This is a genomic window from Vreelandella salicampi, from assembly GCF_013415105.1.
GTDB lineage: Bacteria > Pseudomonadota > Gammaproteobacteria > Pseudomonadales > Halomonadaceae > Vreelandella > Vreelandella salicampi.
In genome coordinates this window covers 1-55,983 of sequence record NZ_JACCDF010000006.1, presented here as the reverse complement: position 1 = coordinate 55,983, position 55,983 = coordinate 1, and the positions used below count along the sequence as shown (strand labels likewise).

Sequence of the window (55,983 nt, the reverse complement as noted above, 5' to 3'; positions counted from 1 at the left end):
TGCAACCGTAGGCGAGTGTCGCCTCTAAATAACCCAGTGGCTGCCCGCAATCGTACGTCACCCCTTGCATACGATATGCCTCCACCCCTGATTGTTGGCGCAGTGTTTCAATGGCATCCGTCAACTGGATTTCATTGCCAGCGCCAGGCGGTGTTTCGGCGAGTAGAGAAAAGATCGACCCAGGCAGTGCATAGCGGCCAATCACGGCGAGGTTAGATGGAGCGGCTTCACGGGCAGGTTTTTCCACCACACCAGCGGTCGGCGCCGCGTGACCCGGCGCAGGTGTTTGTTCTTCCAAGGTGACAATGCCATAGCGCTCAACATGTGCCCAGTCGACCTCCTCTACCATCAGCTGGGCGGTATTGTGTTTATCAAACGCCTGCAGCATGCCGTGTAAATCATTGTACGCCGACGAATCCGCTTGATGTACCAGCACATCGGGTAACAACACGGCAAAAGGTTCGTTGTCGCCAATGACCGGGCGGGCGCATAGTACTGCATGCCCTAGCCCTAATGGCTCGCCTTGGCGCACGCTGATGATATTGACGTCGTCTGGGATAATATCGCGAATGCTCTCCAGTAGCGCATGCTTGCCTTTGGCTTCGAGGCTAGCTTCCAGCTCTGCGTGAGTATCAAAGTGGTTCTCAATGGCACTTTTGCTGCTGCTAGTGACCAAGACAATGTCGCGAATACCGGCCGCCACCGCCTCTTCTACCACGTATTGAATGACCGGGCGGTCGACAATAGTAATCATCTCTTTAGGAATGGCTTTTGACGCGGGCAAGCAGCGCGTGCCAAAGCCAGCAACAGGAAGTACAGCCTTGCGAATCATACAAAGGTCCTTTTTATGCGTTCCGACCTCGGAGTGGTTAGAATGGGCATCATACACTACACATTGGTAATCACTCACGGTGGTTACCGGTGGTTTTTTCTGCAGTTAACGTCTCGTTTTAAGACGCAGGGAGTCACGCACATGCAAGCGCCGTCTCAGGATAGCACTGCTCAAGGTTATCACGGCAATGTCGATGCGGCAGAAGTCGCCAAGTTTGAAGCCCTCGCCAGCCGCTGGTGGGATAAAGACAGCGAGTTCAAGCCGTTGCACGATATTAATCCGCTGCGACTTGACTTTATCGATGCCCGCGCGGGGCTTGCGGGCAAGCGCGTGCTGGATGTGGGCTGCGGCGGAGGCATTTTGAGCGAAGCCATGGCGCACCGCGGGGCGAATGTCACCGGCATTGACATGGGCGAAGCCCCTCTTGGCGTCGCGCGGTTGCATGCTGAAGAAAGCGGTGTCGACATCACCTATCGCCAAGTAGCCGTTGAAGCGTTCGCCGATGAGTATGCCAGCTCTTTTGACGTTGTCACCTGTATGGAAATGCTTGAGCACGTGCCCGATCCGGCTTCTGTGGTCGAAGCGTGCAGCCGCTTAGTTCGCCCTGGCGGTCATGTTTTCTTTTCAACGATCAACCGAACCCGTAAAGCCCACGCCTTTGCCATTGTTGGTGCTGAATATGTGCTTAAGCTTTTACCGCGGGGGACACACGACTATGCCAAGTTTATTCGCCCTTCGGAAATGGCGGCTTGGTGCCGCGCGTCTGGGCTAGCGGTGAGGGAGCAAACCGGGCTGACCTATAACCCGCTATTGCGTCAATACCGGCTAAATAGCTACGACGTCTCGGTCAATTACATGATGCACTGTCGCAAATCGGAGGCGTGATGTCTGATGTAATTAACGATGTCATGCTTGGCACTCTTCCCGCACGTGCCTTACTGTTTGATTTGGACGGCACATTAGTCGATACCGCGCCGGACTTAGCCAATGCAACCAACGCCCTGCGTGCCCAGCACGGATTGGCGCCTTTGCCCTTTGCCACTATTCGCAGGCAGGTCTCAAATGGCGGTAGCGCCTTGGTCACGTTGGCGCTGGGCTTTGACGTCGATCACCCGCATCACGGCGCTGCCAGAACGTTTTTACTTAACGCCTACGAGCAGGCTATAGCGACCCACAGCCGCGTTTTTTCGCCCCTCGATACATGGCTTAACCGCTGGCAGCGAAACAGCGGCTTATGGGGCATTGTGACCAACAAACCACGTCGCTACACCGAGCCGCTTTTGAAAGCGCTCGCTTTAGAGCCTGGGGCCCTTCTTTGTGCCGATGATTTAAGCGTCAAAAAACCGTCACCCGAACCGTTATGGGAAGCGGCGCGACGCCTAAACATCGCACCTCACGAGTGCTGGTATGTGGGAGATCACCTACGTGATATGCAGGCTGCCAAAGCGGCGGGAATGACCGCTGTGGCAGTAGGATATGGCTACATTAGCGAAGAGGACGATTACCGTCAGTGGCCGGCTGACGTCTGGTTTAGTGACTGCGCTGCGCTAGTGGCTGCTCTACCCTCGATGGAATCTTCACTGCGTCAGAGTGACTCCCCACGTTAGCGGGGTGGTTGGGCGTCCCATTTTTGACCGCTTACCCCGCAGCTATCAGGCCCCATTAGCCACAAATAGGTGGGCATAATCTCTTCTGGGGTGCGAAGCGTCGCGGGGTCTTCCCCGGGAAAAGCGCTGCGGCGCATTTGGGTGCGGGTAGCACCTGGATTGAGGGTGTTAATGCGCAGGTTTTGTTGGTTATCCACTTCATCGGCCAGCACTTCCATAAAACCTTCCGTCGCACATTTGGAAACCGCGTAGGCGCCCCAATAAGCGCGCCCTTTACGCCCTACGCTGGATGAAGTGAAAATAACCGAGGCATCCTCCGACTGCTGCAAAAGCGGTAGCAATGCTTGAGTCATCCAAATAGGGCCATTGATATTCACCTGCATCACTTGGTTCCAAAGCTCAGGGTTGTACTGCTCAAACGGGGTAATGCGGCCCAACATACCGGCGTTGTGAAGAATCCCATCTAAGTGGCCAAACTCGCTATCGAGCGTTTGCGCCATCTCGTGAAAATCTTTGAGCGTGGCACCTTCGAAATTGAGCGGAAAAATAGCCGGTTGCGGGCCTCCCGCCGCCTCAATCTCATCGTACACACGCTCAAGTTTCGCAATCGTACGGCCAAGCAAAATTACCGTTGCTCCATGTTGAGCATAGGTCAACGCTGCCGCTCGGCCGATGCCATCGCCTGCCCCGGTGACCAAAATAATGCGATCTTTAAGTAAATCAGGCGTGGGCTGATAGTCGATTTTGCAGCTCATAGCGTTGTTTGGATCCTTCGTTTTCATCAATTCGCGGATTGGCGTAAGAAGTCGCTAGCAAGTCCTGCTGCACTGCTTTGCGGATACTCTTCGGTTACGCGGGTAAGGAGTTCACGACTATCGTCTGTTTCGCCTTGGCGGGCTTTCAAGAGGCCAAGCTTATATAGCGCATCAGGAACCTTTCGGCTGTCGCTATGCTCATTAATCACACGGTCGAATGCTTCTTCCGCGTGGGCAAGCGCATCATTTGCCGCATAAAGCTCGCCCAGCCAGTAGTAACCGTTGGGCGTTAGCGATGAGTCAGGGTATTGGTCGACAAAGCTTTCAAAGGCAGTGACAGCCTCATCAAAGCGACGCGCTTGGACGTGAGAAAAGGCATTTTCATAGGCTTTTTGCACCTCTTCGCTGACCGAGTTGCTACCGCTTTGGGCAGCTGGGCCTACCTGGTCTACTTCTTCTGCGGCTTCGGGTTCCAAGCTTGATTCGGAGGCAGGTGGCGCGGTGTCTGCCTCTTCTTCAGCTGTTGCAGACGCGTCATCGCGTTCTAGACGTGCAAGGCGATCATCTAGGTCAATATAGCGTTGCTGGCTTTGGCGACTCACTTGTTCAAACTCGTGGCGTAACTCTTCAAGCTGACCGCGAAGCTGCTGAATTTCGCGTTGATGCTCTTGCACCTGGTTAAAAAGGACCAGGCTTCCACCACTTGTTGGCTGCGTTTGCGTTTGCTGATAGAAGCTATCAGAGGATGAGGAAAGGTCCTCCACTATTGGCTGTTGTGCCAAGGCAGTGAGAGGCACCGTCAACAATGAGGCCGTAAGCCCTAGAGTAAAACACTTCAGCAGCGAGAGGCGTGAGTAGTTGGCCGTCCTCGTATGCTTATCGCATGTCAGGCTGAAATTCATCATGTCTCCTGACGCCATCTGTTTAAACCCCGCTGCCACCAGCGGGGGTTGTGGCGTCCATAAAACGGTTATGTTGGCTCAGTAGCTAAATACCACACGACGGTTTCTTGCGTAAGCATCTTCACTCTGTCCACGTGCTTCTGGGCGCTCTTCTCCGTAGCTAACAACGCTCATTTGGCTATTGGAAACACCCTGGATATTGAGGAAACGCTGTACCGCATTGGCACGACGCTCGCCTAGCGCCAAGTTATATTCACGCGTTCCGCGCTCATCGGTGTGGCCCTGAAGCACGACCGTCGCCTCCGGATTGGCACGTAAGTAGCGAGCATGGGCCATAACGACCGACTCGTACTCACTTTTGATCGTATCGCGGTTAAAATCGAAGTAAATCGTACGCACATCAGGTATGCGCGAATCGGCTTGCTGACTGGTACGTGTGCCGCTTCCCGTTGTAGAGCCGTATTGGCCGCCACTTCCTGCACCGCGGCTTTCAGCCCCACTTCCTGTAGTGCTGCCCGTTTGAGAGCCCGTTGACTCTCCACCCCGGGTTCCACCTGTGCTCGAGCAACCAGCGATTACAACAATCGAGAAAGCAACGGCTAATGCACGCGCCATTGGTTTAATTTGCATCATTCTACTCCTAATTTAAAAACGGTGACCATGCGGGTTCGCGTATATCACCTTGTGCTGCAGGCAGCCTGAATGAAGAACGCCCATCGGCGGAAACAGCACTCAACACACCATTGCCGCCTTGTTGGGTTGCGAAGATTACCATGGTGCCGTTAGGGGCAACACTAGGTGATTCATCGCGGGTCGATTCGCTTAATACCACCAAGCGGTCATTGTCCAAATCTTGGCGAGCGACTTGATAACCTCGATCAGAGCGGTGAATCAAAAAGATGTCATCGCCATCAGGAGAGAAGCGCCCACGTGCGTTATAGTTGCCGGTGTAAGTTAGCCGTTGGGTCTCGCCGTTTCTCAACGTGTAACGGTAAATTTGTGGTCCACCGCTTCGGTCCGACGTAAATAGCAGACTACGTCCATCGGGTGCCCAGTCGGGCTCAGTGTCGATACTGCTGCTGTTGGTTAGGCGCTCAAGCGAGCGGTTAGCCACGTTCATGAGATAAATTTCCGGCTGGCCGTCTTTGGATAGCGACATGGCCAAGCGGCGACCATCAGGTGACCAAGCCGGAGCGCTATTGATGCCATCAAAGGAGGTTAGCTGAACCCTTTTCCCGGTAGACACTTCTTGTACATAGATAGCCGATTGCTCGGTTTCAAACGAAACGTACGCAAGCTTGCGGCCATCGGGCGACCACGAAGGGGAAAGAATGGGGTTATCGGAACTGAGCACTTCCTGGCTATTACGTCCATCCGCATCCGCCACGTAGAGGCCAAATTGCATATTGTCGCCGACACCCTGCGCGGTCACATAAGCGATCCGCGTCGAAAACGCCCCTCGAATGTCGGTAATCGCCTCAAAAATCTGGTCACTTAAGCGGTGGGCAGCACCGCGTAAGTTATTTTCCCCACTGCGGATACTTTCAGACAGCATCCGGCGCTGGCCGCTAATATCCATCAGCTCAGCGTTAATGCGGTAGCCTGATTCGCTGGTTTCTATGTTACCAACGACCAAATAGCGAACGTCCAGCGAGCGCCAAGTGCCAAATTGAACATCCTCGGCCTTGTTAGGGCGCTCAAACATGGCATCGCGCTCGAGTGGAGCAAAGTAGCCACTGCGCTCTAAGTTATTGTGAACGATTTGCGCTACATCTTCGGGCAATCCTTCACTTCCGGCAAAGGGAACAACGGCGATCGGTAGTGCACGATCACTACCACGAGTGATTTCAATAGTAAGGTTAGCGCTGGCGACATTACTAAAAAGTAAGAAACTACTTATGAGCAGTAGCAATGCCCCCATTCTCACATGACGTAAGGTTTGCATCAGCGAACATCCCCCGGAGTAAATCGCAAATTAAATTGGCGTAAGTTACGTTGCTGTTCTGATGATAGCTCACGCAACTCGGTAAAGGGTGCTGCATGCTCGACCGCCTGGATGGCCGAGCGGTCGAAGGCGCTATCGCCGCTTGATGTTGCGACCGAGGTGGCAAGCACTTCACCGGATGGCCCTAATCGAACTTGAACAGTCGCACTCATTGTATCACTTGCCCCTCCCGGGATAAGCCACGCCTGCTCTACCGCGCGACGTACGATGGAGATAAAACTATTGGCTGCTTGCTCTGCCTGTCGTGCATTAGCCGCAGCTTCTGCTTGCCCTTCTAGCCGTCGTTGCCGTTCGGTTTCAGCGGCTTCTTGCGCTTGGCGAGCTTGTTCCTCTTCGCGACGACGCTGTTCTTCGGCCTCTTGTGCTTGGCGAGCCTGTTCTTCCTCGCGGCGACGCTGTTCTTCGGTCTCTTGCGCTTGGCGAGCCTGTTCTTCTTTGCGCCGACGCTGCGCCTCGGCTTCTTGCTCTTGACGCGCCAACTCTTCACGACGGCGTTGTTCTTCAGCTTGTTGCTCGGCACGTTCGGCTTCTCGCGCGGCAGCCTCTAACGCTTGGCGCTCTGCTTCCTCGGCGCGCCTTTGTGCTTGCGCTTCAGCCTCGGCACGCGCTTGTTCAAGCGCTTGGGTGTCTCGATCCGCAGCGAGTTCTTCGGCCTGATCGATAACCGCCTCTTCTAGCGGCCGTGATGGCGGTGCCGGTGCTTCTTGCGGTGGCGGTTCCGGCGGCGATTGCGATGACGCGCTCATCGCGGCTTGATCATCATTTACTTGCTGCGCCTGGTTGGTATACGTTTCAGTACTCACCAAGGTAGCGTGCACGATAGAAGACGATTCGGGTTCCGCGTCTTTGCCTTCAAGGTTAATCACGCTAAACATGACGACGACAGCATGCACCAGTACAGCGAGAATGGCCGGCCAAACGTAACCGACCTCTTGTTTATCCCGTAAAAAAAAAGCCACAAGGCGTCCCCTGCGTTTACTCATCTTGCGGCGGCTCGGAAATGAGGCCTAAGTTGGCCACACCCGCGCGCTGCAGCGTGCTCATCAACGTGACGACTTGGCCGTAGGCAATCTGGCGGTCGCCTCGCACCATCACCGGCGTGTCAGGGCGGCGATCAAGAATCACCGTGACGCGCTCAGCGAGGTCATCCAGCGCCACGGCTGTCGTGTCGTCGCCCAGGCTGATGTGATAGTTACCCTCGCGGTCGACGGATACCAGTATAGGGTCACTATCTTCCGGGTTTTCGATCGGTTCAGACGTTACCTGCGGCAAATCCACCTGAACCCCTTGAGTGAGCATGGGCGCGGTAATCATAAAAATCACCAGCAACACCAACATCACGTCGATAAAAGGCACTACATTAATTTCCGCCATAGGCCGGCTTTGCCCACCGCGATGAAAAGGCCCTTGCATACAGTGACTCCCTTAGCTTGACGTGGTGTCACGCCCTTGCAGATTACGGTGCAAAATGGCGTAAAACTCTTCGGCAAAGTCTTCATATTTACCCAGTAATCGACCGGCACTGTTAGAAAGACGGTTATAGAAAATAACGGCAGGAATCGCAGCAAAAAGCCCCATTGCTGTGGCAATCAGCGCTTCAGCGATCCAGGGGGCAACCGTCGCCAAAGTGGCTTGTTGCGCCATGGAGATCGATTGAAATGACCCCATAATTCCCCATACCGTGCCAAATAGGCCAATGTAAGGGCTGGCGGATGCAACCGTGGCAAGAAACACTAAATGTTGGTTAAGGCGGTCTTCTTCGCGTGACCAAGCGACACGCATACTGCGTTGAACCCCTTCAAGGACCGTATCCGACTGACGCGTTTTGGCCGCTAAACGGTGGAACTCACGAAATCCGGACTGAAAAACACGCTCTGCTCCTTGGCGCGCGTCATCGGCAGGAATATCACGGTAGAGATCATTTAGGTCAACGCCTGACCAAAACGTCTCTTCAAATTGGTCATAGGCTTTTTTCGCGCGATGCAGGGCAAAGCTACGCTGAAAAATGACCACCCATGACAGCAGAGATCCCAGCACAAGTAGCAGCATCACTAGCTGGACAACCGTACTGGCACTCATAATCAGATGGGGAATCGACATGCTGTTTTCGTTCACGAGTGTCCTCTTTATCTGGGGTTAGTTAAATAATGTCATAATGGAAGGCGGCCAAGCTTTGGGTCTTAAGCGCTTGGCATCCAAACACGCTATCTCGACTGTGGCATTGCACAACAGTTCCCCATGGCGGGTCGCCTGTTGCTCAAAGAGCATCCGGCAACGCCCTATCTCGGTCACCTCGGCGGTAACGTTAAGCGTATCATCAAGCCTAGCCGGTTTGGCATAGTGGCACGCCAAGCGATATACCACTAGCTGCGTCCCTTCATTGAGTAGTACTTGTTGATTGAAGCCTTGCTGTCTTAACCACTCACTACGGGCGCGCTCCATAAACTTCAGGTAGTTAACGTAGTAGACAATTCCCCCCGCGTCTGTGTCTTCCATATAAACGCGGATGGGCATCGTAACAACATGACTCATGGCCTGATTTCCCCTGCGCTGCCGGGCGCATACTCGTGCGGCACACGGCTAAAGTGTGCCCACGCCTGCCGGGTTACCACGCGCCCACGCGGGGTACGCATCATTAAGCCCTGCTGAATCAAATACGGCTCAATCACATCTTCGATGGTATCGCGCTCTTCGCCAATCGCCGCCGAGAGAGAGTCAACGCCGACCGGGCCGCCGTCAAACTTATCCATCATGGCCAGTAACAGCCGACGGTCCATATGATCGAGACCATGATGGTCGACGTTGAGCATATTCAACGCCGCATCGGCTATATCGATATCGACATAGCCGCTGCCTTTGATGTCAGCGTAATCACGCACGCGCCGGAGCAAGCGGTTGGCAATTCGCGGCGTACCGCGCGAGCGTTTGGCGATTTCAGCGGCACCGTCAGTACTGGTATTGACGTTTAATAGACTCGCCGAGCGAGTAACAATCGCGCTAAGCTCCTCAATATTATAAAACTCCAAGCGCTGCACAATACCAAAACGGTCACGTAGCGGGGAGGTCAACAGCCCGGCACGGGTCGTGGCGCCGACCAGTGTAAAGCGCGGCAAGTCTAATTTAATTGAACGCGCCGCCGGGCCTTCGCCAATCATAATATCGAGCTGAAAGTCCTCCATCGCTGGGTAGAGCACTTCTTCTACCACAGGTGACAGCCGGTGGATTTCGTCAATGAATAGCACATCGCCGGGCTCTAAATTGGTCAGCATCGCGGCAAGGTCGCCAGCACGCTCAAGGACGGGCCCTGAGGTGGATTTTAAGCCGACGCCCATCTCGGTGGCGATAATATTGGCCAGCGTTGTTTTCCCGAGCCCCGGTGGGCCAAATACCAGCGTGTGATCGAGGCTCTCTTCGCGCAGCCGGGCAGCACCGATGAAAATATCCATCTGCTCGCGCATGCGTGGCTGGCCGATATAGTCGCAAAGACGCTTGGGACGAATCGCATGATCCATCCTGACTTCACCCTGCTCCGGCGCGGCGGCAATCAAGCGATCTTGTTCGATCATGGGGCTCCTTAGAGTATATAGCCGGGCTAGCTGCTTAAGCGTTGCGTCAGCGCGGCTTTTATAAGCGCTTCAGCAGGCTGCTTGGGATCAAGACCTGAAAGCATTTTGGCTGATTCAGCAGGCTTGTAGCCCAAGCTAATCAACGCCGCTTCAGCATCTGCCACGCTGTCACGCTGGCCTTGCGCTGTCGCCGCCTCTAGCGGTAGCGTTGCGTCTGAGGCGTTTTCCCACTCTGGGAAGCGGTCGCGCATCTCGATGATCAGCCGCTCAGCCGTCTTTTTGCCCACACCCGGAAGGCGAGTCAACGCTTTGCTATCATCATCGCGTACGCAGCGCATAAAGGCATCTTCATCCATGCCTGAGAGAATCGCGAGCGCTAATTTGGGGCCAACCCCGTTGACCTTGATCAACGCGCGAAACAACGCGCGCTCGTGCTCGCGGGTAAATCCATAAAGAAGATGCGCGTCATCACGTATCGTCAAATGGGTATACAGTGAAATGGTTTCACCCGCGGCAGGCAATGCCACCAGCGTATTCATTGACGTTTCTAGCTCATATCCCACACCATGCACGTCGATGACAATCAAGGGTGGATGTTTTTCCAACAACTGACCGGTAAGGCGTCCAATCATAGATGACCTTTCATGATAACGGGCTCTTTATGGTAAATAGGCAAACGCCTACGCAAAGTGTGTTTACTATAAAGGCACTCTGTACAAGTGACTAGGTATGAGCATCCCATTTTACCCCATACCGAGATGCACTAGAGACGCCAACGGCCGGTTTTACGTCGTGGACGTTGGGACGCCGCATCAACGGCAAGACCACTGCGGACATACCCGTCTGTCAGTGCAATCGCGAGGGCATCGGCAGCATCGGCCTGGGGCGTAGCTGAAAGACGCAAAATCGCGGTGACCATGTGCTGCACCTGCGTTTTATCCGCGCCTCCCTGCCCTGTCACTGCCTGTTTAATTTGGCGTGGCGAATATTCGTTAACCGCAAACCCTAGATTCGCCATACAGACAAGCGCAGCACCGCGTGCTTGACCGAGCTTCAGCGCCGAGTCCGGGTTTTTGGCCATAAACACACGTTCTATCGCCACGTACGTCGGGCGGTGTAGCCCCACCACTTCACCGAGACCGGCATAAATTTGCGCGAGTCGTTGCTCAAGCGCTACATCGGTAGTGCGAATACAGCCACTGGCAACATAGCTGGGTTTGCCTTGATGAATATCAATGACACCAAAACCGGTAATGCGTGAACCAGGATCAATGCCAAGGATACGCGTCGTTATATCGAGCGGCGGCTCAGGCATCGGCTATATCCTAAGAATAGACGCTTAAAAAAACACCGGCGCCCTAAGGCGCCGGTGCCGTGTTGACCTACAGTAGCAATGGCGACTACCTCAGAGGGGGTTACTCCCCTGCGGTTTCCGCTTTGGCTTTTTGGCGCAGACGGATATTGAGATCTTTTAGCTGCTCGGCGCTAACTTCACCAGGCGCATCGGTCATTAAACAAGCGGCGCTCTGCGTTTTCGGGAAGGCAATTACTTCACGAATGGTGTTCGCACCAACCATCAGCATCACCAAGCGATCCAGACCGAAGGCCAAACCACCATGGGGCGGCGCGCCGTATTGCAGTGCGTCGAGCAAGAAGCCAAATTTCTCGCGCGCTTCCTCTTCGCCAATACCCAGAATTTCAAATACGGTGCTCTGCATGGCCTGGTCGTGAATACGGATAGAACCACCACCCAGCTCAGTGCCATTCAACACCATATCGTAGGCGCGAGAGAGCGCCCCAGCCGGGTTCGCCTGGAGCTCTTCAGGAGTGCACGCCGGCGCGGTGAACGGGTGGTGTAGCGGGCTTAAGCGGCCGTTGTCGTCGGCTTCAAACATCGGGAAGTCGATGACCCACAGCGGCGACCAAGCTTGAGTATAAAGATTTAAGTCTGCACCCAACTTAACGCGTAGCGCGCCGATGGCTTCATTGACGATGCGGGCTTTATCGGCCCCAAAGAAAATAATGTCGCCATCTTTGGCATCAACGCGGTCGAGAAGCTCTTCAACTACGTTTTCCATAAATTTAACGATGGGTGACTGCAGACCCTCGAGCCCCTTGGCGCGCTCGTTGACCTTGATCCATGCCAAGCCCTTCGCGCCGTAAATGCCCACAAACTTGGTGTACTCATCAATCTCTTTACGCGAAAGCGTCGCGCCACCCGGCACTTTCAGCGCGGCTACACGGCCATCTTCCGCGCTAGCGGGGCCTGAAAACACCTTGAAGTCGACTTGTTGCATTAAATCGTCAACGTCGGTCAATTCCAGCGGAATGCGTAGGTCAGGTTTATCAGAGCCGTAACGTTGCATGGCGTCGTGCCATGTCATCTGCGGGAATATCGGCAGCTCAACGTCGAGCACGTCTTTAAACAGCTGGCGAATCATCAACTCGGTGATCGCCATGATGTCGTTCTCTTCAACGAACGACGCTTCGATGTCGATCTGCGTGAACTCCGGCTGGCGGTCAGCGCGCAGGTCTTCGTCGCGAAAGCACTTGGCAATCTGGTAGTAGCGGTCGAAACCCGCCACCATTAAGAGCTGCTTAAAAAGCTGCGGCGACTGCGGTAGCGCAAAGAAGTTGCCTGCGTGAGTACGGCTCGGTACAAGGTAGTCACGCGCCCCTTCAGGCGTTGCCCGGGTGAGGACTGGCGTCTCAATGTCTAAGAAGCCTTGGTTCTCCAAAAAGGCACGCACGTTGTGCGAAATGCGCGAACGCACGCGTAGCTTCTCGATCATGTCCGGGCGGCGCAAGTCGATGTAGCGATGCTTCAAACGTACTTCTTCGCCGACTTTGCCATGCTCATCGAGCTGGAACGGCGGTGTCGCGGCAGTGTTCAGTACTTCTACGTCTTTGGCCAAGACTTCGATCATGCCGGTTGGCATGTTGGGGTTTTGTGTCCCTTCCGGGCGCAGACGAACGCGGCCTGTAATGCGAAGCACATACTCACCACGGGCGCGATCAGCATTGGCGAACGCCTCGGCAGTGTCTGGGTCAACCACGAACTGTGCAATGCCGTCGCGATCGCGCATATCGAGGAAGATAACGCCGCCGTGATCCCGGCGACGGTGTACCCATCCGCAAACGGTAACCGTTTGATCCACCAACGTTTCGTTTAGCTGGCCGCAATAATGGCTGCGCATGTCAAATCCTGTTCTGTGTTGTGGCAAAGTAGGGGTAACGTAACGGTAAACCGTGAAATATACGGCTAGCGAGAACTATCCGACATCAAGCGGCAGCGCCGTCGGCTTTTTTGGTGCTGCTTTGCGTTGTTTCACTCTTTGAAGGCGAGGTGCCCTCTTTAGCACTATCCGCTGCCAAGTTCTTTTTGCTACCCGTCTTGAAATCGGTTTCATACCAACCGCCGCCAGCAAGGCGAAAACCCGCCGCTGAAATAAGACGCGAAAGTGTATCACGTTCGCAAACGGGACAATCCGTTAGCGGGTCAGCGCTGATTTTCTGCAGTTTTTCTAGACGATGGCCGCAGGCCTTGCACTCATATTCGTAGATGGGCATGTTATTGACTCCTGAAAAGCGTGGCCCAGACAGGATGTTGGCAAGCGCATTCGCTGCCGGGCTGCTATATGCGGCCAAATCGGGGAAATTCCAAGACGGCGGTTGGTAAAGCGGGCGTATTATACCCTTTTGTAGCCCCTAGCGAGCAAGTCGCTACCGCATAAATACTGTCACTTGATAACACATCACTTAATAACACTGCAGGAGAGAAGGAAATGCCAAACGCCGTGATGTTAGATGCAGAGAGCCTAGGACCAAACATTGACCTCACAACGATTCATGAACAGGTGGATCATTTAACCGTATACGGTCAGAGCAGCACAACCGAGGCGCGCGAACGCTTGGCAGACGCTGAGATTGCGATTGTCAATAAAGTGGTGCTCGATGCTAAGACGCTATCCGCGCTGCCCAAGCTAAGCCTTATCTGTGTGCTAGCAACAGGGCTTAACAACATCGATTTGGAGGCGGCCCAAGCGCAGGGTATTACGGTAAAAAACGTTTCTGCTTACGGCACTGCCAGCGTATCGCAGCACACCTTGATGCTGATGCTGGCACTCGCTAATCGCTTACCCCTTTACCAGCGCGCACTCGCCGCTGGTAAATGGCAACAGAGCGATTTTTTCTGCCTTCAGGATTATCCGACCCTTCAGCTTGCGGGCAAAAACTTAGTGATGGTCGGCCAGGGTGAGCTTGGCAGCGAAGTCGCACGCCTAGCGGAAGCTTTCGGAATGAAAGTCACCTTTGCGGCGCGGCCGGGTAACGAAGATAACGATAAGCGCCCTTCTTTGGATGACCTGCTGTCAAGCGCCGATATTGTAAGCCTCCACTGCCCGCTCAACGAGGCAACACGCCACCTGATCAATCAGGAGCGCTTAAATCGTGCTAAATCCTCGTTGCTGTTAATAAACTGCGCGCGCGGCGGCATTATCGATGAAGAGGCTGCGCTAACAGCACTCAGGAATGACAAACTGGGTGGGTTGGGCGTGGATGTTTTGCCTAGCGAGCCACCCCGCGACGGGCACGCGCTGCTGGAAGCACTAGGTGAAGGTGAGGCACTGAACCTTATCGTTACGCCTCACAACGCCTGGATTACCCCGGAAGCGCGGCAAAATATTGTCAAGCTAACGGCTGACAACATTCGCGCTTGGCATTCAGCGTAATGCTTTAATAGGTAGAAAACGTATCCGGCGCATGGGCTTGTTCCAATACCTCAAACTCCACGTGGGTCACATGCGCCTTTTCTGGCCCTTGCCATAACCACTCTGAGAGCGTTTTCACAGCCTCTTGTGAACCACACATCAACACTTCAACGCGCCCATCAGGGAGGTTTTTGGCATACCCAGTAATTCCCAATTTAAGCGCCTGCTCTTGGGTTGATCCGCGATACCAAACGCCTTGAACCTTGCCTGTTACCCACGCTTTGGTGCAGCACATCGACATATCAGTCTCCTCAAATGATGCGTTTACACTTATTTCGCTATTGGCCTTTCATCGACCAACTCTCGCCTAACGATAACAGCGCTATTACGCGGTACCAATACACGCCCGCGCCGGATTAAAAGAGAGCGGGTAAAAGCGGCGCCGAACAAAAGAATAAGTGATGAATAATACACCCACAGTAAAATCATCACGACTGAACCTGCGGCGCCATACGTTGAAGCGGTCGCTGTGTAGGCGAGATAGATCGCAATAAGACTGCGACCAATGGTAAAAAGTACCGCGGTGACCACCGCGCCAATGAAGACATCTTGCCAGCGCAAAATAACATCGGGTAATACTTTGAAAATGGTGGCAAAGAGCAGCACCACAACGCCTAAGGAAATCAGCGATTCAACGCTAGCGGCTAACATTCCGGTATACGGCAACAGCTCGTCCGCTGCCTGCAAAATGGCGCGGATCATCACACCGGCAACCAGCGATACCAGCAGAATAAAACCAATCGAGAGCACAACCGTAAGCGATAACAGCCGGTTTTTGACAAAAATCCAGGCACTATTAGCCGTGGGACGTGCGGTAACACCAAAAATGGTATTCAGCGAAAACTGCATTTGGGCAAAGACGGTGGTCGCGCCTACGATCAAGGCGCTAACCCCTAATACCGAGGGCAATACCCCCGCTTCTTCAATGCGTGACTGTGCCACGGCTTGCTCGACGGCGACAGCCGCGTCCACGCCCAAGGTTCCTTGCAATTGGCTAACGATTTGTCCGTGAGCGGCCTCTTCACCCATCACCACGCCGATGACGGTCACTGCAATAATAATCGTGGGTGCGAGAGAGAAAAGCGTATAAAACGCCAGCGACCCCGCATAGCTGAAAGCGTTACATTCCAACCATAGCTTTATGGCATCTTTTACGACATTGCCCCAAAACGTCACAGTACGTTTGACCATCAGTTGCGTCCCTGTCCTTCGGTGAATAAGTCATAGCATACCGAACCTTACGCGGGATGACAGTTGAACGACTGATTGCGTCACTCGCCTTAACTGCCATAATGGCGACCGTTTTACCGCTAATCGCCACGCGTCCTTCTTACAGGAGCCTCTCATGCCCTTAGAACATCCAGCCACTCAGGCTCATGGCGCTCCGTCATACGACTTTGATTGCCTGGTGTTTATTGGCCGTTTTCAGCCGCCGCATCTCGGTCATTTAGCGGTCATCCGCGAGGCGCTTAGACAAGCTCGGCAAGTCATCGTGCTCGTCGGCTCTGCCTGGCAGGCACGCTCGTTGCGTAATCCTTGGCAGTTTGATGAACGTCAGGCAATGATTCGCTCGGGCTTTGATGACGAAGAAAATCGGCGTCTGGAGATCACGCCTTTATTGGACGCGCTATATAACGATGATGTCTGGGTGCGCGATGTTCAGCGCCGTGTCCGTGACTTAACCGCGCTCGACAACGCCAAGCTACCGCGTATTGGCTTGATAGGCGCGAGTCGCGGACAATCAAGCTACTATTTATCGCTTTTTCCGCAGTGGGAATCGGTTAGCGTACCGTTAGTCGAGGGGATTTCAGCTAGCCAAATCCGCGAGCGGCTATTTCGCTCGCAAGTTGCTACCAATGACTATTTGAGTACCGGCGCCTACCACGATTTGCCCCCTGGCGTGGTTGAACGGGTGAGCCAGTTTTGCCAAGGCGATGCGTATGATCAGTTACTCGAGGAGCAGCGCCTGCTTGATCAATACCGTCAAGCGTGGTCACAAGCACCCTATCCGCCCATTTTTGTTACCGTGAATGCCGTTGTTGTGCAGTCCGGCCATGTGCTTTTAGTGAGGCGGACCGCCGCCCCGGGGAAAGGTCTTTATGCGTTGCCCGGCGGCTTTATTAACCCACACGAACGGCTGCTCGACGCCTGCCTGCGTGAGCTTCGCGAGCGTATTCGCCTTAAAGTGCCAGAGCCGGTACTTAAAGGTTCATTACGTGGGCAGCGCCTGTTTGACGAACCGCACCGTAGCTGGCGTGGGCGAACGTTAGCCGAGGCTTTTTATTTTGCCCTTCGCCCCGACCAACAATTACCTAGGCTAAAACCGGTCAAAGGCGGCGACCACGCCCGTTGGGTCGCGTTGGCCGATCTCGAGCCGGATAGCCTTTTTGAGGATCACTTTTTTATCATTCAGAATTTTTTGGGGTTACCAACCGACTTTGGCAGCACAAGCTAACGGGCTTTACCCTAAAAAAGACCTTATATTTGGAGAAAGATCTTGTGCTTGAAAATAAGACCTTACGCTTGAAGAAAGTCTCTTGGTAATTTCATCATTTGCCGCCATAGACGCTCAACGCCCGGTTTGTGAACCAGAGAGCAGCGGTATAGGCGAATTTCTAGCGGGATATCCCAACTTTCATTACCGGCACGAACGAGCTGACCGTTTTTGAGCTCCTCACGGATGCAGAAATCCGGAATCCAAGCGACCCCCACGCCTTGAAGTACCATGCCTTTAAGGCCTTCTGCCATGGCGGTTTCGTATATAGTGCGCAAGCGCATCCGTAGAGGGTCGTTTTTGAGCAACATACGCACGCTACGCCCTAAAAAAGCACCTTGTGTGTAGGCGAGATAAGGAATAGAACTTTCACTCTGCAGTGTGTGGCGCGGCTTACCCTGCTCATCGGGCAGTGTTACAGGCAGCATTTTGACCTTACCGATGGAAAATGAGGGGAATACTTCCGCATCAAGCTGCATCGTGGCAAAAGGATCGTAATATGCGAGCATTAAGTCGCAATTTCCTTCGCGCAGCACATGGATGGCTTCGCCAACATTCATGGCAATTAGCCGAGTGGGAAGCTCCCCTAACCCTTTTTGCAGCCGAGAAATCCACGGAGGGAAAAAACTCAACGCCAAAGAATGGGCAGCTACAATATCCAAGGCTTCATTGGCAATTGAAAGCCCGCGCAGGTGGCTAAGGGACTCGTTGAGCTGTTCAACGAGATTGCGCGCAGTCACCAGAAACAGCTGCCCTTCTGAGGTCAGCCCGACTGGGGTCGTCGAACGGTCGACTAGCGTGACGTCAATGGCCTGCTCCAGCGCGCGAATTCGCCGACTAAAAGCTGGCTGAGTCACATGGCGCTGACGCGCCGAAGCAGAAAAACTGCGTGTATTGGCTAGGGCGACAAAATCTTCTAACCATTTGGTTTCTAAATTCACCCTAGGCTCCTATTAAGCGAACTTGATGTATACATGTCACGGTTATTGGATGGGAGACGTTAAATATGCAGCCCGAGAAATGACTTTTTTCCATAAAGGGCGCTGCTGAATTTCATCCAGAGAAACACGTCGACACTGGGAAAAATCTTTTTCCAACATGAGACGCACTTCTGCTGCAAAGTCAGGACTGGGAATAAAGGCGGTGATTTCAAAGTTTAACCGGAAAGAACGGTTATCCAGATTGACGGTCCCCACTGAGGCAGCCCCATTGTCTATCAAGATGACTTTTTGGTGTAGAAACCCAGGAAGATAACGGTATATTTTTACCCCCGCTCGAAGCATATCAGGTAAAAATGAAAACGCAGATAAAAATACCAGCAAGTGGTCCGGCCGCTCGGGAATCATTACGCGGACATCCACGCCTCGCATAGCGGCTAGTCGGAGTGCATCTTGTACCCCCTGATCGGGCACAAAATAAGGGCTTGTCACCCATAAGCGCTCTTGCGCGCTATGAATCATGTTTTGTACTAAAAGGCTTGCCGTGTCTAACCGATCTGCGGGACCTGAGGGCACAACAATGACGTGATGGTTTGTCGAGGACTTTGTTTCAGGCTGCCAGTTAAGGTTAATAACTTCTCCTGTTGCCCAGTGCCAATCCTCCCAGAACGCCTCTTGTAAACCCATCACACTGGGTCCTGCCAGTTTTAGATGCGTATCTCGCCAGGCACCGTGGCGAGGATGCTCACCCAAATACTCGACTCCCACGTTAAAACCGCCTACCCAGCCCTCTTTCCCATCCATTACGGCTATTTTGCGGTGGTTACGAAAGTTCAACTGAAAGCGGTGTTTAAACCCACGCGACGAGCGAAATGCGCTAACCTCTACGCCCGCTGATTCCATATCGTGCAAATAGCCGTCATTAAGCTTGCGGCTTCCAACCTCATCATAAAGAAAATAGACCCTCACCCCACGGCTAGCCGCTTCCAGCAATCGCTGCTGCAACTTACGACCGAGTTCGTCATCGCGCACAATAAAAAACTGCAGCAGGATATACGTCTCAGCGCGGTCGATACCTGAAAACAAGCTTTTAAACGTATTTTCGCCATCGATTAAAAGATTAGCCTGATTGCCTTGGGTCAACGGCATCATGGCGAGCTGCTCTACGGCATGCGTATCTGCATTGGCAGTTACAACATAGAAAGGCATCATATTTGCCCGATAACGGGCCAGTACGCGGCGCAACACGCTATCACGCTCACCTCTGGCGGAAACGTAGCCATAAAACCGTGGCCGTCCCAAAAACCAGTAGGCCGGTAATGCGACATACGGAAAGGTAAGCAGCGAAATTATCCAGGCTACCGCGCCCTGCGATGTGCGACTCGACATCAGCGCCATCACCGCTGACACCATACCGAGCACGTGTATGAGCGCAAGGCCGGTTCCCCATAACCAGGAGGTCATGTTAACTCCAGCACAGTAACCACGCTAAAAAAAGCGTGAAAGTTCAAACGAATAGTGTACCAGCTTATTCACCTTGTTAATGCGCAATCCCTGATATAGCGTTTTAGTTTTAGCGTAAACAAAAGCCCCGCAATGCGGGGCCAGAGCCGTTAAGGTGTCAATCATTGTCTAGCTAGTACACAACAAAGCATGAAAGCGAGTTGAATCAGGCTTTCTCAGCGATGATCTCTTTCCACTTTGCCGGACCCGTTTGATGCACGGAGGTGCCTTGAGTATCCACGGCGACTGTCACTGGCATATCTTCGACTTCAAATTCGTAGATTGCTTCCATACCCAGGTCTTCAAAGCCGGCTACGCGCGACTTTTTAATTGCTTGTGCGACCAGATACGCGGAACCGCCGACGGCCATCAAATACACGGCTTCGTTATCACGAATTGCGTCAATTGCTGCTTGCCCACGTTCAGCTTTTCCAACCATGCCCAAAAGCCCGGTCTCTTCCAGCATCGTGCGGGTGAATTTATCCATCCTTGTAGCCGTTGTTGGGCCTGCTGGGCCAACGACTTCATCACCAATAGGATCTACCGGGCCAACGTAGTAAATAAAGCGGCCTTTGAGATCCACCGGTAACGGCTCACCCTTGGCGATCATATCGACCATGCGCTTGTGAGCCGCATCGCGGCCAGTTAATAGCTTACCGTTAAGCAGCAGCGTATCGCCCGGCTGCCACGTTTTCACCTCTTCCGGGGTGACAGTATCTAGGTTCACACGCTTGACGTCATCGCCCATTTCTCGAGTGATTTCCGGCCAATCTTCAAGCTTGGGTGGCTTAAGCGCAGCTGGGCCAGACCCATCAAGCGTGAAATGCGCGTGACGTGTAGCGGCGCAGTTAGGAATAATCGCCACGGGCTTATTGGCCGCATGCGTGGGAAAATCCTTAACTTTAATATCCAGCACTGTGGTCAACCCTCCGAGACCCTGCGCGCCAATCCCTGATTTGTTGACCTTGTCGAAAATTTCCAGTCTCAGTTCCTCGGCGCGGTTTTGAGGGCCGCGAGCTTGCAGGTCCTGAATATCAATCGGGTCCAGTAGCGCTTCTTTGGCGATTTCCATTGCCTTTTCTGCGGTCCCGCCGATACCAATGCCCAGCATACCGGGCGGACACCAGCCCGCACCCATCTTGGGTAGCTGCTCCATCACCCAGTCAACCACGCTATCGGAAGGATTGAGCATGGCAAACTTAGACTTCGCCTCGCTGCCGCCGCCCTTCGCCGCGACGTAAATCTCAACGTTATCCCCCGGCACAATTTTGTGATGAATGATCGCCGGCGTGTTGTCCTTAGTGTTTTGGCGCTTGCCATCTGGATCGGCTAACACCGAGGCGCGCAAGATGTTGTCTGGCAGTTGATAAGCACGACGCACCCCTTCGTTGATCATATCGTCAAGGCTCATATCGGCGTCCCACTGCACGTTCATACCAACGTGGGCAAATACCGTGACAATGCCGGTATCTTGGCAGATTGGGCGATGGCCGGTGGCACACATGCGCGAGTTGATCAGAATCTGGGCGATGGCGTCCTTCGCCGCGGGGTTCTCCTCGCGCTCATACGCCGCCGCCATGGCATCGATAAAATCTTTGGGGTGGTAGTAAGAAATATACTGCAGCGCATCGGCAACGCTTTGTGTCACGTCATCCTGGCGAATCACGGTCATGGAGAAGCAGCTCCTAGTTTTATCGTCTGGATGCGATGCTCAGACTCCGGCATCGCATTAGCCGGCAGTTATTATAGCGTATTGTGCTGCGCTTCGGCATCGCACGGTCGATGCTGTATTTGTGCTTTGGTTTAATAAGCATCGGGAGATAACGGTATAAATACATGACTGTTACGTTGGCTGCTGGCAGCACGGGCAGAAATAAAGCCGTCGCGATCCTACTGTCATTCGCTCAATCAGTGTGGCACAGCGATGACATGGTAGGCCTTCACGCGCAAACACGGCAAAACGCCACTGGCGGCGCGCTTCGCCTTGATCTTTGGCTTTTTTTATCCATGCCGCGGTGTTGGTTACGCCGGCTTGGTGATACGCTTGCCAGGTCACCTCCACAATATGTCGCGCCAATCGTTGGTTTTGTGCATCGCTCACATCATACGGTCGGAGCTTAGGGTGTAGCCCCGCAAAAAATAGGATTTCACTGCGCAGGTAGTTACCCAACCCAGCGACAAACCCCTGATCAAGCAAGAGCCCGCCTACCCCCCGGCGATGAAATCCAGGTAGCACCAGCCGCTCGGCTAAGGTGTCGATGTTAACCGGCTGACTCAACACATCTGGCCCTAAGCGGGCTAAAAAGGGGTGCTGATACAGTGAATCAGCGTCCCACATGCTGATATCCGATGCGCTATACAAACTTGCCGCCCTACCCTGCACGACCAATCGCACACGTAGCGAGCGGCGTGTCACGGGTTCCGTCGTTGCACAGTGACATTTCCACACGCCATACAGTTGATTGTGGGAATACAGGACGCGTTGATCGGTAAAGCGAACCAGCATCGCCTTACCTCGCGTATCTACTTTGAATATTGATTCACCGATCAGCGAAGCGGTATGGGGCTTAAGTTCATCAAAGGCAAACCAAGCGTCTTCAATCGGACCACCCAGAAGCTGTTTCTCGATGCGATCCGCCGCACGGCGAATTTCAGGACCTTCCGGCATCGATTACCCTAGCGCCAGCTGCTTTTCTTTCAGAGAGTGAACTTTATCGCGCAACCGCGCCGCTTCTTCAAACTCTAAATTTTGCGCGGCTTCAAACATAGCATCTTCCAGTTTGTTGATGGCCGCTGCCACGTCATCTGGGTGCATGCTATTGGGTTCGTACACTGCATCCGACTCGGCGACTTTGCGTTCACTGCCCCGACGGCGGTTAGTCTTCTTCGCGCCCGGCGCTTGCCCAGCTTCCATGATATCCGCCACGGAACGAGTCACTGTGGTCGGGGTGATACCGTGCTTCTCGTTGTGCTCCATCTGCTTGGTACGGCGGCGTTCGGTCTCGTCGATGGCTTTGCGCATAGAGTCCGTCACGCGGTCGCCGTATAGAATCGCCTTCCCGTTGGCGTTACGTGCGGCGCGGCCAATGGTCTGAATCAGCGAGCGCTCAGCGCGCAAAAAGCCCTCTTTATCCGCATCAAGAATCGCCACTAACGAAACTTCAGGGATATCCAGCCCCTCGCGCAGCAAGTTGATGCCGACAAGCACGTCAAATTTGCCCAAACGCAGATCACGGATAATTTCCACCCGCTCGACGGTATCAATATCCGAGTGCAGGTAACGCACGCGGATATCGTGCTCGTCAAAGTATTCGGTTAAATCTTCGGCCATGCGCTTGGTCAAAACCGTCACCAAAACCCGCTCACCGACCTCGGTACGCAAGCGAATCTCAGAAAGCAGGTCATCCACTTGTGTGCTCGCCGGACGCACTTCAATTTCCGGATCAAGAAGCCCCGTTGGGCGCACTACCTGTTCAACAACTTGCCCGGCGTGCTCCGCTTCATAGGGCCCTGGGGTGGCCGAGACAAAAATTGTCTGTGGGCTAATGGCTTCCCACTCTTCAAACTTCATCGGGCGGTTATCCAACGCAGAAGGTAGACGGAACCCGTACTCCACCAATGTCTCTTTACGTGAACGGTCGCCCTTATACATCCCCCCGACTTGGGGCACGCTGACGTGTGACTCATCGATGAACAGCAACGCATCATCAGGTAAGTAATCGAAGAATGTCGGCGGCGCCTCACCGGGATTGCGTCCTGAAAGATAGCGCGAGTAGTTCTCGATGCCGTTGCAATAGCCTAGTTCCAACATCATCTCGATGTCATAGAGCGTGCGTTGTTCCAAGCGCTGCGCTTCTACCAAGCGCTCATGCTTACGCAGCCACTCAAGGCGCTCTTTGAGTTCGCCTTTGATATCGTCAATCGCCGCTAAAATTGTTTCTCGCGGGGTGACGTAGTGCGATTTGGGATAGATCGTCATACGCGGCACTTGGCCTCGTACATCGCCGGTGAGCGGATCAAAGAGGCGAATGGAGTCGATCTCATCGTCGAATAGCTCAACCCGTACCGCTTCGTCTTCTGCATCGGCCGGAAAAATATCGATGACGTCGCCACGCACTCGGTAGGTGCCGCGCCTGAAATCCATATCATTACGGGTATACTGAAGCTCCGCCAAACGACGCAAAAAAGCACGCTGATCGATTAGCTCACCGCGAGTGAAGTGCAGGCGCATTTTCAGGTATTGATCCGGATCACCCAGACCATAAATCGCTGACACCGAGACCACAATCAGCGCGTCGCGCCGCTCCAGCAATGCCTTGGTGGCAGAAAGGCGCATCTGCTCAATATGGTCGTTGATCGACGCATCTTTCTCGATAAACGTATCCGATGAGGGAACATATGCTTCCGGCTGGTAGTAATCGTAATAAGAGACGAAATATTCCACTGCGTTATCGGGGAAAAACGCCTTAAACTCCCCATAAAGTTGCGCCGCCAGGGTTTTGTTGGGCGCCATCACGATGGTCGGACGCTGCAATGTCTCAACCACGTTGGCCATGGTGAAGGTTTTGCCTGAACCGGTAACGCCTAAGAGCGTTTGATGCGCGAGTCCCGCTTCCAATCCATTTACCAGCTTGGTAATAGCGGTTGGCTGGTCACCCGCTGGCTCAAACTTTGACTGTAAGCGAAACGTCTTGCTCATCAAGGCACCTTAGTCGGTAAAGAAATCGCTGGTAAGGAAAAGCTGCGTGGAATCATTAACCACCAACTGAGCGCGTCGTCACTTCCACCGTCGCCTCGGTCATCAAGCGATGAATGGGGCAACGATGGCTAATCTCTTCCAACCGCGCGCATTGCTCAGGGTCATCGATACCGTGAAACTCGAGCGTCACCTCAAGCTTATAGAGACCTTTTCGCTCCTGACTATCGTCGCGTTTTACCGTCGCGGTGATGCCTTCTAGCGGCCATTGTTTACGCTGAGCATACATTTTTGACGTAATCGCTTTGCACGCGCCAAGCGACAAATCGAAGTAGTCATGTGGGTCGGGCGCGCTCTCTTCGCCACCATACGCTTTGGGAACATCGGCGTAGAGATCGTCAAAACCTGAGACCTCAATACGATGGCGAAAAATGCGGTTGCGTTCGCTGATAACGGTGATCATCTTTTCCATTACGACACTTTAACCTTCAGTTTTAATGCATTTACGGCTTTTATTAGCACATCGCGCTTAACACGTCCTTCCACTTCCGCGCCATAGCGGCCAACTTCAGCACTCTCTACCCCATCCACCATCATTAGCGCCGTGGTGATTTGGTTAACCTGTTCGGCAGTTTCGACGCCTTTAAAACTTAATGACTGCTGCTGCGCCATGCGCCTCTCCTAATGCCCAATAGCCTTGTGCAAAATCGATACAGTCAGCGAGTCTAGCATGCCAAAGGCCGCTTGCAATTAAGCTCTCTCGACCCAACATGTTAGTATCAATATCTATTCTCAACTAAACGCCCACCGACTTGCCGAGGAGTTTGTGTAACATGTCCACACCGATGGTGTTAGCCTCGACAGCCCGCATTACACACCTAGCGTGCGTAGATGTGAAAGGTGAAGATGCTGAAAAGTTCCTTCAAGGCCAAACCAGCGCCCATGTCGCCCTGTCCAACGGGCACTTTGCCCCACTGACCTGCTTTTGCACCCCGAAAGGACGTATGCTTGCCAACGCGCAACTATTGCGTCTAAGCGACAACCACTTTCGCCTGGTGCTATCTAACACGCTGCTGGAACCGCTAATCGCGCACTTAAAAAAGTTTGCTGCTTTTTATCGCGCTGAGCTCAGTGCGCCCGGTGATGTAACGCTATTGGGTGCAGCAACTGACGACGCCTCCGTTATCGCTGATACGCTCAATCTTTCTCTGCCGAAGGCCTCATGGCAACACCAAAGCGATGATCAGGGTAATAGCGCCCTTTGTTATCCGGATGGTGTGGAAGACGAAACGTCTGATCGCTGGCTGTTTGTTCTTACCGATTCAGCAGCCGAGCACTTTCAAGCAGACGCCGAACCGCACCATTGGCAGCTTTCCGATATCCGCCGAGGCTTGGCTTGGTTAGAGGCTGATCAGCAGGATAAGTATCTGCCGCAAATGCTTAACTGGGAGGCGCTGGGCGGCATCAGCTTCAAAAAAGGCTGCTACACGGGCCAGGAAGTCGTCGCCCGCGCGCACTTTCGCGGGCAGGTCAAAAAGCGGCTGGCACGAGGTGTTATCAAAGGGAGTAAATCATTAGAGCATGGCGCCAGCATCACCAATGCTGCGGAAAAAACGGTGGGTGAAGTCGTTACCAGTGCGGTTAATGACCACGGTCAAGTTGAGATACTTGCCATCATCAATACCAAGGCATTGGAAGAGGACGGCGAGCTGACACTTGAAAAACAACCACTGGCGCTATGCGAGCTGCCTTACCGCATTGAACGCTTAGACCCGGAGCAGCTTTCACAAACGGTGCCCTCTCAATAACTTTGGGCGACGGGTTAAGAGAACGACGAACTAAGAGAGCGGCGGTTCAAGTGGCAGCGTAAACAATTGCGTTGCCGTTTTAGTGCTGGCGTTCGCTATCGCGGCGTTAGATTGCTCGCGTAGCGCTGCCACGTGGCGGCATACCGTAGCCACATTAGCAGGCTCATTGCGCTTACCTTGCTGCCCGCAAAGCGGCATATCCGGACTATCGGTTTCCAGTACAAAAGCATCACCTGGCAGTGATTTGATGGCACGCTGTAACCGCTTCGCTCGCGGGTAGGTTGCCGCTCCCCCAAGCCCTAACACAAAGCCCAGATCGATAAATGCCTTTGCCTGTTCGGGTGAGCCGGAAAAGGCGTGAATCAAACCGCCAGCGGGGAGTTTGAGCTGGCGCAAGCGCTTGGCTACCTGGTCGTTAGCTTGTACACAATGAATAATCACGGGCAGCTTGCGTGATTTAGCTAAGCGAAGCTGCGCATTGAAAAACTGCCACTGTGGCTCCCAGGTATCGCTAAAGCGTGCGTCAATACCGCACTCTCCGATAGCAATGATCTGGGTGTTCTCATCCAGCATCGATTCAAGTGCATCAATGTCTTTCTCCTGATGCGCTTGAATAAAATAGGGATGTAGCCCCAGGCCAATACTCACCTCGTCACGCTGCCCAAGCGCTAGCACATTTTTCCAGCGTGAGCGCATCGTCCCCGGCACGACAAAATGCTGAACGCCCTCACCCTTTGCCCGCACGAAGACTGCCTCGCGGTCAGCGTCAAAATCGGAAAAATCCAGATGGCAATGGGCGTCGACCAGCATAGGAAGTGATTAGTGCTCGCGTGTGGGCTGGAAGCGAATATCCGGCCAGCGCTCTTGCGTCATCTGAAGGTTCACCCGCGTCGGCGCGATATAGGTTAAATAACCACCACCATCGATCGCCAGATTGGCGCTCGCTTTTCGCTTAAACTCTTCCAACATTTTGGCATCTTCGCAGTAAACCCAGCGGGCTGTGTTAACGTTCACGGCTTCGTAAACGCAATCTACCTTGTACTCTTCTTTCAGCCGGTGGGCGACCACATCAAACTGCAAGGTACCCACGGCGCCGAGAATCAGATCGTTATTATCCAGCGGCATGAACACCTGAGTCGCCCCCTCTTCTGAGAGCTGCTGCAAGCCTTTTTGCAGTGCTTTCATCTTCAACGGATCTTTCAACCGTACGCGCTTAAACAGCTCCGGCGCAAAGTGAGGAATACCGGTGAAGCGCATGTCTTCACCCTGAGTGAAGGTGTCGCCAATTTGGATCGTGCCGTGGTTGTGCAGGCCAATAATATCGCCCGGCCAGGCTTCTTCCACCTGAGAGCGATCCGACGCCATAAAGGTGAGCGCGTCGGCAATTTTGACATCTTTACCAATCCGCACGTGACGCATCTTCATATTCTTGTCGTACTTACCCGAGCAGACACGCAAGAAAGCAATACGGTCGCGATGATTCGGGTCCATATTGGCCTGAATCTTGAAAACGAAACCAGTAAATCGCTCGTCTTCTGCCGGCACCTCGCGGGTATCGGTCTCCCGTGGCTGCGGCGCCGGGGCGTACTCGACAAAGCCGTCGAGCATTTCGCGTACGCCAAAGTTACCCATCGCAGTACCAAAGTAGACCGGTGTCAGCTCACCCCGGCGATACGACTCCAAATCGAACTCATGCGATGCGCCGCGTACCAGCTCCACTTCCATGCGCAGCTCTTCGGCCTGATCTTCGCCGAGCACTTCATCTACCTCAGGGTTGTCCAAGCCTTCGATGCGCTTGTCATCAGGAATACGGCTGCCCTGGCCTTGAGTGTAGAGATGAATAGTGTCGTTATAGAGATGGTAAACGCCCCTGAAATGGCGCCCCATACCAATCGGCCACGTCATTGGCGCGCACTGGATATTAAGTACCGTTTCGACCTCGTCCATCACCTCAATCGGGTCGCGAATATCACGATCCATTTTATTGATAAAGGTAAGAATAGGAGTCGTGCGCAGGCGACACACTTCCATCAGTTTGATGGTGCGGCCCTCAACACCTTTGGCCCCGTCGATAACCATCAGTGCGGAATCCACCGCCGTGAGGGTACGGTAAGTGTCCTCAGAGAAGTCTTCGTGCCCCGGCGTGTCGAGCAGGTTAACGATACGTCCAGCGTAAGGGAACTGCATCACAGAGGTCGTCACCGAGATCCCCCGCTCCTGCTCCATTTTCATCCAATCGGAGGTCGCATGGCGATCATTACGCTTACTCTTCACCGAGCCCGCCATTTGAATGGCATTCCCGAACAGTAGCATTTTCTCGGTAATGGTCGTTTTACCTGCATCGGGGTGCGAAATGATCGCGAAGGTTCTTCTGAGCCCGGCTTCTTGGGCGACTTTAGCGTCGGACATTAGACTCTCTGGCGGGTAAATTAGGTCAATAAGAAAGTATTATCTAACGCGTATTCTAACGCAAAGCGCCAGCTATATCAGCTGGCGCTTTGCGTGCTTGCGTTAAGGTTTAGTAGACCTAGGCGTAAGTATTAACCTGAGTACCCAAGTTACCTTCAGACGCAAGGTTCGAGCCTTGATCTGATCCCGTACCTGCCGTCGCAGATTCCATCAGGGCAGACACTTGCTGTTCTTGATTATCCAGCGCTTCCCTAAACACCTGCATTTGCGCTTGCTGGGCAGTTTGCGCTTGGTTCATATAGAGAGAAGTGCTTACCGCATTGCTGACAGAAGCATCCATTGCTGCCTCCTTTTCTGTACAATAAATGTATTAGTTACATTAGCAGAGCTAGCATGTATGCGCAAAAGCTTTGCCACCACTTTTAGAAACGGTTTGCTTTAAAGGGTGCCATATCAATAGCGGTTGGTTGCCCTTCCATCATATCCGCCAGCAACTGCCCCGTCGCCGGCCCCAAAGTAAAGCCTTGGTGCCCATGCCCAAACGCGAGCCATAAGCCTTTATGCTGCGGCGCTGGGCTGATCACCGGCTTCATGTCGGGTAGGCAAGGACGCGCCCCTTTCCAGGGCACATCGTCACGTCGTTCACCCAGCGGGAACAATCCACGCGCTGCTTTTTCTGCGGAGGCAAGCTGCGATACATGTGCCGGTGCCTCTAAATCTTCCAACTCTGCCCCGGTGGTCAGGCGAATACCGGCCCGCATAGGCGCCAACAGATAGCCAACGTCTGCATCCATGACCCAATGATTGAGATGGGCTTTCCCTTGGCTACCGTAGTGCATGTGGTAGCCACGTTTAACAAAAGTGGGAAAGTGATATCCCAGCGGCTTAAGCCAACGCCCTGACCATGGCCCAAGTGCGATAACGAGATCATCCGCTTGAAGCGTCTCGTTTTCGGTCTGCACGTCCCATATTGCATCATCGCCCTGAGATAAATCCCTTACCTCACTTTGTAGTACGTGCCCGCCGCTCACCTTGAATGCCTCTGCATAGGCGGCCACCAAGGCGCCGGGGTCGGCTACCGTCCAAGGGTCAAGCCAGTGAATCGCCCCAACGATGTCGTCACTGATATCCGGCTCTTTCACGGCAAGCGAGGTACGATCAAGGTACTGATACGCCACACCAAAACGTTCTTTGTTTTCTGCAGCCTCTTTTAGGCGTTTATCCAAGCTCGATTGAGAGCGAAACAGCTCCAAAAACCCCTGTTTCCTGATCAAGTGTTCAGCCCCCGCTGCCTCGATCATAGGTGCATGAGCGTCTAAGCAGAGCTGAATCAACGATGCGTACTCCGGCACGATGTGTTGATACACTTTGGGAGCTGAATTCAGCCAGTACCGTAAAAGTGGAGAAGCCGCATGAATCATACCGCCTGGGCGATAGCGGATATCCACACGACGATTGGGCAGCACGCCTAATAACGTTTTCATATCACGCGGGAACGCATAAGGGCGCACAGCTTCTCGCTGGATAATACCGGCATTGCCAAATGAGGTTTCCCTTCCCGGCTCGCGGCGGTCGACTAACGTGACTTCATGGCCACGCTTGGCCAAATGCCAAGCGATACTGACACCGATCATGCCTGCTCCTAAAACGATGCTGCGACGCGCCATAATGTGCTTCCTGTTCGTGTGACGTGGCCTACCTAACCCAAGTGTATTTATTAGCGCTAGGAATTTTCATATCTATAGAAATTAGCACCATTTTTTACGCAATTAAATAGATCAAATAACTGTATTTAATTAATAAAAAGGAAAAAATTGCTTAAAAAGCAAAAAAATCAGCCATAACGACTATTGGCGGCACGCCTTTTGCAAAATTAATAGCAACCAGCGCTTATTGTTTCAACTTTAGTTGAGCGTTGACACTGCCACGCATCAAGCAAGCGGTACTTTTTGCACTTAATTAGTGCAGCTCATGCACGCTTATGGAGAAGCTACCATGCCAGAACGACTGCTCATGGATACCTCACTCATTGATTCCCTTTGGGTGTTATGGGCCGCCGCCTTGGTCTTTGTTATGCAGGCCGGCTTTTTGTGTATCGAAGCAGGCACCACGCGCAGCAAAAACGCCATCAACGTCGCGATGAAAAATATCGCCGATTTTGCCGTCGCCATCAGCGTCTTTTGGCTAGCAGGTTTTGGGATTATGTTTGGCGCCTCTCAATCTGGCTGGTTTGGCACCTCGCACTTTGGCTGGGCGTTATCGGCTAACGAGAGCTGGCTACTCACCCTGTTTATCTTCCAAGCCATGTTTTGCGCCACGGCCGCCACCATCGTGGCAGGTGCCGTGGCGGAGCGCATGCCATTCATTGGCTATCTTTGGCTCTCTTTCTGGGTGGCCATACTGATTTATCCCTTTTTCGGTCATTGGGCATGGGGCGGTGTCGCGAGCGGCAATCCCGGTTGGCTAGAAGCCTTAGGATTTGTTGATTTTGCCGGTGCCACGGTCGTCCACAGCGTCGGCGGCTGGGTTGCCCTGGCAGCCGTGATTTTTATCGGGGCGCGTCGGGGACGCTTTCACAAAGATAAACCGCCAACCTATTTCCCGGCCGGCAATCTCCCCCTCGCCATGCTTGGCGCTTTGTTCATGATTTTAGGCTGGTTCGGTTTCAACGGTGGCAGCACGCTTGGGATCGACGCACGCATCCCTGGCATTCTGGCTAACACTATTTTAGGTGCTGTTGGCGGTATTCTATCGGCGTTACTTATCGGTTGGCGGGTACGACGTTATGCCGATGTCATGTATGCGCTTAATGGAGCCATCGCCGGCCTGGTGGCGGTAACTGCGGGGGCGCACGTCATTTCACTCGGTGCGGCTTTCTTTCTCGGGGCAGTAAGCGGCGTTCTGATGGTCTTTGCCAATGAATGGCTGCTTAAAAAGCACATTGATGATGCTGTCGGGGCCATCCCCGCCCATTTGGTGTCTGGTATCTGGGGCACTTTGGCGTTCGTGTGGTTTGCCGACCTTCCCGCACTGGGCACTGGCCTCTCTCGTAGCGCGCAATTTGGGGTGCAGCTATTTGGGGTCGTCGCCTGTGGTTTGTGGAGCTTTGGTATCGCCTGGCTGCTTTTGCGTATTACCGCCACTTTTTTACCGCTACGTGTCAGCTGGGAAGCGGAAAAAATGGGCCTCAATCTTGCCGAGCACGGCGCCACCAACGAGTTAGCACAACTACTCGCACATATGCGTCATCATGAACAACAAGGCGATGTTCAAGCGCGTATTGATGCCGACCCTTTTACCGAAGTCGGCGAAATTGCGACAAGTTATAACCGCGTGTGCGCCGCCATGGAAAGCGCTGTGGCGCATACCCGCGTGATGCTGAGAAACCTGCGTGACGGTGTGATTACCTGGCAAGCCGATGGCACGGTTACAGGGTTCAACCCAGGCGCCGAAAAGCTGTTTGATGTAAAAGCAACAGCGCTTATCGGCAAGCCCGTTACGAATATTTTGTCCGACATCACGCTTGCTCCCGGTAGCCGGGGCGAACTCAAGCTGCGTACCGCCACGCAAGAAGTTCGCTATCTTGAAATTCAGATCAGCGAAGGTGCTGATGGTTCGGCGTCGGAACACTCCGGCATGGTCAGGGACATCACGGAACAACGCTTACTTCAGGAACAGTTAAACCGTGAACGCGACCTAGCGCGTACGACACTTGCCTCCATTAACGACGGCGTTATCACAACTGATGCTAGCGGCTGCATCACCTTCATCAATGCCGAAGCCCGCCGCCTAACCGGCTGGCAGCTTGATGAAGCCCAGGGAAAACCGATTCATCAGATTTATCGCCTAGCTGACGAAGAAAGCGGCACGCACCTCGCCAACCCTGCCCGCCTAGTGCTCAATCATGGTAAATCATTACAGTCTGACACTCACTGCTTGCTGCTGAACCGCGATGAAGGTCGCACCCCCATCCAAAACAGTGCTGCCCCAATTCGCTCTCAGGAAGGTTTAACCCTCGGTGTTGTGGTGGTATTTCAAGATGTAAGCCTTACCCGCGATTTATCGGCTCAACTAACCTATCAAGCTAGTCACGATGCGCTGACGGGATTAATGAATCGCCGCGCGTTCGAAACCACATTAGCAACGCTGCTTGACGCCAACGACGGTTGCGACCACGTACTCTGCTATATCGATCTTGACCAGTTTAAAATCGTCAACGATACCTGCGGGCACTTGGCGGGAGATGAGCTTTTGCGCCAAGTCGCACAAAAGATGAAATCCCATGTGCGTGGCAGCGATACCGTCGCTCGTTTAGGCGGTGATGAATTCGCCATATTTCTACCAAACTGCCCGCTTTCCAATGCCTCCCGGATTACCGAAGCGCTGCGGAAAGAGATTGAGAGCTACCGTTTTGCTTGGCAATCTCATACCTTCAGCATTGGCACCAGTATTGGCATTGTGCCCATCGTCTCAGGCGCACCCATGTCACTCAACCAAGCGCTCCAGGCGGCCGATATCGCCTGTTATGCGGCCAAAGAATCGGGGCGTAATCGTGTGCATTGCTATGAACGTAGTGATAGCACTCTGATGGAGCGCCATGGCGAGCTACAGTGGGTACAGCGCTTACAACGTGGGTTAGATGCAGATGCTTTTCGTCTCTTTGCCCAGCCTATCGTCGCGGTCAGCGCCAATACGCCAGCTTACCATGAAATTTTGTTGCGCCTTGAAGAGAACGGGCAAATCATCAGCCCCGGTAGTTTTTTGCCTGCGGCAGAGCGCTACCATCTGATGCCAAAAATTGACCGCTGGGTAGTGAAAAACACCCTCGCCTGGTTAAGCGATTACTACCGCCAAGCAGCCCCTGATGCACTATCATGCTGGGGGATTAACCTTTCCGGCGCATCGTTATCCGATCCGGCCTTTTGCGAAGACCTGATTAAGCAGGTAACCAAGGCCAACCTCCCATCAGGCTCACTCTGCTTTGAAGTCACCGAGAGCGCCGCTATTGCACAACTCTCTCGCGTTAGCGAACTGATCATCCAACTCAAAGCATTAGGCTGTTACTTTGCTCTCGATGATTTTGGCACTGGCCTATCATCGTTTAGCTACTTAAAGCAGCTGCCGGTCGATTTTCTTAAAATAGATGGCCATTTTATCCGCCACATTCATCAAGACCCGATTGATCGTGCCATGGTGGAAGCCATTCACTCCGTGGGAAAAACACTCAATATCGCCACTATTGCTGAATTTGTCGAAACGCAAGCAACACTCGAAGTGTTGGTTGAGCTCAACATCGACTACGCACAGGGGTACTTATGGGGAAAACCGCAGCCACTAACAGCGCTTGCCCAGGCAGACATAAAAATGATGCCACGCTAAAACGTAGACACGCAAAAAACATCCAGGAAGGCAATGGATTTAAAGCAAAGAGGAAAAATAAGGGAATAACAGGAGAGAAAAGAAAGGTAATGGGGTGGATGATGGGGATCGAACCCACGACCACCGGAGCCACAATCCGGGGCTCTACCACTGAGCTACATCCACCATAACCTAGTTTTTTACAAAATGTGCTTATAAAGCGCTTTATGGGGTGGATGATGGGGATCGAACCCACGACCACCGGAGCCACAATCCGGGGCTCTACCACTGAGCTACATCCACCATAAAAGCAAATTTGAACAGGTGCGACTGGCGCGCCCAGCAGGATTCGAACCTGCAACCTACGGCTTAGAAGGCCGTTGCTCTATCCGATTGAGCTATGGGCGCACTCGCGAAATCTTGTTAGACCAAGCCTGAATAGATCGAACGCTTAACAGGAATTAATCTAAACAGATTGAAAGCACTAAACCACAACTTGGAAAAGCAAAACACCACCTTCCACGTTAGGTATGGTCGGGATGGAGGGATTCGAACCCCCGACATCCTGCTCCCAAAGCAGGCGCGCTACCAGACTGCGCTACATCCCGAATTAACAACCTAGACGTTGCCGCATGGCTCGCCTCAAGCGAGGCATATATTACGTTTTTTAATTTTAAAGTCAACCACTAATACGCGAATACATTATCTTGCTTTGCCTTACCGCCCTGGCATGCGAAAATTACATCACCAAGTGCTTTTACATCCAGGCTTTTTTTCACTGACGGGGATTGCATTAATGACCGCCCAACTCATCGATGGTAAAGCCATCGCCGCTGACGTACGCGAAACCGTGACGGCTAATATTAAAGCGCGCCTTAACACGGGCGCTCGAGCGCCGGGTTTAGCGGTTGTACTGGTGGGCGCTGATCCTGCATCTCAAATCTATGTGAACAACAAGCATCGCGCTTGCGAGAAAGCCGGCATTCACTCCTTTCAACATGAACTGCCCGCCACCACTACGCAAGAAGCGCTTGAGGCGCTGGTCGATCAACTCAATGCAGATCCGGCAGTGGATGGTATTTTGGTCCAGCTGCCGCTTCCTGATCACATGGACTCGCGCCCAATCCTAGAGCGTATTCTGCCCAGCAAAGACGTTGATGGTTTTCACCCTTACAACCTTGGCCGCCTCGCGCAACGCACGCCTGCTCTACGTCCGTGTACGCCCAAAGGCATTATGACCCTACTGGAGAAAAGCGGTTTGCCCGTGCGTGGCCTTGATGCCACGGTCATCGGTGCCTCCAACATTGTCGGACGCCCAATGGCATTAGAGCTTATGCTCGCCGGCTGCACGACAACCGTATGCCATCGCTTTACCCGCGATTTAGCCGATCACATCCAGCGCGCGGATTTGGTTGTTGTTGCTGTGGGCAAGCCCGGCATCGTCAAAGGTGAATGGATCAAACCTGGCGCAATCGTGATAGACGTGGGTATTAACCGCCAAGATGATGGCCGCTTGATTGGCGACGTCGACTTTGAAGCAGCTGCCGCACGCGCGAGCTATATCACTCCCGTCCCTGGCGGCGTTGGTCCAATGACCGTTGCCACCCTGCTGGAAAATACCCTTGAAGCCGCTGAGCAACACGACCCTTCAGGGATCACGATACAAACATAACCCTCGCGCCTTTAAAAACCAGGGGCAGGTTAGACGCAACAGATAACGGAGACGAATTTGTGAAGCGAATTGGAATCATCGGCGCCATGGCGCAAGAAGTGGCTATTCTGGCCGAACAGCTTACCAACGCTGAGCGCCACGACCATGCCGGTTTTACGTTTTATCGCGGCGAGCGCCACGGTTTGGACGTGATTATTCTGCAGTCCGGTATCGGTAAAGTAAACGCGGCGGTTGGCACGGCTGTACTACTCGAGCGCTATCAACCTGAGGCCGTGATAAACACCGGCTCAGCAGGTGGCTTTGCCATGGAATTGGCCATTGGCGATGTGATTATTTCTGACGAAGTTCGCCATCACGACGTCGATGTAACTGCCTTTGGCTATGAAATGGGCCAAGTGCCGGGCATGCCCGCGGCGTTCGCGGCAGACCCAGGGCTGCGCAATGAAGCGCGCCGCGCCGTTCAAGCGCTAAATGAAGTCAACGTCAAAGAAGGCATGATCGCTACCGGCGACAGTTTCATGGCAGACCCAGAACGCGTCGAGCGAACGCGCACGCTTTTCCCTACCATGCTCGCCGTGGAAATGGAAGCCGCCGCCATCGCCCAAACCTGTCACCTTTTCGGGTGCCCCTTTGTGGTCATCCGTGCGCTTTCTGACATTCCGGGCAGCGGTGACAACCATCTCTCTTTTGAGGAGTTTCTGGATATCGCCGCCGCGCATTCGTCAAAAATGGTCGATCAGATGTTGCGTCAGATAGGCTCAGCCTAACGCGCCGAGGGCGCCATAGGTTAGTTCACTTGCTTCCAGGCCAATGTTTCCCCTGCTTGCAACGGCACGATACGCTGACCGTCCCCATACGGGTAGCTCTCAGGTAGCTGCCAAGCCTGGCGCTCCAGCGTAATGCTATCGGCATTAGCGGACAGGCCATAAAAACGCGGGCCATTCAGGCTAGCAAAGGCTTCTAGGTGCTCAAGGGCGCCTGCTTGCTCGAACGCCGTTGCATAAAGCTCAATCGCCGCCGGTGCAGTATAGGCGCCAGCGCAGCCGCAGCTTGATTCTTTAGCACCTTGGGCGTGCGGAGCGCTGTCCGTGCCGAGGAAAAACTTAGCATTGCCCGACGTGGCCGCCTTTAGTAATGCTTGGCGGTGGCGCTCGCGCTTAAGAATCGGCAGGCAGTAATAGTGTGGACGAATGCCTCCCACCAACATCTGATTGCGGTTAAAGAGAAGATGGTGCGCTGTCATTGTCGCTGCCACATTATCCGGGGCTTGCGTGACAAACTCAGCCGCCTGCTCGGTGGTGATGTGCTCGCAAACCAGCTTTAGCGTGGGGTGACGCTCAAGAAGCGGCTTCAACACGCGCTCGATAAAGACCGCTTCACGGTCGAAAATATCAATATCGCTATCGGTCACTTCGCCATGTACCAAAAGCGGCATCCCCGCTTTAGCCATCGCCGCTATGGTGGCATCGCAGTGGCGAAGATCCGTTACGCCGGAGTCAGAGTTGGTCGTCGCGCCTGCCGGGTACAGCTTTACGGCTTTGATAACACCGCTTGCCAGGGCACGCTCGATCTCTTCAGGTGGCGTGGTATCGGTAAGATACAGCGTCATCAGCGGCTCAAAAGCACTTCCGTCTGGTAGTGCTTGCAAGATACGCTCGCGATACGCCAGCGCCTGTTCCGTGGTTGTCACCGGTGGTGTTAAATTGGGCATGATAATAGCGCGCCCCATTTGCGCGGCACTGTGCCCAACCACAGCGTTCAGCGCGTTGTCATCGCGTAGGTGAAGGTGCCAATCGTCGGGGCGCGTTAAAGTAATGGTTTCCACGTCGGTTCCTATTAGTCTGCTACAAATCAATAAACAATCGAGCGCACAGTATACCCAATCCCCGCATGGGTGAAATCGCCGCACTGATCAGCCCCACAGCGCCAGTCAATTGTCGTATCATTGTCTCATCAAACGCTCGTAAGGAAAGAAGCTTTATGCATAACGTGAGGCGCTATGCGGATGTCATCGCTAGCCTAGAGGGGCTTATGTGGCTTGCGCTGGGATGGTCCATCACCCTCTCGATCTATCAAGGCAACCCAGAGCCCACGCTCGCTGCCATACTGTTGATCGCCACGTTAGTGTTTTTCAGCTGGGTACATCGCCCTTTTCGGCTACTCATACGCCGCTACCACGTGCGCAAGCGACGTACGGATATGTGGATTCACCTACTCGGCCTGCCACTACTTCTGGCTATGTTTTTCCACATCTTGCTCGACGCCCTATTTGGCGGGGCGTGGCTACCGCCCAAAATGTTAGCGGTGAATATTCTCGCCTCTGCCGGCTGGCTCACTTTCGTTGTGACGCTGCTGGTGAAGTTTGTCATTCATAGCGTCAAAAGTGCTAAGAAAGCCTAATGCCCACCGAACTGCTATTGCCACTCTCCACACCTAACCGCAACCTGGTACGCTTGACCATCGTTCGCGGTATTACGTGGACGGGCTTCCTCATCGCGATTATTGTCGGCGTCGAGCTACTTGCCTTTGAGCTGCCCGTACTGGCCGTGGTCAGCGTTGTGATTGCCATGGGTGCACTCAATATCATCACCTGGTGGCGGTTGGGGCGGCCACGCGCGGTCGACCATAGCGAGTATCTTCTCCACCTTCTCGCGGATATCGCCGGTCTCACGCTACTGTTCTATTTTACCGGCGGGGCGACGAACCCGTTTGTCACCTATTACCTCGTACCTGTCACAATCGCCGCGGCAACGTTGCCCTGGCGGCATTCATGGATCATCGCGCTAGTGGCCATGACAGGTTATAGCCTTCTGATGTTTCACTACCACGCCATACCCCAACTAGGCCATATCAATAGCGATAGCCCCTTAAGTCTGCACGTATTGGGTATGTGGCTTAATTTTGGCCTTTCAGCTGGGCTAGTGACCTTTTTCATTTACAAGATGGCGGACGCGTTGCGACGTCGCGACCAGGCGCTTTCACGCACCCGCGAAGCGGCACTGCGAAACGAACAAGTGCTGGCGGTAGCCACTCAAGCGGCGGGAACCGCCCATGAACTCGGCACGCCGCTTTCCACTATGGCGGTGCTGCTTAACGAAATGGAAAACGAAGTCGATGCCAGCTCGCCGCTGGGAGAAGACATTGCACTTCTGCGCCGGCAAGTGGATACCTGCAAGTCTCGTTTACAGCATTTAGTTTCTCATGCCGACCGTCGGCGTATGGCGGTGCCTGAGGTGCGCGATGCGCAACAGTGGCTGGCCGAGGTAGTTCAGCGCTGGCTAGTTCTGCGCCCGGACGTTAGCCACCAGCTAGATGTCGCTGAACGTCGTGGACGCCCTTGGCTTGCGGTCGATGCGACCCTTGACCAAGCACTCACCAACTTGCTCAACAACGCCGCCGACGCGAACCCAGAGCAAATTGCCATCCGCCTTGATTGGCAGGATGATAGCGTCATCATTGATATTCGCGACCATGGGCCGGGTATTTCGCTCTCCATTGCCGATCAATTAGGCGATACTTTTGTGTCCACCAAAAGCAAAGGCATGGGTATTGGCCTATTTCTCACTCATGCAACAATCAATCGCTTAGGCGGAGGGGTGAGCCTGTATAATCACCCGGAAGGTGGGACGTTAACCGAGGTAATTTTGCCGCGCAGCTCACCCCCATCGACTTAATATTTGCAACGCCCCGCTGATGACTTACTGAGGACGCTATGCCTACCATAACGACATCGACACGAGACCAACGCCTGCTCATCATCGATGACGACGAAATGTTTTGTCATGTGTTGAGTCGGGCATTAACTCGCCGCGGCTACCAGGTGAGCGTTGCACACGATGCTGACCAGGCGCTTACGCTAGCAGCCTCAGAAATGCCCACCATGGCGACCCTGGATTTAAAGCTTGAGCAAAGCTCGGGGCTAAAGCTTTTGCCAGGCCTATTGGCTGCCTCACCCAAGTGCCGGGTAGTGGTATTGACCGGTTACTCCAGCATTGCAACGGCGGTTGAGGCGATCAAGCTAGGTGCGGTCAACTATCTGTGCAAACCAGCCGATGCCGATGATGTGCTCAATGCCTTTGAGCGGCAAGAAGGCGACCCGGATGCCGAGGTGGCAGAGAACCCACCGTCAGTCAATCGCATCACGTGGGAGCATATTCAAAAGGTCTTGCAAGAGCACGATGGCAATATTTCGGCCACAGCCCGCGCTTTAGGCATGCACCGCCGCACGCTACAACGCAAATTGCAAAAACGCCCCGTCAGACGCTAAAACCCCGCTAGTGAGCGGGGTTGCGTCGAATACTCGCCTACCAATACGTAGGGTTATTGTGCCGTCCAGCCCAAATCGATATTCCAGCTTGAGCCGGTCACCGCGCCGGCCATATCTGAGCTTAAATAGGCAACCATCTCCGCCACTTCGGCAGGGTCGATTAAGCGCTTGACCGCCGCATTTTTGAGCATGATCTTCTCAATCACTTCCTGCTCTTCCATGCCATGCATTTTGGCTTGATCAGCGATCTGATTATCCACTAGCGGCGTTTTCACATAGGCGGGGCAAATAGCATTGGCGGTAATTCCCTGCTCGCCACCTTCTAACGCGGCCGTTTTGGTAAGGCCAATCATCCCATGCTTGGCGCTGATATAAGCAGATTTACCCGGTGAGGCCACCTGCGCATGCACAGAGGCCACATTAATAATGCGTCCCCAGCCTCCCTCGCGCATGGAAGGCCAAGCGGCTTGAGAGAGAAGAAAAGGCGCAGTAAGCATCAAATCGATGATTTGACGCCATTTCTGCTCAGGAAACTCTTCAATCGGCGCCACGTGCTGAATGCCTGCGTTATTCACCAGGATATCAACTCCCCCAAAGCGCTTAACGGCCTCATCAACAGCAGCACGGCACGCATTCGGATCGGTGAGATCCGCTTTGAAAAACGCAGCGCCAGCGGCTTCCGCGATATCTTTACCTGCCGGGTTATAGTCAACGGCTAACACTTGATGGCCCAGATCACAAAACTTTTTGACCACGGCTTCACCAATGCCGCTGCTTGTCCCAGTTACCAAGGCGACACGGGGTGTTGTATTGTTCGTTGCTGTCATAAGCTGCCTCTTAATGGCTAATGCGAAAAAAGCATTGGGTGTATTTCTGTGGTTTTACTCTCTTACTGTTTTTCTCTATTACATAAGCTGCCTGGCTTACGCGCTTGGCTTCATCAAGCGCTCCATCAGTTGTTGCGCGAGCTGCGCCGCTTCTTGCATGCTTTCGATTCCACGCAAATCGTCTAAGATAATTCTCTGGTACCAGGCGACGCCTTCTAGCGGGCAATGCTGCAAGCGATAGTGCCCCGACGGCAAATGGAGTAAAAGCGTATCGGGTGGGTGCTGCAGCTTTTCTGGCTCGGGTATTGCGATTAGCGATAATGCACATGGGCTAATCAATGCTCCCACGAGCCCTTTCCCAGCTAGTGCATCATCTTGCCAACGCTGAAAGCATAGAGCATCGACGCCAAGCTTAGGATTATATTCCGGCTTTTTTTTCAACGTCTTAAGGTGAGCATCTCGATAGCGTCGTGCGCGCTCTGAAAGCGTGACGTATTCATCTGCCGTTAATGTTTGCATACCCATGGGCTCTCATCTCCCGCCTCTACCTCAACACAATGGAGGCCATAACTCAGTTTAATCACCCACGTAGCACAGTGCTATTGGAGAAAGGTTAAGGCGTGGTTCACAATACAACCTAAACAAATCGTTCTAAATAGGAGTTTTTATATGTTCGTAGTGATTTACGGTCGCCTTTCCTGCCCGTTTTGTGTCATGGCCAAGCGCCTCGCCGAACAGCTTGAAGAAAGCGGCAAAATAGACGGCGTTCGCTACATCGACATGCCCTCGGAAGGGATCACCAAAGAAGACATTGCCAAAACGGCAGGTAAAGCCATCCATACCGTCCCTCAGGTATTCGTTGATCAAGAGCACATCGGCGGCTTTACTGAATTCGAGCAGTTTGTGCGCCAACACCCTGCGCTTTCTGCTTAAAACCCGTCCAGGCGTTTACGTGCGTTGAACGCGACTTTTTTGCCTTGCCTATAATGACCCAAACCGCCATTTCTATTGGCGCTGACACGGCATATTAGGTGAGGATAATTCATGCTCTCCCCCAACGCGCACCATCGGGTGACACAGCGCGAGGCGTTCCTGCAAGAGCTGTGGCTTGATTACGTACATACGCACCCAGACATTGCGGCGTTACGCCTTTGGCCAACCGACACGCCTCCCGCCTATTTCACGCTACTCACACTCAACCATGGCGCCTATGACATAAGCCATCTCACGCCGGCGCTGACGCGTCTGGGATATGAAGCGGTGAGTCATTATGCGATGGCCGACAAAGGGCTTTTAGTCACCTTACTGGCTCCCGAAAATGGCGGAAGCTGGTTAGTCTTGGCGGAGCTACAAACCGGCACGTTATGCAAAGCCCCTCGCGATGCGCTTATCGCCCTCATGCAGCAAGCACCGACAACAGAGAGCGAAACACATACGCTTTTTCATCAGGGCCGCCCCTGGCCGATGCCAACATGGCGGCTCTACCAAACCCTCTATGAAGCGCACCCACTGGCGGCTTGGCTTTCTGTCATGGGACCACGCCTTCACCATGCGGGGTTTGATTGCCAACAGCTAGGAGTGTCACTGCCCACGCTCGACCAACAAGTGCGTGAGGCAGGATTGATCGGAGGCGACAGTTTGCAGCACGGTGTTTTTCCGGTATCGAACCTACTCGATCACCGCTTCTACCTCACCACCGCGCAAAAAACCGTGTTTGCCGAAGGCGATGAGCACCGTGTCTGTTTAGGCGGCTTGGCGCTGGTACAAAAACACGTCAGCGATGGTTACGAGCAAGTCGCCGAGCTTTTGCTGCCCCACCACACTCGCTGCGAAATGGCGTAGGTGACGCTTCTTTACCTATGTGCCACCTAGGCCACCTACGCCTGAGCCATCGCTTTTACTCTGCCGTATGCCGTAACCTTAAGACGCCTCGACAAACGTCATTTCGGGCACATGGTCGGGCACAATCAGCTTTCCGGCCGTTTTCTCGACGATCTCTTCAACGCTGACGCCCGGAGCACGCTCTTTGAGAATAAAAGCACCGTCTTTAATTTCCAGATACGCCAGATCGGTCAGCACACGATTAATGCAGCCTGCTCCCGTGAGGGGTAGGTTACACTGCTCTAAAAGCTTCGACTCACCGTGCTTAGAGGCGTGGGTCATGGTGCAAATAATATTTTCCGCCCCCGCCACGAGATCCATCGCGCCACCCATGCCTTTAATCAACTTACCAGGGATCATCCAAGAGGCAATATTGCCGTTTTGATCGATCTCAAACGCGCCTAATACCGTTAAATCAACGTGGCCACCGCGGATCATGGCAAACGATTCCGCCGAGGAGAAAATCGCCGCGCCCGGGCGGGCGGTCACGGTCTGCTTACCAGCGTTGATCATGTCCGGGTCGAGTTCGTCTTCGGTCGGGAACCGCCCCATGCCTAATAAACCATTCTCTGATTGCAGCATAACGTCCATACCATCAGGAATGTAGTTAGCTACCAACGTCGGGATACCGATACCTAGGTTCACATAAAAACCGTCTTCTAATTCGCGGGCAACGCGCTGTGCCATTTGTTCACGTGTCAAAGCCATGGTGTCTTTACCTCTTATTGTCCCAAGACGTCGTATTGTCTCAAGATGGAAATCGATTTGAGCCTGTTTACGGGTATCGCTAAGCGTTAGCTATGTACGGTGCGCTTCTCAATACGCTTTTCGAAGGTGCCTTGAATAAGACGATCCACGTAGATACCCGGCGTATGGATTTGACTCGGATCGAGCTCGCCCGGCTCAACAATCTCTTCCACCTCGACCACGGTAATTTTGCCCGCTGTGGCCGCCATCGGATTAAAGTTCTGTGCAGTGTGGTGATACATGACGTTGCCGTACCAGTCAGCTTTCCACCCTTTTACAATGGCGAAATCACCGATGATGGCTTCTTCCATAATGTGCGGACGGCCGTTAAATTCGCGCACTTCTTTGCCATCGCCAATCGGTGTGCCGTAACCTGTGGCAGTATAAAAAGCGGGGATACCGGCACCACCAGCACGCATTTTCTCTGCTAACGTGCCTTGAGGGGTAAGCACCACCTCGATTTCGTCGTTGAGCATTTGCTGCTCAAACATCGCGTTTTCGCCAACGTAGGAGGCCAGAATCTTGCGGATTTGGCGATCTTCCAGCAAAAGCCCCAAACCAAAGCCATCCACGCCGCAGTTATTAGAAACCACGGTCAAATCTTTAACGCCGCGACGCTTGATTTCCGCAATCAAATTTTCCGGGATGCCGCACAGGCCGAAACCGCCCGCAATCACGGTCATTCCGCTTTCAATACCCTGCATTGCTTCTTCGTAAGAAGCGACACGCTTATCAAATCCTGACATGGTGGTTCCTCGCTTGTTGTTGGTTGATAACATCCCATGCACTGGACGAAGATGATTCATCGTTCGCTACGCCAGCGCTTACATGATGCCAGTGTTGTGCCAGAGCATATATTTGTTAAGTTTGTTTTTTTTATCAATTTATTTTTAAATCTTATCAATATTGCTCTACCTTCACATTCTTTGCTATGCACACACTTTCCTATTAGAGCGGTAAATTCTCAGCATGACCGTAAAACAGTTACGCGCATTTCTTGCTGTAGCGCAAACCTTAAGCTTCACTCAGGCCTGCGAGCGACTGCATTTATCGCAGCCAGCCCTAAGCCTCGCCATCAAAGGGTTGGAAGAAACGCTGGGGGGCAAATTGTTGATTCGCAGTACCCGCAGCGTGCGCCTAACCCCTGAAGGGGAATCGCTTTTACCGCTAGCAAAGCACTTGTTAGCACAGTGGGATAACACCGAAGAGCGCTTGCGCCAACGTTTCACACTTCAGCTTGGGCGTCTCAGCGTCGCGGCGATGCCGTCGTTTGCCTGCAACTTATTACCCGCCGCCCTGGTACAGTTTCGCCAGCAGTACCCCAAAATCAACGTTACCGTGCACGATGTCGTCAACGAAGAAGTAACCGATATGGTGCGTTCGCGGCAGGTGGAGATGGGCATCGCCTTTGCGCCGGAAGGCACCGGTAGCCTACTATTCACGCCATTGTTTGAGGATCATTTTGTCGCTGTAGTGCCACGCTCAAGCCGCCAAGCCCAGGCCACGCAACTTTCATGGGCGGATTTACTGACCCATGATTTTATTACGCTGCAGCGGCCTTCGCTGGTGCGTCGCTTGCTAGAGCAAGCCCTTCAACAACAAGAGATTGCCTTGCCCGTGGCGTTTGAGAGCCACCAACTCTCAACGGTTGGCCGTATGGTGGCCGATGGTTTGGGCGTCAGCGCCGTGCCTTCGATGTGCATCCAACAAATGCACGAACTCGGCGCACACTGCGTACCACTCACCACGCCTGGGGTTTCGTGTCGCGTCGGTATCTTGACCCAACAAGAGCTTTCCGTCGCTGCGCAAGCCTTGCGCGATGTTCTACTCGACACGGTTCAGGCGCCAAGTCTATGACGCACCGCTGTGAAGCACGGGCAATATCCATTAGCATTTACCCTTACAACAGAACGCTATTGGGGAAGCATCAGGCATGCCAATTGTTAAGGGGCTGATCAGCGCGTTGCTGCTCATGGTGAACACATGTTTCTGGGGCGTGCCGCTGATTGTACTCACGCTGCTCAAACTGCTTGCACCGACGCAAGCGCTAAAAGACATGATGCTCAAAGGCTTAAACGCCATCGCACTGAACTGGATTGGTTTTAATCTTTGGTGGATGCGCCACTGGTTAAAACCCACGCTAAGCGCAGAAGTACCGGATACCTTAAGCCAGGATCAGTGGTGGCTGGTGATCTCCAATCACCGCAGCTGGACCGATATTTTTATGCTGTTTATGGCACTGCATCGGCGCATTCCTATGCCGCGTTTTTTTCTCAAAACCCAACTGATTTGGATCCCCATTGTGGGGCTTGCCTTTTGGGCGCTTGAATTTCCCTTTATGCGCCGCTACACCCGGGAACAGATTGAGAAAAACCCCAAACTGGCCGACATCGACCGCCGCGCCACCGAACGTATGTGCCAGCGCGCGCGACACCACCCCCTCACCATCTTTAATTTTGTCGAAGGCACACGGTTTACGCCCGCCAAGCGCGACGCCCAGCAAAGTCCCTACCAACACCTGCTGCGCCCTAAAGCGGGGGGTGTTGCGCAAGTGCTTAACCTGATGGGCGATCAACTCGATGGTATATTGGATGTCACGATCAGCTACGAAAATCCAAACCCGACCTTTTGGGGGTACTTATGCGGGCAAGAGGCCCCTGTTACCCTTACTGCACGGCGGCTGGAAGTACCCGCTTGGATGCTAGATACTCACTACCACGCGCAATCGCAGCATAAGGAACGCTTCCACGCATGGATCAACACACTGTGGCAGGAAAAAGATGCGCAGTTAGACCGCCGAACCGATCACGATTAAGCCTTAGTAAGTTCGCACCGGTCGTCATCGCGGCGGTACTGGCACTAACCGGATGTGCCGGTAAGCAGAGTCAACCTGAGCGCGTTGACCGGCCCGTTAGGCAGGCGAATTCGATCAATGGCTACTGGGTGTCCATCCAACGCGGCGATACATTGGGCAAACTCGCGCACCGCGCCGATGTGCCCCTTGAACGCTTGCAGCGCTTTAACCCCAGCGCCGACACCCGCCGCCTTGCCGTGGGGCAAAAGATTTTGATCCCCACTCAGCGGGAACGCGCACCCTCCGGTGGGCCGTACCGCTACCAAGTGCGCCCGGGCGACACTTACGCCGCCATCGCCCGTCACTTTGGTACCAATAGTCGCCACATTCAGCGCGCTAACTCAGGCGTTTCCCCAACCGAGTTACGAGTGGGCCAGTTGATTAGCGTCCCGCTTTCTAGCGCTTCTGCAACAGCAAGCGCCAGCCGCCGTTCGTCAGGCCAAGCCGCGAAAGCGCCTAGCGGTTCTGCTAGCCCCCCCACCGCAAGCTCAACATCAGGTGGTTTGCCTGCTTCCGCGCGACGCTGGCCTTGGCCATTGGACGACTATCGCATTGTGCGCCGCTTTGGTGCGGATAGCCGCGGCACCCTGCAGCCGATGTTACTGGCCACCCAGGCCGGGGCTAAAGCCAAGGCCGTCGCCGCAGGAGACGTGCGCTTCGCCGGCAGCATGCGCCAGCTTGGCCAGGTTGTGATCGTACACCATCCGGATAACTTCCAGAGCGTGTATGCATTGTGCGATACGCTTCATGTCGATGAAGGCGTGCGCGTTAAGACTGGCGACATTTTGTGCGACGTTGGCCAAAACAGCAGCAATCAACGCTACGATTTACTCTTTGATATGCGCCAAGGGGGCAAACCTATTGATCCGAGAGAGGTACTCAAATAACCCCGTATCGCAGATTACCGACGACGCTTATCCGCGATAGTAACCCGGCGCCACAAAGGGAGTTTTCGTTACCGCCATGGGCAGCTTTTTGCCGCGCACCTCAGCATAGACCTGGGTATCAACGGCTTCAAAGTCGCGCTTTACGTATCCCATGGCGACCGGTTTACCCAGACTAGGACCGAACCCACCCGACGTAACCACGCCAATCTCGTTGCCATCCGCATCGACTAACGGCGCGCCCTCCCGCACCGGCGCGCGCCCTTCTGCCACAAGCCCTACCCGCTTGCGAGCGTGATCTTTCGCCTCTACCTGATGCAAGATCAGGTTAGCCCCGGGGAAGCCACCGTCGCGCTCGCCGCCATGGCGACGCGGTTTGCTAATCGCCCAAATAAGCCCGGCTTCCACCGGCGTGGTTTGGGTGTCCATATCATGGCCATAAAGGCAAAGACCCGCTTCCAAGCGCAGAGAATCGCGCGCGCCCAAGCCAATCGCCTCGACTTCGGACTCTGCCAGCAGTCGTTTAGCGAACGTTTCCGCAGCATCCGCCGAGACGGAAATTTCAAACCCGTCTTCGCCAGTGTAGCCGCTGCGGCTTATCCAAATTTCTTCGCCCGCAAGCTCACCTTCAGCCAACGTAAAGCGCGAATGCTGCATAAATACCAGCTCGCATGCTTGCGGACATAGCCGCGCCATCACCTCGGCCGCCTTTGGCCCCTGAAGCGCGAGCAGCGCGCGGTCATCAAGATACTCAATAGAATGGGTATTGCCTAAATTCGCGCGTAGGTGGGCTAAGTCTTGCTCTTTACACGCCGCATTGACCACTAAATAGAAATGATCACCGGCATTCACGATCATCAAGTCGTCTAGAATCCCCCCTTCGGTGCTAGTAAAAAGGCCGTAGCGCTGTGCGCCTTGTGGTAGGCCCACAATATCGGCCGGAATCAACGTCTCTAGGGCTTCTGCCACGTTATCGCCGCGTACAAGAATTTGGCCCATGTGCGAAACATCAAACAATCCACACTGAGCACGGGTGTGCTCGTGCTCTTTTTTCACCCCGAGCGGGTATTGCACCGGCATCTCATAGCCAGCAAAGGGCACCATCTTGGCCCCTAGCTCAACGTGTAGGGGGGAAAGCGGTGTCTGCTTCAAGTCGCTCATGTCGTTTCCTCATTGCTAGAAAAAAGAGCAGGAAGACACTGGCGCGCCTTCCCACTCTCAATATCGTGATGCTATGTCAAGACATTACGATGGCTTGTCGTGGTCCAGTTCTTCACCGGGCAGTATATTTTTACCATCGAAATAGTCTTTGGTCAGCTTGAAGACAACCGGTGACAGCAGTGCCAAAGCAATCAAGTTGGGAATCGCCATCATGGCATTGAAGACACTCGCCAGTACCCAGACAAGATTCAAGTTAGCCATGGCCCCCAGCGGAATCGCGATGATGAACAGCACCCGGTAGAGCGTGATCGAGCGGGTACCGAACAAGAACTGGAAGCACTTCTCACCATAGAAGGACCAGCCCAGGATAGTAGTAAAGGCAAAGACCGCCAGGGCAAAGGTCACCACGTACTCCCCAACTCCCGGCAGCGCCAGGTCAAAGGAAACCGCCGTCAAGCGCGCACCGGTCTCACCTCCATCCCACTCAACGCTGGTGAGAATAACCAGCGCAGTAATGGAGCAGACGATGATGGTATCGATGAAGGTACCCAACATGGCGATCAAGCCCTGCCTAATCGGGTTCTTGGTCTGCGCCGCCGCATGGGCGATGGGCGCGCTGCCTAGGCCCGCCTCGTTAGAGAAGATACCGCGTGCCACGCCAAACTGAATCGCCATTGCCACGCCAGCACCGGCGAAGCCCCCTGCCGCGGCGATAGGATTAAAGGCATGGTAGAAAATTAAGCTAAACGCCTCGCCGATTTGGCCAGCGTTGAGAATCAATACCAGGATACCCGCCAGCACATAGGCGATACCCATGATGGGCACCAGCTTACCTGCCACCTTGGCGATACGCTTGATGCCCCCGAGGATAACAGCACCGGCCAGGACCATGAGGATTAGGCCAGTAAGCCAATGTGGCACGCCTAACGACTCGCTGAGCCCTTCAGCCACCGAGTTGGACTGCACGGTATTGCCGATACCGAAGGCCGCTACCGCGCCGAAAAGGGCGAAGGCGCCGCCCAGCCACAACCACTTCTTGCCAAGGCCGTTCTTGATATAGAACATCGGTCCACCGACGTGATAGCCGGTGCTGTCGGTCTCGCGATAGCGCACGGCCAGCACCGCCTCGGCGAATTTAGTCGCCATGCCCACCAGGGCGGTGATCCACATCCAGAAGACCGCCCCCGGGCCACCCAGGAAGATGGCGGTGGCCACGCCGGCAATGTTGCCGGTCCCGATGGTAGCGGACAGCGCGGTCATCAGGGCATTGAAAGGCGATATCTCACCCTCTTCTTGATCTGTTTTCTTCTCGCCCGGTGCCAACTTCCGATCACGACCTTTCCACATTAGCTTGAAGCCAGTACCGAGCTTGCGGATCGGTATCAGCTTGAGGCCGAGCTGAAGGTAGATACCGACACCCAATAGAAGGACCAGCATGGGAACGCCCCAAACGATGCCTTCCACCGAGCTCAAGAATGTCATTAGTGGTTCCACGAGACTCTCCTTATAAACCTTTGCGGTTGTTTTATGTCATTGGTTTTGTAAGCAGGCGTGCTGCTGTTTTGCTACATTTACCGTGGTTATTCTGTCGCTACCATAATAGGCACTGTCGCGTAGCGCGTTTCAACGTTGTCACCACAAATTTACACACGACATTTTCATGTACCACATCGCTTTATTATGGTTTTCCTCACAGCCAAGGCGTTATTTATCAGCAAAACTCACTGTTCTAGGCAATGCCAATAGCAAGACCATCGTCATAAACTAAAACAACTGGCAGCAGTAGCAAAGGGGAAGACAAGAAATTTGTTTCCAAAAGGAAACAAGGTAATATGCGCACTACTTTTTGAGCGCTTAACCTCGGCATGAGAGCATGGGGTAAGTACGGTTGACCACTGTTTCATATAGGAAATCATCATGAGCCAAGTCCCGGGTAATCTCCAATACGCCGAAAGCCACGAATGGGTGCTGGATAACGGCGATGGCACCGTCACGGTGGGCATCACCGACCACGCCCAAGAAGCGCTGGGCGATGTGGTCTTCGTCGAGCTGCCTGAAGTGGGCCAAATGCTCAGTAAAGGTGACGAGTTTGGGGTGATTGAGTCGGTCAAAGCCGCTTCTGACCTTTACGCTCCCATCAATGGCGAAGTCGTCGAAGTGAATGAAGCCCTCGAAGACGCACCCGAAAATGTCAATGAAGCCCCTTACGAAGACGGCTGGATCATGAAAGTGCGTCTCGACGGCGCTGTCGAAGGCTTGCTAGACGCCGACGGCTACCAAGCTATAATCGACGCAGAAAGCTAAAACGCTTTCCCCACCACTGCCGCCTGCTGCATCCCATCATCGATCTCGCCAGCAGGCGTACTCGTTCGCCTGTCCTGTGTTTTCGTTTAGAACCGTCTTTGGATTACGCCCTATGTCTCACCGCCCTAATTCTTCTAGGTCACTGTCTTCTGTTTCTGGGTCTTTGGCGTCCCACCGCCTGGCCGATCTGGCCGACCATGACGCCTTTATCAAGCGCCACAACGGCCCTGATGACAGCGATACTCAGGCCATGCTCAACACACTGGGTGTTGCATCAATGGCGGATCTTATCGAGAAGACGGTCCCTAGCGATATTCGCCTCGGCCGGGAGTTGGCGCTTGATGAGCCACGCAGCGAATCGGAAGCACTGGACTACTTGGCGCAACTGGCACGGCAAAACCGCGTCGCGAAGAATTTTATCGGCCAGGGCTATTACGGCACCCACATGCCTGCGGTCATTCAGCGTAACGTGCTAGAAAATCCGGGTTGGTATACCGCTTATACGCCCTACCAGCCCGAGATTTCCCAAGGCCGTTTGGAAGGGCTGCTCAACTTTCAGCAGGTGGTGATGGATTTAACGGGCATGGAGCTAGCCAATGCCTCGTTGCTGGATGAAGCTACCGCTGCTGCTGAAGCCATGGCGCTGTGTAAGCGCGCCAACAAAAAGAATAAATCCAACGCGTTCTTCGTCGCCGACGATGTCTTCCCACAGACACTGGATGTACTCAAAACCCGCGCTGAATTCTTCGGCTTTGAGCTCATTGTGGCCCCTGCCGAAACTCTCAGTGAACACGACGTTTTCGGCGCGCTGCTGCAATACCCTGGCGATAGCGGTCAACTGCGCGACCTTGCTCCGCTTCTGAGTACAGCAGCTGAGCGCAATGTGATGACCTGTGTAACGGCGGACCTGTTAAGCCTAGTGTTGCTAAAAGAACCAGGCGCGCTTGGCGCTGATATCGTCGTGGGCAGCTCGCAGCGCTTCGGTGTCCCTATGGGCTTTGGCGGCCCACACGCAGCGTTTTTTGCCACCTCAGACAAGCTTAAGCGCTCAATCCCCGGCCGTATTATCGGCGTCTCCAAAGATACACGCGGCACCACGGCGCTACGCATGGCGATGCAGACCCGCGAGCAGCACATCCGCCGCGAGAAGGCGACCTCTAACATCTGCACCGCGCAAGCGCTTTTGGCCAATATTGCTGGCTTTTACGCCACCTACCACGGCGCCGACGGCCTGCGTACCATCGCCCACCGCGTACAGCGCTTGACCACGATTCTTGCTCACGGTCTCAAGCAAGCGGGCGTAGCCCTCGCGCACGATACCTGGTTCGATACGCTGCGCTTAACCGGCGTGGATAGCGGCAAGATTCACGGTCGAGCCATGACCCACGATGTTAATCTGCGCTTCTTCGCCGGCGGTGATGTGGGTATCAGCTTGGATGAAACCACGACCGCACACGATGTCGCGTTGCTGTTTGACGTGATCCTCGGTGATGAACATGGCCTATCCGTGGCGAGGCTAGATGAAAGCGTCGTCGCAGATGGCGTATCCGGGATTCCCCACGTCTGCCAGCGTGAAAGTGACTTTCTCACGCACCCGACGTTCAAACGCTACCGTAGCGAAACCGAGATGCTGCGCTACTTGAAACGTCTGGAAAACAAAGACCTATCGCTAGCGCATGCTATGATCCCGCTGGGCTCGTGCACCATGAAGCTGAACGCCACCAGCGAGATGATTCCGGTTTCCTGGCCGGCCTTCGCCCACCTGCACCCATTTGCGCCGCGCGATCAGGTGGCAGGCTACCACCAGATGATCGACGAGTTAGCGGCCTTCCTGGTCGAGATTACCGGCTACGACCACATCTCGATGCAGCCCAACTCCGGCGCTCAGGGCGAATACGCTGGCCTATTGGCCATTCGCCGCTACCAGGCCGCACAGAATGAAGCGCACCGCGATGTGTGCTTGATCCCCAGCTCCGCGCACGGCACCAACCCCGCGTCAGCCGCCATGCTAGGCATGAAGGTAGTGGTCGTTGAGTGCGATAGCGATGGCAACATCGACTTGGATGACCTCACCCAAAAAGCCGAGCAGCACCGCGATACATTGTCGGCGATCATGATCACCTACCCGTCCACCCACGGGGTGTTTGAATCCCACGTGTGCGCGGTGTGCGACGTAGTGCACCAGCACGGCGGGCAGGTGTACGTTGACGGCGCCAACATGAACGCCCAGGTCGGCATCACTCGTCCCGGCGATTTCGGCGGCGATGTTTCACACCTCAATCTGCACAAGACGTTCTGCATTCCCCACGGTGGTGGCGGCCCAGGCATGGGGCCGATTGGCGTCAAAGCGCATCTGGCACCGTTTGTGGCCAACCACACCGTCACCCCGATTGAGGGTGTGCAAGCAACCAGCGGCGCCGTCTCTGCTGCTGCCTTTGGCAGCGCCTCCATCCTGCCGATCTCTTGGGCGTACATCAAAATGATGGGCGCGCGCGGCTTGCGCGAGGCAACCGAGCTGGCGATCCTCAACGCCAACTACATCGCCAAGCGCCTGGAAGACAGCTACCCGGTGCTCTACAAAGGTGAAAATGGCACCGTCGCCCACGAGTGCATTATCGATATCCGCCCGCTAAAAGCCGCCTCAGGTATCAGTGAAGAAGACATCGCCAAGCGGCTGATGGATTACGGCTTCCACGCGCCGACCATGTCTTTTCCGGTGCCCGGGACGCTGATGATCGAGCCCACCGAGTCGGAGTCACGCTACGAAATTGATCGCTTCTGCGAGGCGATGATCCGTATCCGCGAGGAGATAGGTAAGGTAGAAAGCGGCGAGTGGCCACTGGAAAATAACCCACTGGTCAACGCCCCGCACACCATGGCGGATCTAATAGATGCAAGCTGGGAGCGTCCGTATAATCGCGAGATTGGCGCCTTCCCCACCGACGCAGTAAAAGCGGCGAAGTACTGGCCGGCGGTAAACCGCGTGGATAATGTCTTCGGCGACCGGCAGCTTATTTGCTCTTGCCCGACGATTGACGAGTACCACGACTAATTCGGCGTTTTGTCGTATACCTTTTCATGGCCACGCTGCTCTCGGAATCCCGAGAGCAGCTTCTCATAGCGCTTAGGTAATGTAGCGCCGCGACGGTGCACCAAGTAAAGCACTTCATCCACGCCATTGGCCAGGTTGAGCTCTTTAACCTGGCGCTGCCAAGGTGACGTTTCCAGCACCAACCGGGATACGACGGTAAATCCCAACCCCCGCGCAACGGCATCCAGCACCATGCTCACTTCGTTGGTAAAACCTTGGTGGCGAAAGTGCGCCATGGAGCGAAACGCATCGGGGTAATTTTCTTTCAACAGCATGGTGGCGTGATTGATGCCATCGTAATAGTTGATAAAGCCAATTCCCATCAGATCCGACAGTGTGCTTCCGGCAAAATCCGCCGGCACCACCAGGCACAACGGCTCTTTGAGCCAAACCTCGCAACTCAGCTCTGGATGCTTCACCGCTTCTGTCACAATGCCAATATCATAACGGCCATTGATTAAATCGGTGATGATTTCATGGTTGAACGCGAAGCTATAGTTGACCGTCAAATTGGGGCGCATTTGCTGCTGGCCCAAAATATAAGGGTAAAACATCAACCCCACGCTTCCTGGCGAAGCGATACGACACTCACCGCTATCCAGCGAATCATCATCGAGGCCGTGGCGAAACTGCTCATGCTCGGCAAAGAGCTTGAGGGCGTAATCGTAGGCCCGCCGACCGGCTTCGGTCAGGATAAAACGCCGCCCTTGGCGTTCTAACAGGGGTTTACCCAGGTAAGTTTCCAACTTGCGGATATGCTGGCTCACTCCCGGCTGGGTCATTTCCAGCCGCTGCGCAGTACGGGTAAAGCTACCCGTTTCTACCAGCGTGATGTAGGTACGAAAGTAGTACGCATTAAACATAGCGGCGAGCCAAAACGTGACAATGAAAGCGCTCAGCATAGTAGCACACTTGCACCACGCCTCGTGCCCACTCGCTGTATCCCGCGAAGCGTCGTGGTAATATTTCGTCACGTATTTTTGTTACGTTCGTCGCAACTTGTTTTACCCTTTTGTTTTCAAACACACTCTATCAGCACGTTGAATAAGCCCAGGATGGATAGCCCCACTATGAGCCATACCCCCCAGCCGCGCCCGACGCTGTCGAGCATCATCTCTCCCGAAGGCAGCCTCGAAGTGCTCTCACAGCACGAAGTGAATCGGCTGCACCGCACCTCGAAAAGCGGCCTGCACGAGTTGCTGCGCCGCTGTGCACTCGCGGTACTTAATTGCGGCAACCCAACCGATGACAGCCTGGCGCTCATGGAGGCATATAAAGATTTTGACATTGAAGTGCTACAACAGGATCGCGGCATTCGCTTAAAGCTCACCAACGCCCCGGCGGAAGCCTTTGTCGACGGCCACATGATCCGCGGTATCCGCGAACACCTATCGGCGGTGATACGCGACATTGTCTACGTCTACAACGAAATCCAGCAGCACAACCGCTTTGACCTCACCACCGGTGAAGGGACCACCAACGCGGTATTTCATATTCTGCGCAAGGCGGGCACGCTAAAGCCTAGCCGCGACCCAAGTTTGGTAGTGTGCTGGGGTGGGCACTCCATCTCACGCGATGAGTACGAATACACCAAAGACGTGGGTTACCACCTGGGGCTTCGCGATTTAGATATTTGCACCGGCTGCGGCCCCGGCGCAATGAAAGGCCCTATGAAAGGCGCCAACGTCGCTCACGCCAAACAGCGCCGCCGTGAAGGTCGCTATTTAGGTATTTCTGAACCGGGGATTATTGCTGCCGAAGCGCCCAACCCTATCGTCAATGAACTGGTGGTGATGCCGGATATCGAAAAACGCCTGGAAGCGTTTGTCCGCCTAGGCCACGGGATCGTTGTGTTTCCCGGTGGCGTCGGCACGGCAGAAGAAATTCTTTATCTCCTGGGCATTTTGCTTCACCCCAGTAATGCCGACATCCCTTTTCCCCTGATTTTCACTGGCCCAGCAGACTCAGCTGACTATTTTCAGAAAATCGACGAGTTTTTGGTCTACACCCTTGGCGACGCCGTACGTGACTACTACACGATCATCACGGGCAACCCCGTCGAAGTCGCGCGACAAGTGCGGCGTGGAGTGGATGAAGTCACCGAGTTCCGCCGCACCCATCAAGATGCGTTCTACTATAACTGGCGCTTAACCGTGGCACGGGATTTCCAAGCCCCCTTTGAGCCTACCCACGCGGCAATGCGCTCGCTAAAGCTCGATAATGATCAGCCAACCCACGAGCTTGCGGCCAATTTGCGCCGTGCGTTCTCAGGAATCGTCTCTGGCAACGTCAAAGAACAAGGCATTCTCGCCATCGAGGCCCACGGCCCCTTTGAGCTCACTGCCGCCCCCGAGCTGATGCGCCGCTTAGATGCCCTACTCAGTTCATTTGTGGCCCAAGGACGCATGAAGCTCGACGGCGACACCTACACACCCTGCTACATACTGAAATAGCGCACACTTAATAACACTAGCCTAGCTTAAGCTCGCCGATTCTGACCCGTATCGGCGAGCTACCGGCATCATCAAAATAGGCTCTTCGTCGTTGGGTGTGGAATTCACCCCCTGATCTGGGCCAGGATATGACCTCCACGACGACAGGAGGCATGGCATGGACGGCACACAGATTTTGACCCTCGGCCTGGGCTTGGAAG

The 55,983-nt window shown here is 54.1% G+C and carries 54 protein-coding genes and 4 tRNA genes (1 of these 58 only partly in view); 19 read left to right on the top strand and 39 right to left on the bottom strand.

Annotated features, from left to right (window positions below):
* Positions 1 to 832, bottom strand: the 5' portion of a protein-coding gene (gene galU / locus HZS81_RS08375; RefSeq protein WP_179930102.1) for a UTP--glucose-1-phosphate uridylyltransferase GalU. 59 nt of this gene lie to the left of the window's left edge; the window shows 832 of its 891 coding nt (coding positions 1-832); it begins with the start codon at positions 830 to 832; its stop codon lies beyond the left edge, outside the window.
* Between the two features lie 141 nt (positions 833 to 973).
* Between galU and ubiG the strand changes: the two genes are divergently transcribed.
* Together ubiG and HZS81_RS08365 are read left to right on the top strand one after the other, a co-directional pair.
* Positions 974 to 1,717 carry a bifunctional 2-polyprenyl-6-hydroxyphenol methylase/3-demethylubiquinol 3-O-methyltransferase UbiG gene (ubiG, locus tag HZS81_RS08370; protein WP_179930101.1) on the top strand — a complete coding sequence of 248 codons (744 nt, stop codon included), beginning with the start codon at positions 974 to 976 and terminating at the stop codon, positions 1,715 to 1,717.
* The gene (locus HZS81_RS08365; RefSeq protein ID WP_241697426.1) at positions 1,717 to 2,439 is read left to right on the top strand and encodes an HAD-IA family hydrolase; all 723 of its coding nucleotides are present in this window, start codon (positions 1,717 to 1,719) and stop codon (positions 2,437 to 2,439) included. The genes ubiG and HZS81_RS08365 overlap by 1 nt, the downstream gene beginning before the upstream one ends.
* On the opposite strand, the gene HZS81_RS08360 is transcribed toward HZS81_RS08365, so the two are convergent.
* The 13 genes from HZS81_RS08360 to HZS81_RS08300 all read right to left on the bottom strand — a co-directional run bounded on the left by HZS81_RS08360 (position 2,436) and on the right by HZS81_RS08300 (position 13,237).
* Entirely contained in the window at positions 2,436 to 3,194 is a 759-nt protein-coding gene (locus tag HZS81_RS08360; protein WP_179930100.1) for a YciK family oxidoreductase, read from the bottom strand. The two genes, HZS81_RS08365 and HZS81_RS08360, sit on opposite strands and share 4 nt — an antisense overlap.
* 26 nt (positions 3,195 to 3,220) lie before the next feature.
* Positions 3,221 to 3,976, bottom strand: coding sequence for a tol-pal system protein YbgF (ybgF, locus tag HZS81_RS08355; RefSeq protein ID WP_338401832.1), 756 nt, complete (start codon positions 3,974 to 3,976; stop codon positions 3,221 to 3,223).
* Between the two features lie 198 nt (positions 3,977 to 4,174).
* Positions 4,175 to 4,726 (bottom strand): peptidoglycan-associated lipoprotein Pal, encoded by a 552-nt coding sequence (pal, locus tag HZS81_RS08350; protein WP_179930224.1) that lies wholly within the window; start codon positions 4,724 to 4,726, stop codon positions 4,175 to 4,177.
* A 10-nt stretch (positions 4,727 to 4,736) separates the two neighbouring features.
* Positions 4,737 to 6,041 (bottom strand): Tol-Pal system beta propeller repeat protein TolB, encoded by a 1,305-nt coding sequence (tolB, locus tag HZS81_RS08345; RefSeq protein WP_179930099.1) that lies wholly within the window; start codon positions 6,039 to 6,041, stop codon positions 4,737 to 4,739.
* On the bottom strand, positions 6,041 to 7,060 hold the full coding sequence (tolA, locus tag HZS81_RS08340) for a cell envelope integrity protein TolA (RefSeq protein ID WP_338401831.1): 1,020 nt from the start codon (positions 7,058 to 7,060) through the stop codon (positions 6,041 to 6,043). Before tolA ends, tolB begins: the two co-directional genes overlap by 1 nt.
* Positions 7,061 to 7,076: 16 nt before the next feature.
* The gene (gene tolR / locus HZS81_RS08335) at positions 7,077 to 7,514 is read right to left on the bottom strand and encodes a protein TolR (protein WP_179930097.1); all 438 of its coding nucleotides are present in this window, start codon (positions 7,512 to 7,514) and stop codon (positions 7,077 to 7,079) included.
* 12 nt (positions 7,515 to 7,526) lie between these two features.
* Complete coding sequence (gene tolQ, locus HZS81_RS08330; RefSeq protein ID WP_338401830.1) at positions 7,527 to 8,216, bottom strand: protein TolQ; 690 nt, start codon at positions 8,214 to 8,216, stop codon at positions 7,527 to 7,529.
* A 21-nt stretch (positions 8,217 to 8,237) separates the two neighbouring features.
* The gene (ybgC, locus tag HZS81_RS08325; RefSeq protein ID WP_277814983.1) at positions 8,238 to 8,633 is read right to left on the bottom strand and encodes a tol-pal system-associated acyl-CoA thioesterase; all 396 of its coding nucleotides are present in this window, start codon (positions 8,631 to 8,633) and stop codon (positions 8,238 to 8,240) included.
* Positions 8,630 to 9,667, bottom strand: a complete 1,038-nt coding sequence (ruvB, locus tag HZS81_RS08320) for a Holliday junction branch migration DNA helicase RuvB (protein ID WP_179930096.1) — start codon at positions 9,665 to 9,667, stop codon at positions 8,630 to 8,632. The genes ybgC and ruvB overlap by 4 nt, the downstream gene beginning before the upstream one ends.
* A 26-nt stretch (positions 9,668 to 9,693) precedes the next feature.
* Entirely contained in the window at positions 9,694 to 10,299 is a 606-nt protein-coding gene (gene ruvA / locus HZS81_RS08315; RefSeq protein ID WP_179930095.1) for a Holliday junction branch migration protein RuvA, read from the bottom strand.
* 131 nt (positions 10,300 to 10,430) lie between these two features.
* Positions 10,431 to 10,982, bottom strand: a complete 552-nt coding sequence (ruvC, locus tag HZS81_RS08310; RefSeq protein WP_179930094.1) for a crossover junction endodeoxyribonuclease RuvC — start codon at positions 10,980 to 10,982, stop codon at positions 10,431 to 10,433.
* Between the two features lie 100 nt (positions 10,983 to 11,082).
* Positions 11,083 to 12,864, bottom strand: coding sequence for an aspartate--tRNA ligase (gene aspS, locus HZS81_RS08305; protein ID WP_179930093.1), 1,782 nt, complete (start codon positions 12,862 to 12,864; stop codon positions 11,083 to 11,085).
* An 85-nt stretch (positions 12,865 to 12,949) separates the two neighbouring features.
* Positions 12,950 to 13,237: an FmdB family zinc ribbon protein gene (locus tag HZS81_RS08300; protein ID WP_179930092.1), complete on the bottom strand. Its 288-nt coding sequence runs from the start codon at positions 13,235 to 13,237 to the stop codon at positions 12,950 to 12,952.
* Between the two features lie 215 nt (positions 13,238 to 13,452).
* Between HZS81_RS08300 and HZS81_RS08295 the strand changes: the two genes are divergently transcribed.
* Positions 13,453 to 14,397 carry a D-2-hydroxyacid dehydrogenase gene (locus HZS81_RS08295; protein ID WP_179930091.1) on the top strand — a complete coding sequence of 315 codons (945 nt, stop codon included), beginning with the start codon at positions 13,453 to 13,455 and terminating at the stop codon, positions 14,395 to 14,397.
* Between the two features lie 4 nt (positions 14,398 to 14,401).
* Here the strand turns inward: HZS81_RS08295 and yccX are convergent, their stop codons facing one another.
* A complete protein-coding gene (gene yccX, locus HZS81_RS08290) occupies positions 14,402 to 14,677 on the bottom strand; it encodes an acylphosphatase (RefSeq protein ID WP_179930090.1) in 276 nt (91 codons plus the stop codon).
* A gap of 29 nt (positions 14,678 to 14,706) precedes the next feature.
* Entirely contained in the window at positions 14,707 to 15,627 is a 921-nt protein-coding gene (locus tag HZS81_RS08285) for a YihY/virulence factor BrkB family protein (RefSeq protein ID WP_179930089.1), read from the bottom strand.
* Between the two features lie 154 nt (positions 15,628 to 15,781).
* On the opposite strand from HZS81_RS08285, the gene HZS81_RS08280 reads away from it, so the two are divergent.
* Complete coding sequence (locus HZS81_RS08280) at positions 15,782 to 16,891, top strand: bifunctional nicotinamide-nucleotide adenylyltransferase/Nudix hydroxylase (protein ID WP_179930088.1); 1,110 nt, start codon at positions 15,782 to 15,784, stop codon at positions 16,889 to 16,891.
* A 62-nt stretch (positions 16,892 to 16,953) separates the two neighbouring features.
* On the opposite strand, the gene HZS81_RS08275 is transcribed toward HZS81_RS08280, so the two are convergent.
* From HZS81_RS08275 to HZS81_RS08245, 7 genes are all read right to left on the bottom strand, one after another.
* Positions 16,954 to 17,871, bottom strand: a complete 918-nt coding sequence (locus HZS81_RS08275) for a LysR substrate-binding domain-containing protein (RefSeq protein ID WP_179930087.1) — start codon at positions 17,869 to 17,871, stop codon at positions 16,954 to 16,956.
* Between the two features lie 42 nt (positions 17,872 to 17,913).
* A complete protein-coding gene (cls, locus tag HZS81_RS08270; protein ID WP_179930086.1) occupies positions 17,914 to 19,332 on the bottom strand; it encodes a cardiolipin synthase in 1,419 nt (472 codons plus the stop codon).
* Positions 19,333 to 19,537: 205 nt separating this feature from the next.
* The gene (locus tag HZS81_RS08265) at positions 19,538 to 21,043 is read right to left on the bottom strand and encodes a fumarate hydratase (RefSeq protein WP_179930085.1); all 1,506 of its coding nucleotides are present in this window, start codon (positions 21,041 to 21,043) and stop codon (positions 19,538 to 19,540) included.
* 171 nt (positions 21,044 to 21,214) lie between these two features.
* Positions 21,215 to 22,039, bottom strand: a complete 825-nt coding sequence (gene nei, locus HZS81_RS08260) for an endonuclease VIII (protein ID WP_179930084.1) — start codon at positions 22,037 to 22,039, stop codon at positions 21,215 to 21,217.
* 3 nt (positions 22,040 to 22,042) lie between these two features.
* Entirely contained in the window at positions 22,043 to 24,070 is a 2,028-nt protein-coding gene (gene uvrB, locus HZS81_RS08255; protein ID WP_179930083.1) for an excinuclease ABC subunit UvrB, read from the bottom strand.
* 55 nt (positions 24,071 to 24,125) lie between these two features.
* Positions 24,126 to 24,539, bottom strand: coding sequence for an OsmC family protein (locus tag HZS81_RS08250; RefSeq protein WP_179930082.1), 414 nt, complete (start codon positions 24,537 to 24,539; stop codon positions 24,126 to 24,128).
* Entirely contained in the window at positions 24,539 to 24,739 is a 201-nt protein-coding gene (locus HZS81_RS08245) for a hypothetical protein (protein WP_179930081.1), read from the bottom strand. The genes HZS81_RS08250 and HZS81_RS08245 overlap by 1 nt, the downstream gene beginning before the upstream one ends.
* A 161-nt stretch (positions 24,740 to 24,900) precedes the next feature.
* Here HZS81_RS08245 and ygfZ point away from each other — a divergent pair, with 161 nt between their 5' ends.
* The gene (gene ygfZ / locus HZS81_RS08240) at positions 24,901 to 25,875 is read left to right on the top strand and encodes a CAF17-like 4Fe-4S cluster assembly/insertion protein YgfZ (protein WP_179930080.1); all 975 of its coding nucleotides are present in this window, start codon (positions 24,901 to 24,903) and stop codon (positions 25,873 to 25,875) included.
* A gap of 30 nt (positions 25,876 to 25,905) precedes the next feature.
* Here the strand turns inward: ygfZ and HZS81_RS08235 are convergent, their stop codons facing one another.
* The 4 genes from HZS81_RS08235 to HZS81_RS08220 all read right to left on the bottom strand — a co-directional run bounded on the left by HZS81_RS08235 (position 25,906) and on the right by HZS81_RS08220 (position 29,951).
* On the bottom strand, positions 25,906 to 26,685 hold the full coding sequence (locus HZS81_RS08235) for a TatD family hydrolase (protein WP_179930079.1): 780 nt from the start codon (positions 26,683 to 26,685) through the stop codon (positions 25,906 to 25,908).
* Between the two features lie 9 nt (positions 26,686 to 26,694).
* Positions 26,695 to 28,284, bottom strand: a complete 1,590-nt coding sequence (locus HZS81_RS08230; protein WP_179930078.1) for a peptide chain release factor 3 — start codon at positions 28,282 to 28,284, stop codon at positions 26,695 to 26,697.
* Between the two features lie 118 nt (positions 28,285 to 28,402).
* Entirely contained in the window at positions 28,403 to 28,624 is a 222-nt protein-coding gene (locus HZS81_RS08225) for a putative motility protein (protein ID WP_179930077.1), read from the bottom strand.
* Positions 28,625 to 28,706: 82 nt separating this feature from the next.
* Positions 28,707 to 29,951 carry an NAD(P)/FAD-dependent oxidoreductase gene (locus HZS81_RS08220; protein WP_179930076.1) on the bottom strand — a complete coding sequence of 415 codons (1,245 nt, stop codon included), beginning with the start codon at positions 29,949 to 29,951 and terminating at the stop codon, positions 28,707 to 28,709.
* Positions 29,952 to 30,279: 328 nt separating this feature from the next.
* On the opposite strand from HZS81_RS08220, the gene amt reads away from it, so the two are divergent.
* A complete protein-coding gene (gene amt / locus HZS81_RS08215) occupies positions 30,280 to 33,663 on the top strand; it encodes an ammonium transporter (protein WP_179930075.1) in 3,384 nt (1,127 codons plus the stop codon).
* A gap of 90 nt (positions 33,664 to 33,753) precedes the next feature.
* Here amt and HZS81_RS08210 read toward each other — a convergent pair.
* The 4 genes from HZS81_RS08210 to HZS81_RS08195 all read right to left on the bottom strand — a co-directional run bounded on the left by HZS81_RS08210 (position 33,754) and on the right by HZS81_RS08195 (position 34,250).
* A tRNA-His gene (locus HZS81_RS08210) sits at positions 33,754 to 33,828 on the bottom strand.
* 42 nt (positions 33,829 to 33,870) lie between these two features.
* Positions 33,871 to 33,945 (bottom strand) — tRNA-His (locus HZS81_RS08205).
* A 28-nt stretch (positions 33,946 to 33,973) separates the two neighbouring features.
* Positions 33,974 to 34,050 (bottom strand) — tRNA-Arg (locus HZS81_RS08200).
* Positions 34,051 to 34,173: 123 nt separating this feature from the next.
* A tRNA-Pro gene (locus HZS81_RS08195) sits at positions 34,174 to 34,250 on the bottom strand.
* Positions 34,251 to 34,438: 188 nt separating this feature from the next.
* On the opposite strand from HZS81_RS08195, the gene folD reads away from it, so the two are divergent.
* Positions 34,439 to 35,314: a bifunctional methylenetetrahydrofolate dehydrogenase/methenyltetrahydrofolate cyclohydrolase FolD gene (gene folD, locus HZS81_RS08190; protein ID WP_179930074.1), complete on the top strand. Its 876-nt coding sequence runs from the start codon at positions 34,439 to 34,441 to the stop codon at positions 35,312 to 35,314.
* Positions 35,315 to 35,373: 59 nt separating this feature from the next.
* Positions 35,374 to 36,081, top strand: a complete 708-nt coding sequence (mtnN, locus tag HZS81_RS08185; RefSeq protein ID WP_179930073.1) for a 5'-methylthioadenosine/S-adenosylhomocysteine nucleosidase — start codon at positions 35,374 to 35,376, stop codon at positions 36,079 to 36,081.
* A gap of 20 nt (positions 36,082 to 36,101) precedes the next feature.
* Here the strand turns inward: mtnN and pyrC are convergent, their stop codons facing one another.
* Entirely contained in the window at positions 36,102 to 37,139 is a 1,038-nt protein-coding gene (gene pyrC, locus HZS81_RS08180) for a dihydroorotase (protein WP_179930072.1), read from the bottom strand.
* A gap of 155 nt (positions 37,140 to 37,294) precedes the next feature.
* Between pyrC and HZS81_RS08175 the strand changes: the two genes are divergently transcribed.
* From HZS81_RS08175 to HZS81_RS08165, 3 genes are read left to right on the top strand one after another with little or no spacing between them, the layout of a single operon-like run.
* Entirely contained in the window at positions 37,295 to 37,714 is a 420-nt protein-coding gene (locus tag HZS81_RS08175; RefSeq protein WP_179930071.1) for a hypothetical protein, read from the top strand.
* Entirely contained in the window at positions 37,714 to 38,988 is a 1,275-nt protein-coding gene (locus HZS81_RS08170; RefSeq protein WP_179930070.1) for an ATP-binding protein, read from the top strand. Before HZS81_RS08175 ends, HZS81_RS08170 begins: the two co-directional genes overlap by 1 nt.
* 38 nt (positions 38,989 to 39,026) lie before the next feature.
* Complete coding sequence (locus tag HZS81_RS08165) at positions 39,027 to 39,581, top strand: response regulator transcription factor (RefSeq protein ID WP_179930069.1); 555 nt, start codon at positions 39,027 to 39,029, stop codon at positions 39,579 to 39,581.
* 53 nt (positions 39,582 to 39,634) lie between these two features.
* Here the strand turns inward: HZS81_RS08165 and HZS81_RS08160 are convergent, their stop codons facing one another.
* Positions 39,635 to 40,408, bottom strand: coding sequence for a 3-hydroxybutyrate dehydrogenase (locus tag HZS81_RS08160; RefSeq protein WP_179930068.1), 774 nt, complete (start codon positions 40,406 to 40,408; stop codon positions 39,635 to 39,637).
* A 96-nt stretch (positions 40,409 to 40,504) separates the two neighbouring features.
* The gene (hybE, locus tag HZS81_RS08155; protein WP_338401829.1) at positions 40,505 to 40,933 is read right to left on the bottom strand and encodes a [NiFe]-hydrogenase assembly chaperone HybE; all 429 of its coding nucleotides are present in this window, start codon (positions 40,931 to 40,933) and stop codon (positions 40,505 to 40,507) included.
* A gap of 144 nt (positions 40,934 to 41,077) precedes the next feature.
* On the opposite strand from hybE, the gene HZS81_RS08150 reads away from it, so the two are divergent.
* Positions 41,078 to 41,341 (top strand): GrxA family glutaredoxin, encoded by a 264-nt coding sequence (locus tag HZS81_RS08150; RefSeq protein WP_179930067.1) that lies wholly within the window; start codon positions 41,078 to 41,080, stop codon positions 41,339 to 41,341.
* Positions 41,342 to 41,452: 111 nt separating this feature from the next.
* The gene (locus HZS81_RS08145; RefSeq protein WP_179930066.1) at positions 41,453 to 42,250 is read left to right on the top strand and encodes a VOC family protein; all 798 of its coding nucleotides are present in this window, start codon (positions 41,453 to 41,455) and stop codon (positions 42,248 to 42,250) included.
* A gap of 78 nt (positions 42,251 to 42,328) precedes the next feature.
* On the opposite strand, the gene HZS81_RS08140 is transcribed toward HZS81_RS08145, so the two are convergent.
* Entirely contained in the window at positions 42,329 to 42,997 is a 669-nt protein-coding gene (locus HZS81_RS08140; protein WP_179930065.1) for a CoA transferase subunit B, read from the bottom strand.
* A gap of 86 nt (positions 42,998 to 43,083) precedes the next feature.
* Positions 43,084 to 43,782 carry a CoA transferase subunit A gene (locus HZS81_RS08135; RefSeq protein ID WP_179930064.1) on the bottom strand — a complete coding sequence of 233 codons (699 nt, stop codon included), beginning with the start codon at positions 43,780 to 43,782 and terminating at the stop codon, positions 43,084 to 43,086.
* Between the two features lie 223 nt (positions 43,783 to 44,005).
* Here HZS81_RS08135 and HZS81_RS08130 point away from each other — a divergent pair, with 223 nt between their 5' ends.
* From HZS81_RS08130 to HZS81_RS08120, 3 genes are all read left to right on the top strand, one after another.
* On the top strand, positions 44,006 to 44,893 hold the full coding sequence (locus tag HZS81_RS08130; RefSeq protein WP_179930063.1) for a LysR family transcriptional regulator: 888 nt from the start codon (positions 44,006 to 44,008) through the stop codon (positions 44,891 to 44,893).
* Positions 44,894 to 44,969: 76 nt separating this feature from the next.
* On the top strand, positions 44,970 to 45,851 hold the full coding sequence (locus tag HZS81_RS08125; protein ID WP_179930062.1) for an acyltransferase: 882 nt from the start codon (positions 44,970 to 44,972) through the stop codon (positions 45,849 to 45,851).
* Positions 45,788 to 46,777 (top strand): LysM peptidoglycan-binding domain-containing protein, encoded by a 990-nt coding sequence (locus HZS81_RS08120; RefSeq protein WP_179930061.1) that lies wholly within the window; start codon positions 45,788 to 45,790, stop codon positions 46,775 to 46,777. Before HZS81_RS08125 ends, HZS81_RS08120 begins: the two co-directional genes overlap by 64 nt.
* A gap of 27 nt (positions 46,778 to 46,804) precedes the next feature.
* Here HZS81_RS08120 and gcvT read toward each other — a convergent pair whose 3' ends face one another.
* Together gcvT and HZS81_RS08110 are read right to left on the bottom strand one after the other, a co-directional pair.
* Positions 46,805 to 47,935, bottom strand: coding sequence for a glycine cleavage system aminomethyltransferase GcvT (gcvT, locus tag HZS81_RS08115; protein ID WP_179930060.1), 1,131 nt, complete (start codon positions 47,933 to 47,935; stop codon positions 46,805 to 46,807).
* 84 nt (positions 47,936 to 48,019) lie between these two features.
* Complete coding sequence (locus tag HZS81_RS08110; RefSeq protein ID WP_179930220.1) at positions 48,020 to 49,417, bottom strand: alanine/glycine:cation symporter family protein; 1,398 nt, start codon at positions 49,415 to 49,417, stop codon at positions 48,020 to 48,022.
* Positions 49,418 to 49,852: 435 nt separating this feature from the next.
* Here HZS81_RS08110 and gcvH point away from each other — a divergent pair, with 435 nt between their 5' ends.
* A complete protein-coding gene (gcvH, locus tag HZS81_RS08105) occupies positions 49,853 to 50,239 on the top strand; it encodes a glycine cleavage system protein GcvH (RefSeq protein WP_179930059.1) in 387 nt (128 codons plus the stop codon).
* A gap of 112 nt (positions 50,240 to 50,351) precedes the next feature.
* Entirely contained in the window at positions 50,352 to 53,291 is a 2,940-nt protein-coding gene (gene gcvP / locus HZS81_RS08100; RefSeq protein ID WP_179930058.1) for an aminomethyl-transferring glycine dehydrogenase, read from the top strand.
* Here gcvP and HZS81_RS08095 read toward each other — a convergent pair.
* A complete protein-coding gene (locus HZS81_RS08095; RefSeq protein ID WP_179930219.1) occupies positions 53,288 to 54,193 on the bottom strand; it encodes a LysR family transcriptional regulator in 906 nt (301 codons plus the stop codon). The two genes, gcvP and HZS81_RS08095, sit on opposite strands and share 4 nt — an antisense overlap.
* A 207-nt stretch (positions 54,194 to 54,400) precedes the next feature.
* Here HZS81_RS08095 and ppnN point away from each other — a divergent pair, with 207 nt between their 5' ends.
* On the top strand, positions 54,401 to 55,783 hold the full coding sequence (gene ppnN, locus HZS81_RS08090) for a nucleotide 5'-monophosphate nucleosidase PpnN (RefSeq protein WP_277814981.1): 1,383 nt from the start codon (positions 54,401 to 54,403) through the stop codon (positions 55,781 to 55,783).
* Positions 55,784 to 55,983: the final 200 nt, after the last annotated feature.

What these genes read in the sequence shown, in the direction of transcription:
- HZS81_RS08140 (WP_179930065.1), bottom strand. Translation starts at nt 42,997, where the DNA reads ATGGCTTTGACACGTGAACAAATGGCACAGCGCGTTGCCCGCGAATTA.
- HZS81_RS08225 (WP_179930077.1), bottom strand. Translation starts at nt 28,624, where the DNA reads ATGGATGCTTCTGTCAGCAATGCGGTAAGCACTTCTCTCTATATGAAC.
- HZS81_RS08170 (WP_179930070.1), top strand. Translation starts at nt 37,714, where the DNA reads ATGCCCACCGAACTGCTATTGCCACTCTCCACACCTAACCGCAACCTG.
- HZS81_RS08245 (WP_179930081.1), bottom strand. Translation starts at nt 24,739, where the DNA reads ATGGCGCAGCAGCAGTCATTAAGTTTTAAAGGCGTCGAAACTGCCGAA.
- HZS81_RS08220 (WP_179930076.1), bottom strand. Translation starts at nt 29,951, where the DNA reads ATGGCGCGTCGCAGCATCGTTTTAGGAGCAGGCATGATCGGTGTCAGT.
- HZS81_RS08175 (WP_179930071.1), top strand. Translation starts at nt 37,295, where the DNA reads ATGCATAACGTGAGGCGCTATGCGGATGTCATCGCTAGCCTAGAGGGG.
- HZS81_RS08110 (WP_179930220.1), bottom strand. Translation starts at nt 49,417, where the DNA reads ATGACATTCTTGAGCTCGGTGGAAGGCATCGTTTGGGGCGTTCCCATG.
- ruvC (WP_179930094.1), bottom strand. Translation starts at nt 10,982, where the DNA reads ATGCCTGAGCCGCCGCTCGATATAACGACGCGTATCCTTGGCATTGAT.
- ygfZ (WP_179930080.1), top strand. Translation starts at nt 24,901, where the DNA reads ATGTCCACACCGATGGTGTTAGCCTCGACAGCCCGCATTACACACCTA.
- HZS81_RS08360 (WP_179930100.1), bottom strand. Translation starts at nt 3,194, where the DNA reads ATGAGCTGCAAAATCGACTATCAGCCCACGCCTGATTTACTTAAAGAT.
- aspS (WP_179930093.1), bottom strand. Translation starts at nt 12,864, where the DNA reads ATGCGCAGCCATTATTGCGGCCAGCTAAACGAAACGTTGGTGGATCAA.
- yccX (WP_179930090.1), bottom strand. Translation starts at nt 14,677, where the DNA reads ATGTCGATGTGCTGCACCAAAGCGTGGGTAACAGGCAAGGTTCAAGGC.
- HZS81_RS08300 (WP_179930092.1), bottom strand. Translation starts at nt 13,237, where the DNA reads ATGCCCATCTACGAATATGAGTGCAAGGCCTGCGGCCATCGTCTAGAA.
- gcvH (WP_179930059.1), top strand. Translation starts at nt 49,853, where the DNA reads ATGAGCCAAGTCCCGGGTAATCTCCAATACGCCGAAAGCCACGAATGG.
- pal (WP_179930224.1), bottom strand. Translation starts at nt 4,726, where the DNA reads ATGCAAATTAAACCAATGGCGCGTGCATTAGCCGTTGCTTTCTCGATT.
- HZS81_RS08235 (WP_179930079.1), bottom strand. Translation starts at nt 26,685, where the DNA reads ATGCTGGTCGACGCCCATTGCCATCTGGATTTTTCCGATTTTGACGCT.
- HZS81_RS08165 (WP_179930069.1), top strand. Translation starts at nt 39,027, where the DNA reads ATGCCTACCATAACGACATCGACACGAGACCAACGCCTGCTCATCATC.
- HZS81_RS08365 (WP_241697426.1), top strand. Translation starts at nt 1,717, where the DNA reads ATGTCTGATGTAATTAACGATGTCATGCTTGGCACTCTTCCCGCACGT.
- folD (WP_179930074.1), top strand. Translation starts at nt 34,439, where the DNA reads ATGACCGCCCAACTCATCGATGGTAAAGCCATCGCCGCTGACGTACGC.
- HZS81_RS08295 (WP_179930091.1), top strand. Translation starts at nt 13,453, where the DNA reads ATGCCAAACGCCGTGATGTTAGATGCAGAGAGCCTAGGACCAAACATT.
- ybgC (WP_277814983.1), bottom strand. Translation starts at nt 8,633, where the DNA reads ATGAGTCATGTTGTTACGATGCCCATCCGCGTTTATATGGAAGACACA.
- HZS81_RS08125 (WP_179930062.1), top strand. Translation starts at nt 44,970, where the DNA reads ATGCCAATTGTTAAGGGGCTGATCAGCGCGTTGCTGCTCATGGTGAAC.
- uvrB (WP_179930083.1), bottom strand. Translation starts at nt 24,070, where the DNA reads ATGAGCAAGACGTTTCGCTTACAGTCAAAGTTTGAGCCAGCGGGTGAC.
- nei (WP_179930084.1), bottom strand. Translation starts at nt 22,039, where the DNA reads ATGCCGGAAGGTCCTGAAATTCGCCGTGCGGCGGATCGCATCGAGAAA.
- HZS81_RS08130 (WP_179930063.1), top strand. Translation starts at nt 44,006, where the DNA reads ATGACCGTAAAACAGTTACGCGCATTTCTTGCTGTAGCGCAAACCTTA.
- HZS81_RS08120 (WP_179930061.1), top strand. Translation starts at nt 45,788, where the DNA reads ATGGATCAACACACTGTGGCAGGAAAAAGATGCGCAGTTAGACCGCCG.
- HZS81_RS08160 (WP_179930068.1), bottom strand. Translation starts at nt 40,408, where the DNA reads ATGACAGCAACGAACAATACAACACCCCGTGTCGCCTTGGTAACTGGG.
- amt (WP_179930075.1), top strand. Translation starts at nt 30,280, where the DNA reads ATGCCAGAACGACTGCTCATGGATACCTCACTCATTGATTCCCTTTGG.
- HZS81_RS08250 (WP_179930082.1), bottom strand. Translation starts at nt 24,539, where the DNA reads ATGGAAAAGATGATCACCGTTATCAGCGAACGCAACCGCATTTTTCGC.
- tolR (WP_179930097.1), bottom strand. Translation starts at nt 7,514, where the DNA reads ATGCAAGGGCCTTTTCATCGCGGTGGGCAAAGCCGGCCTATGGCGGAA.
- HZS81_RS08265 (WP_179930085.1), bottom strand. Translation starts at nt 21,043, where the DNA reads ATGACCGTGATTCGCCAGGATGACGTGACACAAAGCGTTGCCGATGCG.
- gcvP (WP_179930058.1), top strand. Translation starts at nt 50,352, where the DNA reads ATGTCTCACCGCCCTAATTCTTCTAGGTCACTGTCTTCTGTTTCTGGG.
- HZS81_RS08150 (WP_179930067.1), top strand. Translation starts at nt 41,078, where the DNA reads ATGTTCGTAGTGATTTACGGTCGCCTTTCCTGCCCGTTTTGTGTCATG.
- ppnN (WP_277814981.1), top strand. Translation starts at nt 54,401, where the DNA reads ATGAGCCATACCCCCCAGCCGCGCCCGACGCTGTCGAGCATCATCTCT.
- tolB (WP_179930099.1), bottom strand. Translation starts at nt 6,041, where the DNA reads ATGCAAACCTTACGTCATGTGAGAATGGGGGCATTGCTACTGCTCATA.
- ruvA (WP_179930095.1), bottom strand. Translation starts at nt 10,299, where the DNA reads ATGATTGGACGCCTTACCGGTCAGTTGTTGGAAAAACATCCACCCTTG.
- HZS81_RS08135 (WP_179930064.1), bottom strand. Translation starts at nt 43,782, where the DNA reads ATGTCAGGATTTGATAAGCGTGTCGCTTCTTACGAAGAAGCAATGCAG.
- ruvB (WP_179930096.1), bottom strand. Translation starts at nt 9,667, where the DNA reads ATGATCGAACAAGATCGCTTGATTGCCGCCGCGCCGGAGCAGGGTGAA.
- ubiG (WP_179930101.1), top strand. Translation starts at nt 974, where the DNA reads ATGCAAGCGCCGTCTCAGGATAGCACTGCTCAAGGTTATCACGGCAAT.
- HZS81_RS08230 (WP_179930078.1), bottom strand. Translation starts at nt 28,284, where the DNA reads ATGTCCGACGCTAAAGTCGCCCAAGAAGCCGGGCTCAGAAGAACCTTC.
- cls (WP_179930086.1), bottom strand. Translation starts at nt 19,332, where the DNA reads ATGACCTCCTGGTTATGGGGAACCGGCCTTGCGCTCATACACGTGCTC.
- hybE (WP_338401829.1), bottom strand. Translation starts at nt 40,933, where the DNA reads ATGGGTATGCAAACATTAACGGCAGATGAATACGTCACGCTTTCAGAG.
- gcvT (WP_179930060.1), bottom strand. Translation starts at nt 47,935, where the DNA reads ATGAGCGACTTGAAGCAGACACCGCTTTCCCCCCTACACGTTGAGCTA.
- HZS81_RS08285 (WP_179930089.1), bottom strand. Translation starts at nt 15,627, where the DNA reads ATGGTCAAACGTACTGTGACGTTTTGGGGCAATGTCGTAAAAGATGCC.
- HZS81_RS08095 (WP_179930219.1), bottom strand. Translation starts at nt 54,193, where the DNA reads ATGTTTAATGCGTACTACTTTCGTACCTACATCACGCTGGTAGAAACG.
- HZS81_RS08280 (WP_179930088.1), top strand. Translation starts at nt 15,782, where the DNA reads ATGCCCTTAGAACATCCAGCCACTCAGGCTCATGGCGCTCCGTCATAC.
- HZS81_RS08145 (WP_179930066.1), top strand. Translation starts at nt 41,453, where the DNA reads ATGCTCTCCCCCAACGCGCACCATCGGGTGACACAGCGCGAGGCGTTC.